Here is a 55,460-nt window from a genome sequence, read left to right as displayed (position 1 = left end):
GATTCCGCTGATGTCATGCGCGGCTATCATCCGCCGATATAACTCATCTCGATGCGCGGCCGGCCGACGGTCTGCTCGCCGCGGATCTCGGAATATCGGTCCCGCCGCCCGGACCAGACGCCGTGCAGGTAGGCCGCCAACTGCTCGTCGGTCGCACCGGCCCGCAGCTGCGCGCGCACATCATAGCCCTGGGAAGCGAACAGGCACAGGAACAGCCGCCCTTCCGGCGAGAGGCGCATGCGCGAACAGTCGCCGCAGAAAGGCTGGGAAACACTGGTGATCACGCCGATCTCGCCCGACCCGTCCGCAAAGCGCCAGCGGCTGGCCACCTCGCCTCTGTACTGCGCCTGGGCCGGCTCCAGCGGATAGCGTTCGTGGATGCGCGCCACGATGTCCGCGCCGCTCACCACCTCGTCCAGATTCCAGCCGTTGCTGGTGCCCACGTCCATGTATTCGATGAAGCGCAGGATCTGCCCCGAACCCTTGAAATGCTCCACCATGGGCAGGATCTGGTCGTCGTTCAAGCCTTTGCGCACCACCATATTGACCTTGACCGGCGCCAGGCCCGCGGCGTGCGCCTGGGCGATGCCGTCCAGCACGGTGGCCACCGACACGCTGCTGTCGCTCAACTGGGTGAAGCGCTGGTCGTCCAGGGCGTCCAGACTGACCGTGACCCGGTGCAGGCCGGCTTCCTTCAAGGCCCGGGCCTTGCGGCCCAGCAAGGTTCCGTTGGTGGTCAAGGTCAGCTCGACAGGATTTCCTTCGGGCGTGCGCAGCCTGGCCAGCATGGCGATCAGCACTTCGATGTCGCGCCGCAGCAAGGGCTCGCCGCCCGTCAGGCGCAGCTTGCGCACGCCCAGGGCCACGGCCTGGCGGGCCACGCGCTCGATTTCCTCGAAGCTGAGCAGCGAAGCATGCGGCAGGAATTCGTAATCCGAACCGAAGATCTCGCGCGGCATGCAGTAGGTGCAGCGGAAATTGCATTTGTCGGTCAGGGAGATGCGCAGGTCGCGCAAGGGCCTGTGCCGCGTATCCAGGGGCTGTCCGGACGTGCCGGCGGCGCGCACCGTCGGCCTGCGTTCGGGTGCTGCCCCGAGGGAAGCCCTTATGTCATCGCTCATTGTGTTCTCGTCATTCAAGGACGGGGTTCGGCCCCATCTCATGGTCTGTGTTTTCGTAAGGTAACACGGCGCCGCATCAGCGCCAGAGCAGGTCGGCCGGTTGGCCGAAGGCCTGCTCCAGAGTCAGGATGCGCCCCATGCCCGCCGGATCGTAGCCCACCAGCTCCTGCATGAACTTGCCATAGGCCGGGCCCGTGATCAAATCCATCAGGTGCTGCATGGGCGCGGTGTCCAGCTTGTCCTGCTGCACGGCGATGAAATACCGCTCCTGCGCCAGCGCAATGAAATCCAGTCCGCAACGGCTGGCCGCCGTCTCCACGCCCAGGCCGGTATCGGCCATGCCGCTGGCCACATGCGCCGCGACCGCCATGTGCGTCAATTCTGTGGTTTCGAAACCCGGGACCGCATTCGTGTTTACCCCTAGCTGGCCCAGCAGCAGGGTTGCCAGGAAGCGGGTGCTCGAACCGATCTGCCGGTTCACGAAGCGCACGTCCGGCCTGACCAGATCCGCAATGCCGGTGATGTTCTTGGGATTGCCCTTCTCCACGAAGAGGCCCGTGTTGCGCGTGGCCAGGAAAATCAGGCGATGGCGCAGCGGCGAAAGCCATTCGCTGTAGCGCCGCAGGGCGGCTCCCTCGAACTGGCCGGCCGGCACCTGAAAGCCCGCCAGGTCGCAATCGCCGCGCTCCAGCGAGGCCAGCGCCTCGATGGCGGTGCGGTAGCGCAGCTCCAGCGGCAGCACATCCATGTCGTTGGCCAGGCGCATCAGGCCTTCGATCGCAAAGCCATGGCTGGCCTGAAACCGCAGGCGGGCGGGCTGCTGGCTGTACAGGCGGCCCAATTCTTCCTGCAGCTCGGAGGCCATGCTCTCCAGCGTGGGCGTCAGACGCGCGTCCAGGCGCCGGTTCGCCCACAGCAGGCGCTGGGCGAATTCGGTCAGCTTGGTGCCTTTGCGCCGCGACGTCTCCAGCAAGGCGGCGTCGAATTCTTTTTCGGCATTGCGCAGCAGGCCCCAGGCGTGGCGGTAGGAAAACTGGCAGGCCTTGCTGGCTCCGGACAGGTGCCCCAGGCTCTCAATGGCGCCCAGCAGGCGCAGCACGTCTCCCATGGGAAGCTCCGCGCCGCCTGAATTTTCCAGCACCCATTCTGATCGCAGCCTGGCTTTGAACTTGAGGTTGGCCATGGTCTCGAGGGTCGTGTGTTTTCGTATTATGTTTCCAGGAACATGTTCAAATCATTATATATGCGAAATATTGCTTATTGAAGTTGATTGATTTCCTTTGTAGATTACAGGGGAGAACACATTCAATAATATGCACAACTGTGCATAAAAAACATGGAGGCGCAGGCGCCTGACTCTGGCGTCGCGCATATGGACATGCAATTACCCCCACACACGCGGGAGTTCGAACCTTCCGGCCAGGCTCCCCTGGACGTCGTCATGCAGGCCTTGCAGCAGCACGCCGGCCAACGCGGCAATCTGCTCCCCATTCTGCACACCATCCAGGACGCGCTCGGCTACCTGCCCGAATCCATCGTGCCCGTGCTGGCCGAGCATCTGGCGCTGTCGCGCGCTGAAATCCATGGCGTCATCTCTTTCTACGCCCATTTCCGCGAACAGCCGCACGCCTGTCGCACCCTGGAGATCTGCCGGGCCGAGGCCTGTCAGTCGCGCGGCGGCCTGGAGCTGGCCGCGCATGCCCGTCGCCGCCTGAACTGCGATTTCCACGAAAACAGCGCCGACGGCCAGGTCACCCTGGAGCCGGTGTACTGCCTGGGCCTGTGCGCCCAGTCGCCCGCCATCATGCTCGACGGCGTCCCGCATGCTCGCGTCACCCCCGAGAAACTCGACGCCCTGCTCAATGCCGAAGGGGTAGCGCCATGACCGCCATCACCGTCTACATTCCCCGCGACACGGCCGCCGTGGCCATGGGCGCCAACCAGCTGGCCGCACTGCTGGCTGAAGAAGCCAAGCGCCGCGGACAGGACGTGCGCATCGTGCGCAACGGCTCGCGCGGCCTGCTCTGGCTGGAGCCCATGGTGGAAGTGCAAACGCCGCAGGGACGCGTGGCCTACGGCCCCGTCCAGTGCGAAGAGCTGCCCGGCCTGCTGGATGCCGGATTGCTGCAGGGCGGCGAGCACGCCCTGCGCCTGGGCCTGACCGACGAAATCCCCTACCTGAAGAATCAGGAGCGCCTGACCTTCGCGCGCGTGGGCGTCATCGACCCGGTCAGTGTGGCGGACTATGAGTCCTTCGGCGGCTTCGAGGGCCTGCGCAAGGCGCTGGCCATGGAGCCGGCCGCCATCGTCCAGGAAGTGACCGATTCGGGCCTGCGCGGCCGGGGCGGCGCCGCCTTCCCCACCGGCATCAAGTGGAAGACCGTGCTGGGCACGCCCGCCGAGCAGAAATACATCGTCTGCAACGCCGACGAGGGCGACTCGGGCACCTTCTCCGACCGCATGCTGATGGAAGGCGATCCGCTGTGCCTGATCGAAGGCATGGCCACCGCAGGCGTGGCGGTGGGCGCCACCTACGGCTACATCTACGTGCGTTCCGAATATCCGCTGGCCGTGCAGGTCCTGAACGAGGCCATCGTTGCGGCGCGCGCCGCGGGCTGGCTGGGACGGGACATCCAGGGCAGCGGCCGCGCCTTCGACCTGGAAGTGCGCAAGGCGGCCGGCGCCTACATCTGCGGCGAAGAAACCGCCCTGCTCGACAGCCTGGAAGGCAAGCGCGGCGTGGTGCGCGTCAAGCCGCCGCTGCCGGCCATCAAGGGCCTGTTCGGCCAGCCCACCGTCATCAACAATGTGGTGTCGCTGGCCTCCGTGCCCGTCATCCTCGCCAAGGGCGCGGCCTACTACCAGAACTACGGCATGGGCCGCTCGCGCGGCACCCTGGCCTTCCAGCTGACAGGCAACCTGAAACAGGGCGGCTTGGTGGAAAAAGCCTTCGGCGTGACCCTGCGCGAGCTGCTGTACGACTACGGCGGCGGCAGCGCCAGCGGCCGGCCGCTGCGCGCCGTGCAGGTGGGCGGCCCGCTGGGCGCCTACCTGCCCGAGCACCAGTGGGACGTGCCCCTGGACTACGAGGCCTACATGAAGATCAACGCCATGGTCGGCCACGGCGGGCTGGTGGCCTTCGACGACACGGTGGACATGGCCCACATGGCCCAGTACGCCATGGAATTCTGCGCCATCGAGTCCTGCGGCAAGTGCACGCCCTGTCGCATCGGCTCCACGCGCGGCGTGGAGACCATCCAGAAGATCCGCCGCCGTGAAGATCTGGACAATCACGTCGAGCTGCTGCGCGACCTGTGCGACACCATGTTCTCGGGGTCGCTGTGCGCCCTGGGCGGCATGACCCCCTACCCCGTCCTGTCCGCCCTGGAGCATTTCCCCCAGGATTTCGGGCTGGCCCCGCAAACCGACGAGAGCCGCCTGGCCAAGGCGTGAGACGGAGATCACCATGAAAGAAACCATCGCCGTGCGCGAGCGCGACCTCGGCACCCCCGCCTCCCTGCAGACCGAGATGGTCAGCCTGACCATCGACGGCAAGCTGATCGAAGTGCCCGCCGGAACGTCGGTCATGCGGGCCGCCGCCATGGCCGGCATCAACATCCCCAAGCTGTGCGCCACCGACACGCTGGAAGCCTTCGGTTCCTGCCGCCTTTGCCTGGTGGACATCGAAGGCCGCCGCGGCCATCCCGCCTCCTGCACCACGCCCGTGGAAGAAGGCATGGTCGTGCACACCGAGAACGACACCCTGCACAAGCTGCGCCGCAACGTGATGGAGCTGTACATCTCCGATCACCCGCTGGACTGCCTGACCTGCCCGGCCAACGGCAACTGCGAACTGCAGGACATGGCCGGCGTGGTGGGCCTGCGCAGCGTGCGCTACGGCTTTGACGGCGCCAACCACCTGGACGACGCCACCGACGCCTCAAACCCCTATTTCGCCTACGACTCCAGCAAGTGCATCGTCTGCAACCGCTGCGTGCGCGCCTGCGAGGAAGTCCAGGGCACCTTCGCGCTGACCATAGACAAACGCGGCTTCCAGGCCCGCGTGGCCGCCGGCCAGAACGAGGACTTCCTGGCCAGCGACTGTGTCTCCTGCGGCGCCTGCGTGCAATCCTGTCCCACCTCCTCGCTGATGGAGAAATCCGTCATCGAGCTGGGCCAGCCCGAGCACGCCGTCATCACCACCTGCGCCTACTGCGGCGTGGGCTGCGGCTTCAAGGCCGAGATGAAAGGCGACAAGGTCATCCGCATGACGCCCTGGAAGGATGGCAAGGCCAATCGCGGCCACGCCTGCGTCAAGGGCCGCTTCGCCTGGGGCTACGCCACCCACCAGGACCGCATCCTCAGCCCCATGATCCGCAAGAGCATCACGGATCCCTGGCAGGAAGTCTCCTGGGAAGAGGCCATCAACCACGCGGCCTCCGAATTCCGCCGCATCCAGGACCAGTACGGCCGCGACGCCGTGGGCGGTATCACCTCCTCGCGCTGCACCAATGAAGAAACCTACCTGGTGCAGAAGCTGGTGCGCGCCGCCTTCGGCACCAACAATGTGGACACCTGCGCGCGCGTCTGCCACTCCCCTACCGGCTATGGCCTGAAGATGACGCTGGGCGAATCGGCCGGCACGCAGACCTTCGACTCGGTCATGCATACCGACGTGGTCATCGTGATCGGCGCCAACCCCAGCGCGGCCCACCCGGTCTTCGCCTCGCGCCTGAAGCGCCGCCTGCGTCAGGGCGCGCGCCTGATCGTGATCGATCCGCGCCAGACCGAGCTGGTCAGCTCGCCCCACATCCAGGCGGACTACCACTTGCCCCTGCGCCCCGGCACCAACACGGCCATGCTGACCGCCATGGCGCACGTCATCGCCACGGAAAACCTGATCGACGAAGCCTATGTCGCCGAACGCTGCGACACCGCCGCCTTCGCCGAATGGCGCGCCTTCGTCAGCAAGCCCGAGAATTCCCCCGAAGCCATGGCCGAGATCTGCGGCGTGCCTGCGCAGGACATCCGCGGAGCGGCCCACCTGTACGCCACCGGCGGCAACGGCTCCATCTACTACGGCCTGGGCGTGACCGAGCACAGCCAGGGCTCCACCACCGTCATGGCCATCGCCAACCTGGCCATGGCCACCGGCAACGTGGGCCGCGAAGGCGTGGGCGTCAATCCGCTGCGCGGCCAGAACAACGTGCAGGGCTCCTGCGACATGGGCTCCTTCCCTCACGAATTCCCCGGCTACCGGCACGTCTCCGACGACGCCGTTCGCCACCAGTTCGAGCAGGCCTGGGGCGTGCCCCTGCAGTCCGAGCCCGGCCTGCGCATCCCCAATATGTTCGACGCGGCCCTGAGCGGCAGCTTCAAGGGCCTGTACTGCCAGGGCGAAGACATCGTCCAGTCCGACCCCAACACCCAGCACGTGGCCGCCGCCATGGCTGCCATGGAATGCGTGGTGGTCCAGGACCTGTTCCTGAACGAAACCGCCAAGTACGCCCACGTCTTCCTGCCCGGCTCCTCCTTCCTGGAAAAGGACGGCACCTTCACCAATGCCGAGCGCCGCATCTCGCGCGTGCGCCAGGTCATGAAGCCCCAGGCCGGCATGGCGGACTGGGAAGTCACCTGCGCGCTGTCCCGCGCGCTGGGCTACCCCATGGACTACGAGCACCCCGGCCAGATCATGGACGAGATCGCACGCCTGACCCCGACCTTCACGGGCGTGTCCTACGCTCGCATCGACGAGCTGGGCGGCAGCGTCCAATGGCCATGCAACGAGCAGGCGCCCGAGGGCACCCCCACCATGCACATAGATCAGTTCGTGCGCGGCAAGGGCCGCTTCATGCTGACGCAGTATGTGCCCACCGAGGAGCGCAGCAGCCGCAAGTTCCCGCTGCTGCTGACTACGGGCCGCATCCTGTCCCAATACAACGTGGGCGCCCAGACGCGCCGCACCGAGAACGTGGCCTGGCATTCCGAGGACCTGCTGGAGATCCATCCGGCCGATGCCGAGGACCGCGGCATACGCAGCGGCGACAAGGTGTCCGTCAAGAGCCGGGCGGGCGAGACCGTGCTGCGCGCCACCGTGACGGAGCGGGTGCAGCCGGGGGTGGTCTATACTACCTTCCACTTTCCCGAGTCGGGCGCCAACGTGGTCACGACGGACAATTCGGACTGGGCCACCAACTGCCCGGAGTACAAGGTCACCGCCGTGCAGATCCAGCGGGTGACCGCCGAATCCGATTGGCAGAACCGCTGGAACCGCTTCAATGACATCCAGCAGCGCCTGCTGCAAGGCGAAGCGGTGCCGTCCGACGCCCTTCCCCTGGGCGGCCACGAGCACGCCCATCACGACTAGGAGCCCGCGTGAGCAAGGCGGATTTTCATGATGCCAGCGCGCCCGCCACTGTCTGGCGGCAGGCGCGCGCCGTATCAGGCCAGGCCGGCGGGCCGCCGCTGGCCGACAGCGACAGCCTGGCCTGCGAGCAGGCCGTGGCCCTGGAGTACAACGGCATCAGCCACGCCGCCTTGCTGTGCAGCCCCACGGACCTGGAAGACCTGGCCTACGGTTTTTCCATGACCGAAGGCATCATCCGCGGCGCCGAGGACATACGCAGCGTGGACGTGCTGGAGGACGAGCGAGGCAGCCTGCTGCAGATCGACATCGCCAGCGCCTGCCTGCACCAGCTCAAGGCGCGCCGCCGCCAGCTGGCCGGGCGCACCGGCTGCGGGCTGTGCGGACTGGAGAGCCTGGACGAAGTGCGTCGCAGCCTGCCCGCCCTGCCCGAACCGGAACGCAGGCCGCAGGCCGACGCCATCTTCCGCGCGCTGGACGCGCTGCGCGACAGCCAGCCCCTGCACCGCCTGACCGGCGCCACCCACGCGGCGGCGTGGTGCACGCTGCAGGGCGACATCCTGGCCGTGCGCGAGGACGTGGGGCGCCACAACGCCCTGGACAAGCTGCTGGGCCACTTGCTGCGCCAGGGACTGGATCCCCGCCAGGGCATGGTGCTGATCTCCAGCCGCGCCAGCTTCGAGATGGTGCAGAAAGCCGCCGCCATGGGCATCGCCTTCGTGGTGGCCGTCTCGGCCCCTACCCGCTACGCCGTGCAGATCGCCGACGAGCTGGGCGTGATGCTGGCCGCCTTTGCCCGCGACCGCGCCTTCACGCTTTACAGCCACCCCCAATACCTGAATTCTTCCGAGCCCGTCTCGACCACGACACCATGAATATTGCCCCCCTGATCCCCATGGCCAATCGCATCGGCCTGTTCTTCGAAGCGCTGAGCGACCGCCAGCAGGGCCTGAACGAGATCGCCGAGCACATCCGCAAGTTCTGGGATCCGCGCATGCGCCGCGCCCTGCTGGAGTTCATCGCACAGCACCCGGACGGCAAGGGCCAGGCCGGAGAGCTGGCTCCCATCGTTCTGGAGGCGGTGCTGCAGCACCGCCAGCGGCTGGAACCGCGCGCCTGAGGGCGCCGTCACTCGGCGCCCGAACTTTTCCGGCCGCGGCCCAGCCCCCGCACCTGCAAGGCCGTCCGTCATGCCCAGCCGCGACTTCCCCTTCTCCGCCCCCGTCCGCCGGCGCACCGCCCGCCCGAACTCCCTGCTGTGGGTATTCGATCCCCTGGAGCAGGATGGCGACTACCTGCGGCGCAAGATGTTCGGCTGCGATGCCGCCTACGTGAACGGCCGCCTGTGCCTGGCCGTCGCCGACCGGGACGAACCCTGGGACGGCCTGCTGGTGTGCACCGCGCGCGAACACCATGCCGCGCTGATCCAGGAGACGCCGGGCCTGCGGCCTCATCCCATTCTGGGAAAATGGCTGTACGTTCCGGAAAGCGACGCAGCCTTCGAAACCGTCGCCGCCCACATGGTGGAACTGGTGCTCGCACGCGATGCCCGCATCGGCGTGGAACCGGGCTCCCGGTCCCGCAGGCGGCGTTCCGAGAATCCAGGCGACTGAGCCCGCGATCACCGGCCATGAAAAAACCCGCCAAGGCGGGTTTTTTCATGGCTGTTCCGCAAGCGGTCAGTCGCTTTCCTTGACGCGGTACACCAGCACGGTGTTCTTGGCGATGTTCAGCACCTTGATGGTGACGCTGCCCAGCAGCAGGCGCGACAGTCCGCTGCGGCCGTGGCTGCCGATGAAGATCAGGTCGCAGCCTTCCTGCTCGGCGGCCTGCACGATGCCGTCGGCCACATTGAAGTTGGACACCGACTTGCCGGTGGCCTTCACGCCGGCGGTCTCGGCGCGGTCCAGGATCTGCTGCAGATACTTCTTGGACTGCTCCTTGGCGGTCTTGTCGTAGTCTTCGTCGGTGATGGCGTAGGCGGCAGCCATGCCGTCAAAGCCGACCGTGGCGGCAAAAGGCTGGGTCACGTGCAGGGCCACGATTTCGGCGCCGATCTGCCGGGCAAAGGTCACGCCCTTGTTGGCGGCCTGGGACGACAGGACCGAACCGTCGGTTGGAATGAGAATCTTCTTGAACATGGCGATAACCCCCTTTGAATGGATACAGACAGCTTACCGTCGCGCTCACGCGCAAGACAAGCCTGGAACAGACCTGGACTTGAGCCAGATCAGGTTTCGGTTGCGGCGCGAAACAGGGTGGCGCAGCGGTTGCCTGTGCGGCAATAGGCCAGGATGGGCTTGGGCAATTCCTGCAGCAGTTCGGCAAAACGGTCCACGTCGGCCGCGGTGATGGCGCTGCCCACCACGGGCTGGTACTCCACCTGCAGGCCGGCGGCCTGGGCGGCCTGCATGACATCCGCGGACAAAGGCTGGCCGGGGCCGCCCTCCAGGTCGGGACGGTTGATGATCACGCTCTTGAAACCGGCGTCGGCCACGGCCTGCATATCGTCGCCCGATAATTGAGGAGCCACGGCAAACTGCTCGGTCAGCGATTGATAGGGAAGCGACATAGGAACTCCTGAAATCGGGATAAACTAGGTGCATTCAAAGGAAAAATAGTATGTCCACCCCCGGTACTGCGCAAGTCCCCTTTTCTTCTACGCCTTATCAGGACGCCGCGCCCGCCGACCTGCTGATACGCTCCGCCACGCTGGCGGACATGGACGCAGTCCAGGCCATCTACGCCTACCACGTGCTGCACAGCACGGCCACCTTCGAGGAAACGCCTCCGGACGTGGCCGAAATGCAGGCCCGGTTCACGCACATCACCGGCCAGGGCCTGCCCTGGCTGGTGGCCGTGCTGGACGGCCAGATCGTGGGCTATGCCTACGCGGGCCTGTACCGGCCGCGCGTCGCCTATCGCTTCACCCTGGAAGACTCCATCTACCTGGCCCAGGGACAGGTGGGCAAGGGCCTGGGCAAAGCCCTGCTGGCCCGCCTGCTCGAAGAATGCGAAAAAGGCCCGTGGCGCCAGATGATCGCCGTGATCGCGGGCCACGACAACCGCGGCTCCATCGGCCTGCACCGCTCCCTGGGCTTCACCCATGCGGGCACGCAGGTCGCCACGGGCTACAAGTTCCGGCAATGGATAGATGTGGTCTTCATGCAGCGCGCCCTGGGCGAAGGCAGCCAGACCCACCCGCGCGCCGACAGTTGACCGCGCGTTCAGGCGATACGCAGGCTGTACTGGTCCAGCCACCGGGCCATGTCCGGCCCTGACAGGACCTGGTATTCGGCCAGACGCTGCGCACCCAGCGGATCGCCGGCAAGCGCCTCCAGGGCGGGATGGCACATCAGGCTGTCGCCATGCCGCATGGCCGCCAGCCAGGCCTGCATCAAGCGGGCGTAGCGCGCCTGCCCGCCCTTGAAGTCATAGACGCCGGTAAAGCCGGCATTGAGGGTCACGCCCTTGGCCGCGGCCAGGCCCGCCAAGGCATCGGCCCCCAGCGAGGCGATCACGCGCGCCTTGAATCGTTCGCCAACGCTGAAGGCACTCCCCAGGCGCTGCGCGCCGGTATAGCGCAGCCAGGGCATGCGGCCGCCATAGCGGCGTTCCATCTCCTCCAGCAAGGCCTCTCGGATCACGGGCAGCTGATGCACGTGCTGATGCCCATCGATATAGTCGGGCCCCTGGCCCAGCGCCTGCTCGAACTCATCGCACTGGCGCGCGATGCTCGCCTTGACCCTGGCGCTGTCCAGTCTGTGCAGCAGACTGGACAGAATCACCTGCTTGAGAGGCATGGCATACACGCCCGGCCTGGAGCCGAACTCGGTAAAATTCAGGTGCAGGCCTTTTTGCAGATGGGTCTGACGCAGTGCCGGCGCGCTCTGCCTGAAGCTGGCGCCGTCCACCAGGCAGGATGTGCCGGACAGCCGCCGCGCCTGCGCCAATTCCAGCACGGCCGCATCCACGGCCGGCGCCATGCCGAAATCATCCGCGCAAATACTGATCTGCCTGTCCTTCGCCACTGTTCGCTCCACCTTCGCCATGTCCCGTCAAATCATTCTGTTCATCCTGGTCGGCACGCTGGCCGCCATCACGCACTGGGGCATTGTAGTCGCAGTGGTGCAAGCCCTGGGCGCGCCGGCTCTGCTGGCCAACCTGTTCGGCTGGCTGGTGGCTTTCCTCGTGTCGTTCAGCGGCCACTACTGGCTGACGTTCCGCCAGCAGCAGGCCCGCCTGCTGCCCGCCCTGGGACGCTTCTTTATGGTGTCGGCCGCCGGCTTCGCCGTCAACGAAGCCAGCTATGCCGCGCTGCTGAAATACAGCGGCCTGCGCTACGACATCCTGCTAGGCCTGATCCTCATTGCCCTGGCTGTGCTGACCTTCCTGGCAGGCCGTCTTTGGGCGTTTCGCCGCACATGAAGGCATGATCGTCCTCGTCGAAGCGCCACAAGGCGATGCGGTGATCTTCATATAAACGCTGGGCATGGGTCAGCACGAGGCTGTGACGTACCGCGTCAGGCGCGCCGATCAGCCAGAAGACCTGCTTGCCGTCCCGGCACAAGCGTTCGCGCAACGCATTCCGGTCGATCAACGTCGACGCGCCGTGCTGCGGCTCGAAACGGGCCGCTTCCACCAGTTCCTTGCGCCAGCTGTCCGTGCGGGCGATGTCCGGATCGGACCAGTCGCCCATGACGCTGACGGCTTTCAACCCCGGCACGTAGAAGCCCAGATCGTAGCGGTAGTCGTTCACGAAGACGACCTGGTCGCCCGGCTTGTATTCCGCCGCCAGCACATGGCCCAGGGCGCGGCTGTTGACTTGCGGCCGCATTACCATCGCCGCGACCGCACCCAGGCACAAAGCCACGCCCAGCGCCAGGCTCCAGACCGCACGCCGGTCTGTGCCGGCCTCCCCGTCCCGGCTGCGGCGGCGCACCAGCGCATCGGCCAGGAAGAAACTCCACGGCCCTATGGCGGGCAGGACGTAGCCCACCAGCTTGGAGGTCGGAATGGAGAAGAACACCACTACTGTCAGGAAGGCCGACAGCATCAGGCCGCGCACCGGTCCCAGGCCGTCGTCCGGCTTGCGGGCGCCGCTCCGGCGCTGGAACAGAAACGGCGTCCAGGTCAGCGTGGCGACGGGCATCAAGGCGAAATAAAACCAGAAAGGCTGGGGATTGTTGAAGCCCGTCTCCAGGAAGCGCTGGAAATGCTGATAGACAATGTAGTAATCGAAGAATCCGGGGTAGCGCGCCTGCATGGCCCACATCCAGGGCGTGGCCACCAGCGCGAGCACGCCCAGTCCGGTCAGGGAAAACAGTCGCAGCAGGATCCCGGGCTTGCCGCGGCCCAGCAGCCAGAACACCAGGATGCCGCCCGGAATCAGGATGCCGATCAGGCCCTTGGCCAGAAAGGCCAGGCCGGCCGTGGCGTACAGCCCCATCAGCGCCAGGCGGTAGGGACGGCCCTGCTCCATCTGCAAGGCCGTATGCGCGCCCAGCAGCACGCAACAGGTGATCCAGGCCGCCACGGTCATGTCCAGATTGGCATAATGCGACGCGCCGAACAGCAGCGGACTGCTGACCAGGATCAGGGCGGTCCAGGCCGCATGCTGGCGGCTGGCGTGCCGTCGGCAGAACGCATGCATGGCTCCGATCAGCAGCGCAGCCATGAGCGCCGGCACCAGGCGGGCCGCCACGAAGTTGACGCCGGCCACCTTCAGGCTCAGGGCGGTCAGCCAGTAATGCAGGGGCGGCTTATGGAAAAATGGCAGTCCGTCCAGGCGCGGCACCAGGTAGTCGCCCGACTGCAGCATGGACAAAGCCACTCCTACATAGCGGCCCTCGTCCGGAATCAGCAGGGGGTACGCCCCCAGCGTCAATGTGAACCACAGCAGGGACAGCAGCGTGACGGAGACGCTGGACATGGCGCCCAGGCGCTGCACGGCCGGCGCCAGCCAGCGGACGACGCCGCGTGCGCGCCCCACCGGAGCCGTTGCTGTGGAAACAGAAAGCGGGTTATCGATACTCATCGTTCGGGGTCAGGCTAATGATGTTGGGCAGACACGGCTGCGGCTGCCAGGGGAATTCAGAATATCGATGTGGTGCCGGACGGCCCCCGCTCAGGACGCATCGTCGGCTTGGGACTGCGCCAGCCCCTCGCCCTGGCGGCGGCGCACCAGATACAAGGGCCTGTTCTTGACCTCGGCGAAAATACGGGCCACATACTCGCCCACGATGCCCAGCGACAACATGTTCACCCCGGCGAAAAACAGCACCACGGTGATCAGGGTCGCCCAGCCTCGAACCGCGTCGCCATACAGCAGATGCTTGAAGATGATGAACAGGCCGTAACCAAAGGACAGCATGGCCAGCACCGCGCCCATCAGGGACAGCAGACGCAGGGGCCAGGTGGTGAAGGCGGTCAGGCCGTCCACCGCGAAGCGCAGCAGCTTGCCGGGACGAAAGCGGCTGACGCCGTGCAGGCGTTCCGCGGGCGAGTAATAAATGGGCTCGGACGGAAAGCCGACCCATGCGAACAGCCCCTTCATGAAGCGGCTGCGCTCGGGCAGGGCCAGCAAGGCATCGACCACGCAGCGATCCAGCAGGCGAAAATCGCCCGCGTCACGCGGCACGCGCAGCCCGCTGGAGGTACGCATGAGCTTGTAGAACAGGCTGGTACCGGCCCGCTTCATCCAGGTTTCGTCGTCGCGGGTTTCCCGCACGGCATAGACCATTTCCACCCCGCAGGCCCAGCGCTCCAGCATGTCCCGGATCAAGGCGGGCGGATGCTGCAGGTCTGCGTCCATGCAGACCACGACCTGGCCGCGGCTGGCCTGCAGGCCGGCGGTCAGCGCCGCTTCCTTGCCGAAGTTGCGCGACAGCTGGATGTAGACCAGTTGAGGATAGGTCTGGCGCAAGTGCTCCACCACCAAAGGCGTTGCATCGGTGCTGCCGTCATCAACGAAAATGATCTCGAAATCCTGTACCAGCTCGCGCAGTTGCGCGACCAGCACGGGCATCAGCGCCGGCAGGTTCTCTGCTTCATTCAACCCAGGAATGACGCAGGAAAGCGTCCGGGCCTGTCTCGTTATAGTCATTCGTCCTCAAGTCGCAGCTCTGTAACAAAATTAGCGTTCAGCCAACAAAAAGTAATCGTATCCCGCCGGAACTGCCAGCGCAATTTCGGCTTGCAGCCGATCTGTTTTTTGTCGGGAGAACGCTGCACAGCGCAGGTTCCGCCTATTTATCGACATACGGCGCCAGGCGGAACGCCCGACACCACAGCTTTACTCTGAAAACGGAGCCAGTGTACGGAAGCAAGCGTTGAATTCGCGTTGAATCGAGATATTATCTTGCGCGCCCAGGCCTCTAAGTGCGCTGCTTGACCGCGGCCGCCAAAGCCCATAAGATGGATCGAAAATATATCTTCAAGCCGCGACTTTCATGACCACAACGACTCTTTGCACCCGCCAGGAAATCCATGACCTGGTCTGGGATTTCTACGACCGCATCCGCATGGACGAGGTACTGGGCCCCATTTTTTCCGAACGCATCAAGGACTGGGACACGCACCTGGGTGTCATGGAGGAGTTCTGGTCGTCCCTGCTGCTCAAGACCGACGGCTACCAGGGCAACCCCATGGGCAAGCACCTGACTCTTTCACATATCCAGGCCAGCCACTTCGAACAATGGCTGCGCCTGTTCAAGGAAACCTGCGAGGAACGCGACAATCAGGCCATGGCGCAGCTCGCCCTGGAATACGCCCAGCGCATCGCCCGCAGCTTCTGGTTCGGGTATCAGTTCCAGCATCACCCCACCCAGGTCTCCACGGACCTGCAACTGCCCTGACCATGCGCCTGACCAACCTGACCGATTACGCCTTGCGCCTGCTCATGTACCTGGGCCAGCACGAAGACCGGCTCTGCACCATCGCCGAAATCGCCCAGTACCACCAGATCTCCGAAGCGCACCTGATGAAAGTCACGCATCTGCTGGCCAAAGGCGGCTGGATCCAGACCCAGCGCGGCAAGAACGGCGGCATGCGCCTGTCGCGCCCGCCCGAGGACATGAACCTGGGCCAGCTCGTGCGCTACACCGAGAACGACCTGGCCGTGGTGGAGTGCCTGGGCAGCGGCAGCCATTGCGTGATCAGCGGGCGCTGCGGCCTGAGCGGCATCCTGAACCAGGCCCTGGCCCGGTTCCTGTCCCACCTGGACGGCTATACCCTGAAAGACATCCTGCCGCCCGTCCCCGGGCATGAGCACGCTGTGCACTGGCCCACCGCCAGCCGTCCGGCGCACACCGGGACGCCATGAAGAAAACCGGGCCTGCGCCCGGTTTTCTTTGGGGTTGTCACTGCGCCACGATCAATTCGCAACGCAATGTGGCTGTATGGGCCCGGACAGCCTCCAGGACCTCTTCGTCCGGCACGCGGTCCAGATCGGTCAAGGCATAGCCCAGCTCACCTTGAGTCTGCAGCTGCTGCCGGCTGATGTTCAGTCCGTGTTCGGCCAGAATGTTGTTCAGGCCTCCCATCGCGCCGGGAATGTTGCGATGCACATGAAGCAGGCGGCATGCGCCGTGTATGTCGTGATAGGACACCTCCGGGAAATTCACCGCGCCCTTGGTCGCGCCGCTGCGCAGGAAGCTGACCAGCTTCTCGGCAACCTCGCGCCCTATGTTCTCCTGCGACTCCTGGGTGCTGCCGCCGATATGCGGCGTGAGGATCACGTTGGGCATGCCGATGAGCGGGCTTTTGAGGGGCTCATCGACGCTCTTGGGCTCCACCGGAAACACGTCCAGGGCGGCGCCGGCCAGATGGCCCGACACCAGCGCCTGGTGCAGGGCGGCTATATCCACCACCGTGCCCCGCGAGGCGTTGATCAGGATGGCGCCGGGCTTCATGGCGGCCAATGTGTCCGCATTGATGATGTTCTGCGTGGACTGGCCGCCCGGCACGTGCAGGGTGACCACATCGGATTCGGCCAGCATCTGCTTCAGGTTGCCGTAGACCCGCGCATTGCTCAACGGCAGCTTGGATTCCACGTCGTGATAGAGCACGCGCATGCCCAGGGCCTCGGCCAGGGTGCCGACCTGCGAACCGATATTGCCGTAGCCGATCACGCCCAGGGTCTTGCCGCGGATCTCGTAGGCGCCCTCCGCGCTCTTGTCCCAGAAGCCCTGGTGCACGCGCAGGTTTTTTTCAGGGATGCGGCGCAGCAGCAGAATGGCTTCGCCCAGCACCAGTTCAGCCACCGAGCGCGTGTTGGAGAACGGCGCGTTGAACACCGGTACGCCGCGGCGCTCGGCCTCGCCCAGATCGACCTGGTTGGTGCCTATGCAAAAGCAGCCCAGCACCTTGAGCTGGTCCGCCTGTTCCAGCACGCTGCTGTCGAACTGCGTGCGGGAGCGTATGCCCACCACCTGGGCGCCCTTCACGGCATCCAGCAATTCCTGGCCCGACAGGGCCCCCTTGTGGGTCTGGATGTCGGTGAATCCGGCGGCCTCGAAGACTTCACGGGCGCTGGGATGGATGTTCTCGAAAAGGACGATGCGACTCATGATGATTCCCGTCGTGTATATAGTATCTAAATGGTACTATTTTTAAGCCGTTTCCGCAGAGCATCAACAATGCCGGCATGGGCATCTCGTCCGCCATGAGCAACGGCCCGCATGGCGGGCCGTTGCTCCAGACGCGAGCCGTCAGGAATCAGGAACCGAAAGGCACCGGACGCGGCGTGTTGTCGCGCGAGGGCGGCAGGATGGGCAGGACGATTTCAGGCTGCTTGCCGGTCAAGGTCTTCAGGAAAGCCACGATCTGGGCGTTCTCCTGTTCGCTGAAGCTGCGGCCCAGCTGCAGGCGTCCCATGATGTCCACGGCTTCGGTCAGGGTGTTGACCGCGCCGTCGTGGAAATAGGGATAGGTCAGTTCCACGTTGCGCAGCGTAGGCACCTTGAAGTTGAAGCGGTCGGCGTCCTTGCCGGTGACAGCCGCGCGGCCTTCGGCAGGGTTGTCCGTCTTGTAGGGTTCGACCACGCCCATCTTCTGGAAGGACGTGCCGCCCAGGTTGGGACCATTGTGGCAGGCCACGCAACCGCTGGCCTTGAAGAGCTGATAACCGGCCAGTTCCTGGTCGGTGATGGCTTTCTTGTCGCCCTTGAGCCAAAGGTCGAAACGCGAATCCGGCGTGACCAGGGTTTCTTCGAAAGCGGCGATGGCCAGGGTGACTTCCTCGATGCCGAACTGATCCTTGCCGAACACCTGCTTGAACTCGTCCTTGTATTCGGGGATGGAGCTCAGGAATTCCAGCGCCAGTTCATGTGTGAAGGCCATCTCCTTGGGATTGGCGATGGGGCCGCCGGCCTGCTCTTTGAGATCGCTGGCGCGCCCGTCCCAGAACTGCGCCAGGTTCAGGCTGGAGTTCAGCACCGTAGGCGAATTGATGGGGCCTTCCTGCCAGCGGTCGCCGATGGAGGTGCGGATATTGTCCGTGCCGCCCATGCTCAGGTTATGGCAGGAGTTACAGGAGATGAAGCCCGAGCGGGACAGGCGAGGTTCGAAGAACAGTTTCTTGCCCAGTTCCACGCGCGCGGGATCGGTGACCTTGGCCTCGGGGATGACCTGAACAGGCTCGTAGGCGCTGGCGTGCGCGGCGGCGCCGGCGAACAGTGTGGCCGACAGGACAGAAAGAGCGAACAGGCGTACTTTCATGACGACTTCCTTGTGGGATGATAAAACTTCCTGCCAGTTGGATCCGGGCAGGACCCATAACCCTTCTGGCCTTAAGGTCATCGTAAGGAAAGGTCGGACATTACATATTGATACACCGCAAACAAACATGATTCCGTTCCCGCCGTAGGGAACTTTCACAAGCCGGGAACGGCGGCCCTGGCCGACCATGAAAAACGTGCCGCAGATCGTAATCGACCTGCGGCGCGCTCCATGCGCCGGCGCGGAAGAGTGTCGGCTGCCCTACACGCCCAGATAGCGCGTCCAGAGCGACCGGTCAGCCCCCAGGGCGTCCGAATCGCCCTGCCAGACCAGCTTGCCGCGTTCCAGGATGATGTGGTGGTCGGCCAGCGCCATCAGCCGCTCCACATACTTGTCGATCAGCAGGATGGTCTGCCCTTCCTCGCGCAGCACGGCCAGGCAGTTCCAGATCTCCTCGCGGATCTTGGGCGCCAGGCCCTCGGAGGCCTCGTCCAGGATCAGCAGCTTGGGATTGGTGACCAGGGCCCGGCCGATGGCCAGCATCTGCTGCTCGCCGCCCGAGAGCTGATTGCCCATATTGGAAGCCCGCTCCCGCAGGCGCGGGAAGAAGTCGTACACCCGCTCCGGCGTCCAGGCCTTGCTGGCCTTGGGATTGCGATTGCAGGCGAACGCCGTCAGGTGCTCGGCCACGGTCAGATTGGGAAAGCACTGCCGCCCTTCCGGCACGATGGCGATCCCGGCGCGGGCGATGCGGTCGGGGTTCCATCCCGAAATGGACTGGCCGTCGAACTTCACGTCCCCGCCGCGCACCGGCAGCAGGCCCAGGATGGTGCGCAACAGCGTGGTCTTGCCCATGCCGTTGCGGCCCAGCACGGTGACGACCTGCCCGGCCTTGATGGACAGGTCCACGCCGAACAGCACCTGGCTGGAGCCGTAGCCGCTTTGTAATTGAGTCGTTTCCAGCATGACGTCCTACCTTGGTGTTACCGGCGTGTCATCGTCGCCCAGATAGGCTTGACGCACGGCCTCGTTGTCGCGGATCTCGGCGGCCGTGCCCGTGGCGATGATGTGGCCGGCCACCAGCACGGAAATCCGGTCCGCCAGGCGGAACACCGCCTCCATATCGTGTTCGACCAATAGCATGGTGGCCTTGCCGCGCATGGATTCGATCAGCTCGGTCAGGCGCAGGGTCTCGTCGGGGCCCATGCCGGCCATGGGTTCGTCCAGCAGCAGGACCTGCGGGCGGCTGGCCAGCGCCAGGGCGAACTCCACCTTGCGCTGCTCGCCGTGCGGCAGTACGCCCGCCTGGGTATGCAGCAGCTCGGCGGCTATGGCGCATTCGGCCGCCAGCGCCCGGGCTTGCTCGTAGAGCTGCGTCTCGTCGTGGCGGGCGCGCCAGAAGCGGAAGCTGCTGCCGCTGCAGGCCTGCAGGGCCAGCACCAGGTTGTCCAGCACCGTGTAGTTCTTGAAGATGTTGGTGATCTGGAAAGACCGCGCCAGGCCTGCCGCCACGCGCTGGTTGCCCGACAGCGAAGTCACGTCGCGGCCGCCCAGCAGCAGCTGTCCTTCGTCGGGAGTCAGCGTGCCCGACAGCAGGTGGATCAGGGTGGACTTGCCCGCCCCGTTGGGACCGATCAGGCCATGGATCTCGCCGGGCACCAGGCTCAGGGACACATCGTCCGTGGCCTTGAGGGCGCCGAAGCGCTTGACCAGGCCGCGCGCCTCCAGGGAGGCGGCATGGGTTGCGGCCGGCGCCGCCATCGTCATCGTGCTCATGCCTGCTCCTTGGCCAGTTTGGCGGTGCTAGCGGGATCGGCGGCGGAACGAATGCGCACCAGTCCGGCCAGGCCCTTGGGCGCGAAGAACACCACCACCAGCAACAGGATGCCCAGCGGCATGTGCCAGTACTCGGTCCAGTTGCGCAGGATCTCTTCCAGCACCAGCATCACGAAGGCGCCCAGCGCGCCGCCGTACAGCAGGCCTATGCCGCCGACCAGCACCATGATGATGAGGTCTGCCGACTGGGTCCAGTTCATCAGGCTGGGCGAGACGAACAGGTTGTGGTTGGCCAGCAGCGCGCCGGCCAGGCCCATGACCGCGCCGCTGATCGTATAGGCGGTCAGGCGGATGCGGTAGACGGGGTAGCCCAGCGACTGCATGCGGCTCTCGTTCTCGCGGGTGCCCATCAGGGCCTGCCCGAAGCGGGCGTTGACCAGCCGCCGGAACAGGAACAGCACCAGGACCAGCACGGCCAGGACCAGGTAATAGAAGACCAGGTCGTTGCTCAGGTCCACGCCGGGCAGCTGCGAGGTGCTGTACAGGTTCAGCCCGTCCTCGCCGCCATACTGGCGCAGGGAGATGAACAGGTAGTAGATCATCTGGGCGAACGCCAGGGTGATCATGATGAAATACACCCCGCGGGTGCGCAGCGACACCGCGCCGGTCAGGAAGGCCAGCAGGCCGGAGACCAGCATGGCGGCGGGCCAGGCGATCAGGCCGCTGTCCACGCCTTCGGTGGCCAGGATGCCCACCGTGTAGGCGCCGGCGCCGAAGAATGCCGCGTGGCCCAGGGCCACCAGGCCGCCGTAGCCCAGCACCAGGTTCAGGGCGCTGGCCGCCATCGCGTAGATGAAGATGCGCCGCACGAAGGAAATGTAGAATTCGAGCCCGTACAGGGGCGCCAGCAGCGGGAAGGCGATCAGCGCCGCCAGCACCAGGACGGTGAAAATACGCGAAGTACTCATGTCATCAACCTCGCGCCGGGAACAGGCCCGATGGACGGAAGACCAGGACGCCGGCCATCAGCACGTAGATCAGGATGGCGGCCAGGGTGGGCCCCACGCTGGAGGCCACGTCGGCCGGAAACACATTGCGCAGCAGCATGGGCAGGAAGGCGCGGCCCGCCGTGTCCACCATGCCCACCAGCAAGGCGCCCACGAAAGCGCCGCGGATCGAGCCGATGCCGCCGATCACGATGCACACCAGCACCAGGATGAGGATCTCCTCGCCCATGCCGATCTGCACGGCGGTGATGGGGCCCAGCAGGGCGCCGGCCAGGGCGGCCAGGGCCGCCCCGAGCGTGAACACGCCCAGGAACAGCACCGGCACCTTGACCCCCATCAATGTCGCCATCTGACGGTTCGAGGCCCCCGCCCGCACCAGCACGCCGGCGCGGGTCTTGGTCACGAAGGCGTACAGCGCCAGGGCCATGACCAATCCCACCGCGATGATCATCAGGCGGAAGGCCGGATAGAGGAAATCGGGCAGGATCTCGACGGGGCCGGCCAGCAGGGCCGGCATGTTGAGCATCACGGGCGTAGGGCCCCAGATCATCTTGACCAGGTCGTTGGCGATCAGGATGACCGCGTAACTGCCCAGCACCTGCGCCAGGTGGTCGCGGGTGACCAGCTTGCGCATGATGAGGATTTCCAGGGCGATGCCCACGAGGGCCGTCACGCCCACCGCCACGATGATGGCGGCGGTGAACGAGCCGGTGCGCTGCATGGTTTCCGCGGCCACATAGGCTCCCGCCATATAGAGGGAGCCGTGGGCCAGGTTCATGATGTCCATGATGCCGAAGACCAGGGTCAGGCCCGCGGCGATCAGGAACAGCATCAAACCGAACTGCAAACCATTCAGCAGTTGCTCGGTTATCAGAATGAGCGACATGCTTCTACCACCTGAATCTTATTTGAGTTTGCAGTCTTTGACGTAGACGTCCTGGTGATTGTCGAACACCTTGCTGACCAGGCGGTTCACAAGGCGTCCGTCGGCGTCCTTCTCCACCTTGCGCAGGTAATACGCCTGGATGGGGAAATTGTTCGCGCCGTAGGTGAACTTGCCGCGCACGGAATCGTAGTCGGCGGCCTTCAGGGCCTTGAGCACGGCTTCGCGGTCCTTCACGTTGCCGTCCACCTGCTTGACGGCGGCGTCGATGGCCAGGATGACGTCATAGGCCTGGGCGGCGTACACGGAAGGATAGCGGCCGTTGTATTCCTTGCGGAAAGCGTCCACGAAGGTCTTGTTGGCCGGCACGTCCAGGTCCTGCGACCACTGGGCGGTGTTGTACATGCCCAGGATGGGTTCGCCCACTGCGGGAATGATGTCCTCGTCGCCCGAAAAAGCGGGGCCCAGCAGCACGATGTCCTTGTTCAGGCCGGCCGCCACGAATTGCTTGATGAAGTTGATGCCCATGGCGCCGGGCAGGAAGAAGTACACGGCCTGTGGCTTGGCGGCGCGGATCTGCGCCAGTTCGGCGGCATAGTCGATTTGGCCGAGCTTGGTGTAGATCTCGTCGCTGACTTCCTTGCCGTAGCCGCGCTTGAAGCCGGTCAGGTGGTCCTTGCCGGCCGGATAGTCCGGCGCAATGATGAACATCTTGTCGTAGTTGCGGTCGGCGGCCACCTTGCCGGCGGCTTCGTCAAAGGCGTCGTTCTGGTAGGACACGCCGAAGAAGTAGGCGTTGCAGCCTGCGCCGGCCAGCTGGCTGGGGCCGGGGTTGCTGGTCAGGTAGGGCACCTTGGCCGAAAACAGGGCCGGGGCCACGGCCAGCGCCACGTTGGAGCCGACCGGGCCGGTGAAGAAGTCGATCTTGTCGCGCTGGACGAAACGATTCACCAGCTGGCGGGCCTGGTCGGGGTTGCCGGCCATGTCCTGCTGGATGAATTCGGCGGGCTGGCCGCCCAGCTTGCCGTCCAGCATCTTGATGGCCAGATTGAAGCCATCGCGCACCTCGCCCCCCACGGCCGCAAACGGGCCGGACGTATCCATGGCCATGCCCACCTTGATGGTGTCGGCATGGGCCAGCGAACCGCCAAAAGCCGTGGCCAGAGCCACCGACAATACGATACGTTTCATGCTATCTCCTCGCGCCACAGCGCTTAAAGGCTGTCGTTATTCAGGGTGTGTGACAGACCGGATCCAGGTTCCAACCACACCAACTATTTATTTATAAATAGTTTAGTTATGAACGAATTCCGATGACAAGCTGTGGTTTTTACCTAGAGAACGAGCTGCCGGATGCTACCTTACCGACTGGCGCAACCCTGCGCCAACGCGGCAGGCGGATAAGCACTATAACGACTGCGGCAATACGGGTTTATGCACGTTTTCCTTGATGCCGCCCGGCGAACGGGCGGCGCCGCGCTGCTAAACTGGGCCTACGCCCATCCTCAGGAGCTTTCATGCATACATCGAACAAGCTATGCCGTCTGCTGGCCGGCGCCGCCCTGTTCGCGGGCCTGCTGGCGAACTCGCAGGCCGCCGACCCTGTCTACCTGTCCGACCTGGCCGCCGCCAGCAAGCCGGTCGCCGACCAGTACCGCGCGCTGATGCGGGACGTCTCCAAGCGCGCCAGCTGGGTGAACCAGTACGGCACCGCCTCGCCGGCCGAGGCCGTCTCGGCGGACGGACGCAACTACCAGCTCTTTCGCGCCTGCAAGCCGCACAATTGCCCCAGCGAAAGCTACGTGGTATTGCTGGACGCCCAGGACCAGACCATCAAATATGGCGCCTTCGTGGAAAACAAGACCTCCGGCTCCGGCCTGACCAGCAGCCGCATCCAGTGGCTGGGCAAGCCCGAGGACAGTCTGGCGCGCCAGATGGCCCCCTGGCTGTTCTAGCCGCGCACCATGCGGGGCCGGCGCAACGGCTCCGCATGGTTCGCGGCAGGCGTTTGCACAACATTCAGACACAATGTGTTAGCTTAGGCAAAATGGCGCGTGCCCGCCTTTGCCTTCACTGATCACGTCCAGAAAATAGATCATGCTGACACTGCAATCGCCTCCTCAAGGCGCGGCATTCGACGCCTTGCATGCCGTGAGCCTGGGCCAGGCCGGATGGAACGACGTCATGGTGGCCGCCAAACATCTGGTGGGGGCCGATTCGGCCACCATGCTGTGGCACAGCAAAAGCGCGCATGGCCTGGCGCACACGGAAACCGCCGACATTCCCGACCATACCCTGCAACTGTACGGCAGCCATTTCCACACCCGCGACCCCATGGCCCTGCGCCACTGGGGCTCGCCCGCCGGAACGCGCTTTTCCGGCGGCCAGGAGCTGGACAAGCAGGACAACATCAGCCGCAGTTTCTGGAACGACTTCATGCTGCCCTGCCGCATCCGCGAGATCCACGGCTGCGTGCTGACCAACGACACACAGTGGATCACCGCCATCAGCTTCCAGCGCAGCCGCCTGTACAAGCCCAGCACCGAGCTGCTGCGCACCGAACAGGCTTTCATGGCGCTGGCCGCCCAGGCCCTGCGGGAACAGCAGCAACGCAATGTGGCCGAACTCTCCCATCTGGGGCAGTTGCTGGGACCCCGGCACAACCTCTGGATGATCGTCAACAGCCGCGGCGAACTGATGAGCGATGTGCACCACCTGTTCCAGGAACTGGACCACGACCGCGGCCTGCAATTGGCGGACAACCAACTGCGCCACCAGGATCCTCGCTGGGACCGGCGCCTGGCGGCCGCGCTGCAGGAATGCGCGCAGGACCGCCGTCCCAGGCAACTGCACCTGCCCGACAATTGGGGCCGCTCCTATCGGCTGTACATAGGACCGGCCGAGCCGCGCTACAGCCAGGGCCTGCAGAGCATCCTGCAGCTACGGCTCGAATGCCGCCATATCTTTCACCTGCCCAACGCCGAACTGATCGCCGAGTTCTTTTCCCTGACGCCCACCGAGGCGCAGCTATGCCATTGCCTGGCCAGCGGCCTGGCGGTCAAGGACGCCGCCCAGGTGCTGGGCATGGCGCCCGACACGGCGCGCAAGCACCTGGCCTCCATCATGAAAAAGACCGGCTGCCATCGCCAGCCCGAACTGCTGCGCCTGATCACCTCGCTGTGAGCGGCCCTTGACCTTGCCCCCGTGGCAAGGCTTAAGCTGTCTGCATTGTTTCCATCAACAGGAGTCAGACAATGTCGACATTCTCCGTACCCGACATGAGCTGCGGCCATTGCGTGCGCAGCATCACCGAAGCCATCCACGCCATCGCCCCCCAGGCGACCGTCAACACGGACCTGGACAAGCACCACGTCACGGTCGAAGGCCTGGACGCCGACCAGGCCCTGAAGGCCATCGAAGAAGCCGGCTACACGCCCGCCAGGCTCTGAGGCCCGGGCGGCCCTGGCCCGCGCAGCCGGGGCCGCTCTTCCCTTCTCGCGCAGCCGGCCTACAATGCCTCCCACTCATGACTGATCACGGAGCGCATCCATGTCCTCGTTTCTCGTCCCCCAGCCCCTGACGCCCGACGCCTTCGCCCCTTACGGCTGGATGCTGGGCAAGGGCCTGAGCCACGCGCCCGCCGGGGCCGCCTTCAGCAACGCCGCCACCGACTTCTGGCGCGAGCACGCTTTCGACTCCGGGGAAGGCGGCGGCACGGAAGTGCTGTGGATCAATTACCGTATACGTGATCCGCAGGTCGCCGCCCTGGAACAGCACCTGCTGACCCAGCAGGCCCTGGTGCCACTGACCGGCGAAGTGGTGCATGTCGTGGCCGCCAGCGACGCGCAGGGCGGGCCCGACCTGGCCACCTTGAAGGCCTTCGTGCTCGCGCCGGGTCAGGGCGTATGCATGCGTCCGGGCTGCTGGCACAGCAGCCGCGTGCGCGACGGAGAAGTCGCCTGCCTGATGCTGACGCGCGTGTCGACCACCCTGGACCTGGTGGCCCACCTGACCGAAGGCGCACCCGCCAAGGAAAGCGAGATCCGCTCCATAGCCCCCGTCACGCTCGCCCTGTAGCGCCGGCATCAGAAGGTGGAGGCAGCCCCATATTTCAGGGCCAGTTCGATGAAGGCGCGCATGGCGGCCGACTGATAGGCGCCCTTGCGCTGCATCAGGATGGCGCGCCGCTGCGGAGGCGCCGGCTCCAGCCCCACCGCCGCCAGATATTCGCTGTTGCCGGCAATGGCGGCCGGCAGCAGGGTGGCCAGGCCGGTGCGCCGTACGATCTCGATGACGGCGTTCAGGGAATTGGACTCCATCAGTACATGCAGATCCAGGTCATGCTGGCGGCAATGGCGCTCGATCTGTCCGCGGGTGGCGAACTCCGGCGTCAGCAGCACCAGGGATTCGCGCATCAAGGTGTCGCGGTCTATGCTGCGGCGCTCCGCCAGCGAATGCGTGCGGCCCACCACCAGCGCCAGCGTCTCCACCAGCAGGGGCTGGAACTCGACAGCGGCGGACGTGGGTTTTTCGAACGCGATGCCTATGTCCAGCTCGTCCTCCACCAACTGGGTCTCGACCCGTTCCTGCAGCATTTCCTGCATGACCAGGCGCACATTGGGATAGCGACGGTGGAAGGCCTCGACCAGGGGCCCGATCAGATAGGATGTGAAGGTGGGCGCCACGGCCACGCGCAGCGAGCCGCGACTGAGATCGCCCACGTCGTGGATGGCGCGCCGCCCCTCCTCCAGGTCCTGCAGGGCCTGACGGGCATAGCGCCGATAGACCTCGCCGGCGTCGGTCAGGCGCACAATGCGCCCGTTGCGGTCGAACAATTGCGCGCCCAAGTGATCTTCCAACTGACGGATCTGCTGCGACAAGGCCGGCTGGGACACATGCAGGGCGTGCGCCGCGCGAGTGAAGCTCTGATACTGGGCAACCGCCAGGAAGTAATTGAGATGACGCAAGAGCACGCCGGCCACTCCTATAAGCAATACCAATTAACTGTATCAGAAAACAGTATTTTACCTTATGATTAAGGAAGAGTAATCTTCAGCCTGACCTAGACTACAAGGACAAGGATGAAAGATATTATTGAAGGTTTTCTGAAGTTTCAGCGGGAAGCCTACCCCAAGCGCGCCAAATTGTTCAAAAACCTGGCCACGCGCCAGAACCCACGCGCATTGTTCATCTCCTGTTCCGACAGCCGCCTGGTCCCCGAGCTGGTCACCCAGCGTGAACCGGGAGACCTTTTCGTGATCCGCAACGCCGGCAACATCGTTCCGTCCTATGGACCGGAACCCGGCGGCGTCACGGCGTCGGTCGAATACGCCGTCTCCGCCCTGCGCGTCTCGGACATCGTCATCTGCGGCCACTCCGATTGCGGCGCCATGACCGCCATCGCCACCTGCCAATGCCTGGACCACATGCCGGCCGTGGATCATTGGCTGCGCTACGCCGATTCGGCCCGCCTGGTCAATGAAGCCCGCGAACACGCCAACGAGCACGAACGCATCGCCTCCATGGTGCGCGAAAATGTGATCGCCCAGCTGGCGAACATCCAGACCCACCCCTCGGTGCGCCTGGCCATGTCCGAAGGCCGGTTGACCCTGCACGGCTGGGTCTACGACATCGAATCGGGCACCATCGAAGCCTACGACGGCGGCGCCATGAAGTTCGTCCCCCTGGCCGAGAACCCCACCGTGCGGGCAGCCCCCAACAGCCGCTGAAGCCTCGCAGTCCGCCTTCATACGCCAGCAAGCGCCATGCCCGCAGGCATGGCGTTTTTTGCATTCAGGAACGCAATCCATCGTTGACCCCGGCCATGATGAACAGGCCGGCCGGCGCCGCGTTGACGGTCGCCGCCGACCTGCATCGCCCTGCTTTGCGCCTTCTTGAACGGACACGTTCAGTTCACAACACCATCTCCCGCTTCAGCCGTTTTCTCCATTGCAAGAGTCGTCCTGGCAGAGGTCCGGCAACAGCCTGCTTTCGTTCAGATATGGAACCATATTGAAAACCACGCAAACCAATAGGCAAGAAAAAAGAGCATCCTGACGCGCAGGAGAGGCGCGGCCGTCAAGGCTTGCGTTGGACGGCTCCTTTTCTCCGCAGAGCTTGATCCCCTCAAGCTCCGACCGTGATGAATCCAGGTCTGCCCGAGTTCCTGATCGGACTCTAGAACCCGATTGAATCGTGAACCCGATTGAAATCGGAAAAGCCTGAAGACGGGAACCAAGAATTCCGCTGTTTTCCTGGAGCATCGATCAAAAAACCCTTCTTGTCGGCTGGCTCAATCATGAAAAAAACCTGTCTTGCCCTGGCACTGGCCATTCTGGGTGCAAACGCCCAGGCTCAATCCTTCTCCCGCCTCTACTTCATCGGCGACAGCCTGAGCGACAGCGGTCAGTTCGGCTCGCGCTTCACCACCAATCCGGGCCAGGTATGGGCTCAGGATCTGGCAAGCCGCCTGGGAAACGAAGCGCTGCCCAGCACCCAGGGCGGCAGCGACTATGCGGCAGGCGGCGCCCGCGTCGTGGTGGATGACAAAGCCGATCCCACCAAACCCGTCGGCCCTACCAACCCCGTCCTGCCTTCCATGACCACCCAGGCCCGGCACATGCTGGCCATGCAGGGCGGACGCCTTGACGGCCAGGCCCTTTACAGCGTCTGGGGCGGCCCCAACGATTTGTTCGCCGCCGCCCAGGATCCGTTTCACGCGAACGAGATCATTGCGGAATCCCTGATCGGCCAGGCCACGCTGATCAATCAACTGTCGCAGGCCGGCGCGCGCTACATACTGGTCCCCAACATCCCCGATCTGGGCATGGCGCCGGCATTCGCCGGCTCTCCCTGGCTGGCCGCCCTCGCCAGCCGGATGAGCAACAGCTACAACCAGAACCTGGACCTGCTGCTGAGCCGCAGCCCCGCCAACATCATTCCCTTGAACGTCTCCAACCTGCTGCACGAAGTGATGGCCGAACCCGCCGCCTATGGGTTCGCCAATGTGACGGACACCGCGTGCGGCTCAGTCTCGTCACGCCTTTGCACGCCGGCCGACCTGGTCGAGCCCAACGCCGACCAGACCTATCTGTTCGCCGACGGCGTGCATCCCACGACGGCCGGCCACCGCATGGTCGCCGACTATGCGCAGTCCGTGTTGAACGCACCGGCTCGGATGGCCGTACTGGCGCCCGCCGCCAACACGGCCGGCCTGATGCAGATGCAACATATAGACCGCCGCCTGCAGGAAGCCGGACGGCAGCAGAACAGCGCGCTGTCCGTCTGGGCCCAGGGCGCGGCGGTCACCGGCAGCGGTCATGGCGTCAACACCCGCCTGGACGGCACCGGCGGCAGCTGGCTCGTCGGGGTGGACCAGTACCTGGACGCCTGGACCATCGGCGCCTACCTGTCTTACGACAATCTGGACGGCAAGGCGGAAGATCGCCACACCTATGCGCAAAAGCGCCAGGGGGGCGGGGTATACGGCCGCTGGCAGTCCGCGGACCTGTGGATGAACGCGCAGCTCTACTATGCCAGCCTGGACAATGACACCCGGCGCCGGATCCCCCTGGGCGCCGCCGGCCGTGAACATCGAGCCAGCGCCGGCGGACAGCAGCTCGGCGGCAAGGTATCCGCCGGCTATCAATGGCGGGCCAGCGCGTTCACCCATGGTCCGGTCGCGGGCCTGAGCGTGCAGAAAGCCAGGATCAAGCGCCTGGACGAGGACGGCAAGGGCCTGTCCACCTCCATGAGCTTCAATGCCCAGGATCAGACCTCCGTGCAAAGCAGCCTGGGCTATCAGGTGGCCGTGCCCCTGAACCCGCAATGGACCGTGCATGCATCCGCGCAATGGCTGCACGAATTCAAGAAGCCCGCCCAGGAAATGGGCGCCCGCCTGCAGGACGGCATATATGACAACCGCACTTTCTACCTGCCCACAGGCCAGGAATGGGCCCGCAACAGCGGCCTGCTGGAGCTGAACGCCGCCGCCCAGTTGAACCGGAACTGGAACCTGGGCGCCGGCGTCAGCGCCCAGGTCGGCAAGGCGCCCAATGCCCAGACGGTGGTTTACCTGAACACCGCGTATCGCTTCTGATACCTTGCAGTTGGCCTTTTTCGGATGGCCTTTGTCCGGCAAGGGATAGCAAGCCTGACGCCTCGTTCGCTACCTTATGGACATGCGCCGCCACCGCGGAGCTTCGCCCCCCGGCTGCTCCCGCACTGCGGCACGATACCAAGGAGAAACGATGAATACGGTTGCCTACGATGCCTTCCGCGAAGACGTGCTCGGCCGCGCGAACGTGGCCGACACCCCTGAACTGCTGTCCTACTACAAGGATCTGGAGCGCCTGGGCACTGCCGCCCTTTGGACGGTCGCCAACAAGATCGAGCCCTGGCAGCCCAAGTCCCAGTCCGTGCCCATGCTGTGGCGCTATCGCGACCTGCGCGAACACGTGCTGCAGTCGGTCTCGCTGGTTTCTCCCGAGAAGGCCGGGCGGCGCGTGATCTATTTCGAGAATCCCGGCCGCAAGGACGTGGCCGCCGCGGTGGGCTGGCTCTACTCCGGCCTGCAGGTCATGCATCCCGGCGAATGCGCCTCGGCCCACTGGCACTCCTCGTCGGCGCTGCGCTTCATCATGGAAGGACGCGGCGCCTACACCATCGTGAACGGGCACAAGATGACGCTGGGCGCCAACGACTTCGTCATCACCCCCAACGGCTGCTGGCACGAGCACGGCGTGGACGAGGACGGCCTGCCCTGCATCTGGCAGGACGGACTGGACATCCCCCTGGCCAACGCCATGGAAGCCGGCTTCTTCGGCGTGCACCCCGACCTGCACCAGGCGGTGGGCTTTCCGGTGGACGACGCGGTGGGCATCTGGAGCGCTCCGGGCCTGCGCCCGGATGACGTCAAATGGAACCAGTCCTACTCGCCGCTGTTCAAATACCAGTGGGAGCCCACCTACGAGGCCTTGCTGCGCTATGCCAAGGCGGCCGAAGGCAATCCCTACGACTGCCTGCTGATGAACTACACCAACCCCGCGACCGGCGGCCACGTCATGGCCACGATGGGCGCCAGCATGCAGTTGCTGCGGCCCGGTTTCGCGGGCAAGGCGCACCGCCACACCGGCAGCTTCCTGTACCAGGTCGCCAAGGGCAGCGGCTATTCCATCATCAACGGCCAGCGCCTGGACTGGCAGGAACACGACGTATTCTGCGTGCCCTCCTGGGCCTGGCATGAACACGCCAATGCCTCCCAGACCGAGGACGCCTGCCTGTTCTGCTTCAACGACCTGCCCGTCATCCAGAACATGGGCTTCTACCGCGAAGAGGCGCTGGCGGACAACGGCGGCCACCAGCCCGTGCTTGCCTGAGCCTGCGGCAGGAGGAGCCCGTCCGCGACCCGCCGGCTCCATCATCAGCCTGAGCATGGCGTCCCGCATGGGGCGCTTTTTTCGCGGCGGGCAGCGCTATACTGAGCGCAGAACAACTCATGATGAAGGCCGCCTTCACCAGGCGGGCCGGGCGAACAAGGGCGATCCCGGCGCGAGCAGGCGGCGGCGCGCCCTGGCCGGAGCGGAGGCAGACATGTTCCCTACCATGACGGGATGGACCCAGGCTCTTCTGGGTCGTCACGCGCTTCTCGTGTCGCACGACGTCGAAGAAGTGCGGACCCGCATTGCCGCGCTGCTCAACGATCACGAATTGACGCCGCACGGCTCCACCCTGACGGCGCGCCTGCATGGCGTGCAGGCGGACGCGCTGAGCCTGTGGCGGCTGGAGTACGGCGACGCCGTCACGGTCGAGGAGACCCGGCCCGGCGGCGAGTTCCTGCTGGTGCAGATGCCCTTGTCAGGCTCGGTGGAAATCCAGTGCGACGAAGGTCATTGGTCGGTCAGCACGGGTTCGGGCCTGATCATGCCGTCCAACAAGCCCCACCGCCTGCTCTGGGAGGCCGGCGCGGCGCAGATCATCCTGAAGGTGCCGCTGAGCAGGCTGCAGTTCGAATACCAGCGTCTGACGGGCCGGCACGCGCGCGGGCCGCTGGCCTTCGACCGGCAGATCCGGCTGGAAGCCAGCGACGGCGAGCAATGGAGCGCCCTGCTGCGTTACTTCTGCGAACAACTGGCCCATCCGTCCGCATTGAGCGCGATCAAGGCCAGGATGGCCGAAGAAGCCCTGATCCGCCATCTGCTGCTAGCCCAATCCGTGACGCTGCGCGAGCACATCCTGGGCGAACACGGCCTGCATGTGCCGCAAAGCCTGCAGCGCGCCCGGGACTACATGCAGGCTCACCTGCACGAAGACATCAGCCTGGACGACATCGCCCGCCACAGCGGCTCCAGCGCGCGCAATCTGTCGCGCCTGTGCCAGCAGCAATATGGGGTCAGCCCCATGCAGATGCTGCGCGATCTGCGGCTGGACCGCATACGCCAGGACCTGCTCCAGGCATCCGCAGACCGTTCCGTATCGGACATCGCCCTGCGCTGGGGCTACAGCCACCTGGGTCGTTTCGCGGCGGCCTACCGCCAGCGCTTCGGACAGGCCCCGCATGAAACGCTGCGCTTCGGGCGGCCAGCTGAATCGCAGCCCGGGCCGCATATCGGCTAACAACCGGCAAGCGCGTCACACGGCCGATGTCGTCGCCGCCCCTGGAGCCAGGAAGCGAGCAAATCCAGTCTTGCGCTGAAAATACGCCAACGTCATGGCGCGCTCAAAGCCTGATGCTCAGGCGTATCCCAGCGTCTGCAGGCTCATGTGGGCAGCCTGGGCCAGCACGGCATCGCGCTGCTCGTCCGTTCCTCCGCGAGCGTCCGTGAAATACGCAACGATGTAGATGGCCGTGCCCTCCGGCGTCCAGATGACGCCGATGTCATTGTGCGTGTTCCGGTCTCCGGTCCCTGTCTTGTGCCCCAGGCGGCAGCCCGGCGGCAAGGCCGCCTTGAGCCGTCCCGCACCGGTGGGCGTGCCGATCAGCCATTCCTCCAACTGGCCGCGCTGCGGCGGCGCCAGCACCTTGCCGCCCAGCACGACCTGCATGTCGGCCACGTACTGGGCCGGCGTGGTGGTGTCGCGCGGGTCGCCGGGCAACGCCGTGTTCAACTCGGTCTCGTAGCGATCCGCCCGCGTCACCGTGTCGCCGATGGAGCGGTACCAGTCCCGCAGCGTCTCCAGCCCGCCTATCTCCCGCAGCAGGATGTTGGCAGCCGGATTGTCGCTGAGCTGCACGGTCGCCTTGCACAGCTGCGCCACCGTCAAGGCGGAACCTACCGCCTCCCCGGTGACGGGCGCGTGGGCGACCATATCGTCTTTCGTGATGGCGACAGGCCTGTCCAGCCGCTCCAGGCCCTCCTGGACGCGCTGCAAGACGCAGGCCGCCAGGAACAGCTTGAAGGTGGAGCAATAGGCGAAGCGCTCATCGGAGCGCCAGTCCGCCCGGCGCCGGCCGTCCGTGGCGCAGAGGCCCAGCCGCCCGCCGTACCGGGCCTCCAGGGCGGACAGGTCCAGGCCGGTGGCCTTGGCGGCCACGGCCTGGAACGGCATGGCCTGCAGGACGCCCATCGCTCCCAGACCCAGCAGAAAGGTCCGGCGGTCCAGAGAAAGCCGTATCGCAGAACAAGAAGCATCTGGGACGAAGATGGGCGATTTTTTCATGCAAACTCCTGGGCAGCCTGGGTGAAACGGCCCGGCGTCCTGCTGCCGACGCGCCGGGCCCAAAGGAAAAGACCCGAAGACAACAGCCCTTCAAGCCATTTTTAGAGCCGATTTCTATAGCAAAGCGCAGCGCCTGACAAGCCATTCGCCGCAGGCAGCCCGGCATCGCGCATGATGCTTTCCAGTTTTCGGCGCTGACACGCAAAAACCCCCGCCTGGGCGGGGGTTGTGCTGATGCGGCGGAAAAAGGAATTAAGCCGATGCGCTCAGACGTTGAACAGGAAGTTCAGCACGTCCCCGTCCTTGACCACGTATTCCTTGCCTTCGGCGCGCATCTTGCCGGCTTCCTTGGCGCCCTGTTCGCCTTTGCAGGCGATGTAGTCGTCGAAGGAGATGGTCTGGGCGCGGATGAAGCCGCGTTCGAAGTCGGTGTGGATGACCCCGGCGGCCTGGGGTGCGGTGTCGCCCACGCGGATGGTCCAGGCGCGCACTTCCTTCACGCCGGCGGTGAAGTAGGTCTGCAGGCCCAGCAGGCTGTAGGCGGCCCGGATGACGCGATTCAGGCCGGGTTCGTCCATGCCCAGGTCGGCCAGGAACTCAACTTTGTCGGCGTCGTCCAGTTCCGCGATCTCCGCCTCCACAGCGGCGCAGACAGCGACCACGGGCGCGCCGTCAGCGGCGGCGTACTTCTGTACGGCTTCCAGGTGCGGGTTGTTGGTGAAGCCGTCTTCCTTGACGTTGGCCACGTACATGGTGGGCTTGGCCGTAATGAAGCCATAGGACTTGATCTGGTGCAGCTCTTCAGCGTCCAGCCTCAAGGAGCGTACAGACTTGCCTTCACCCAGCGCTTGCTGGATGCGTTCCAGCAAAGCGACCAGCTTGGCGGCGTCCTTGTCGCCGGAGCGAGCCAGCTTCTGGTTGCGCTGTACGGCTTTCTCGACCACGGACAGGTCGGCCAGAGCCAGTTCGGTGTTGATGATCTCGATATCAGCCAAGGGATCCACTTTGCCGGCTACGTGGATCACGTTGTCATCGGCAAAGCAACGCACAACGTGCACGGTCGCATCGGTTTCGCGGATATTGGCCAGGAACTGGTTGCCCAGGCCCTCGCCCTTGGATGCGCCCGCCACCAGGCCGGCGATATCCACGAACTCCACCACGGCGGGCAGGATGCGCTCGGGCTTGACGATGTCGGCCAGCGCCTGCAGGCGATTGTCGGGCACTTCCACCACGCCCACGTTGGGCTCGATGGTGCAGAAGGGGTAGTTTTCGGCCGCAATGCCGGCTTTGGTCAGTGCGTTGAACAGAGTGGATTTACCAACGTTGGGCAAGCCAACGATGCCGCATTGCAGTGCCATGAGTATCCTGAAAAACAAAGAGTTATAAAACGATGCGCTATTGTAGCGCCCCTGCGCCGCCGGGGTGAAACCGGCTTGAAGCCGGTTCATGGTCCTGCCAGGGTTCCGGCGGTCTCGCCGACGCAGTGGATCCAGGGCGCGAACCGCAACCGGACCGGCCGTCCGGCGTGGATTGCTAGAGTTCCAGCCCGCCGAACAGCTTGAGCAGGCCCATGATGAGCAGCACCGGCCCGCCATTGAAGATCGCATGCAGGACGATAGATGCGCCGATTCCGCGCCGCACCCGCAGCCAGGCCAGCACCAGGCCGGTGACGCATTGCGGCAACACCAGCAGGGGCAGCAGGAACCAGCTCATGTGGTTGAGCTGGAAGTTGTACAGATGCAATGCGCCGAAAGCCAGAGTCAGAGCGTAGAACACCCAGGGAAAGGCCCGCCGGTAGCGCCGCATGGCGCCGAAGCGCCAGGGTCGGCCCTGCAAGGCGCCCAGCAGGCGCGAAGACCAGCCCGCACCCGCCGGCAGCGGCGTGCGCGAAAAACCGGTTCGGCGGCTGATCCAGATCGCCAGGCACAGCACCAGCAAGGCCTGCATGGCCCAGGTGGGTCCCTTGAACATGCAGACCAGGGCCAGCGGCACCACTGTCAGCCATTGGGACGGACGGCGCAGGATGAAGCGGAACACCAGTTCCTCGACGACCGGCGCCCAGAATATGGCCTGCGCCCAGGGGATGCGGGTCGGGTCCAGCCTGTGCTGGGCGCCGCCCATGCCGGCGACGGACACCGCGATCGGGCCGAACACCAGCACGTTGACCAGCCACAGCAGGACCGCCCACTGCAGCAGCCGCTTCCAGGGCAAGGGCGCGAACCAGTCCAGCCACCAGCCCTGCCCCATGGGTCGTCCAGGAAAGCGCCGCCCCGCGCGCGGATGGCGCAGGAAGCGGAGGAAATCCCTCAGTTCGTCCCGGAAGCGCAGGCCTGCGATGGCTGGAGGCTTCATTGCTCAGGCCTTCTGGGTGGCGTGCAACTGACGGGTGGCCTGTTCGACATCGCCGCGCAGCAGGGCGGGCATCACGGCCCGGCAGCGCGTGATCACGTCCTCGATGTCCCGCAGCTCGTCCTGGCGCGGATTGTTCAGCACGAAGGCCGCAACCTGCTGGGCCAGGCCCAGGCTGCGCGGATGGCCTATCCCTATGCGCATGCGCCAGAAGTCCGGGCTGCCGAAGGCCGCCTGGATGTCGCGCAGGCCATTATGGCCGGCATGGCCGCCGCCCTTCTTGATCTTGACCTGGCCCGGCAGCAGGTCCAGCTCGTCGTGCAGCACCAGGACCTGCTCGGGCTGCAGCTTGTAGAAGCGCATCAGGGCTCCGGCCGCCTGGCCCGACTTGTTCATGTAGGTGATCGGCTTGGCCAGGATGACGTTCTCGCCCTCGAAGCGCGCCTTGGCCACCCAGGCAAAGAAAGCCTTTTCCAGGTTGAACGTGGCGCGCAGGTCGTCCGCCAGATGGTCGGCCAGCCAGAAGCCGGCGTTGTGGCGGGTGGTTTCATATTCCGGGCCGGGGTTGCCCAGGCCGATGATCAGACGTATGGGAGCAGACATGAAGGAAACAGAAATGAGCGGGCACAAAAAACAAACCCCCGCCAGCATACGCTGACAGGGGTTGGTTCGCCAAGTTCAGGGCCGGCGCAGCCGGCCCGAACCCAGGCTTACTCGGCGGCTTCTTCAGCAGCGGCGCCACCGCCCACGGGCAGGGCTGCTGCCAGCAGGGGGTTGGCTTCGTGGCCGGCGTACTGCACGCCCAGAGGCAGCTTGATGTTTTCCAGGTGCAGGTTGGCGTTGGCGGTCAGGCCGCCCAGGTCCACGGTGATGGAGGCTGGCAGGCTGCCTGGCAGGCAGGTGATTTCCAGTTCGGTCAGGATGTGGCTGATGACCTGGCCGCTCAGCTTGACGGCAGGAGCGGTATCACCGTTGATGAAGTTCAGGGGAACCTTGGTGGTGATGGCCTGGGAAGCCAGGACGCGCTGGAAGTCCACGTGCAGCACTTGCTGCTTGTAGGGGTGCCATTGCACGGCGCGCAGCAGAACGCTTTCGGTCTTGCCGTCCAGTTCCATGGACAGGATGGAGGCGTGGAAGGCTTCCTTGCGCAGGTTGTGGTAGATCTCGTTGTGATCCAGAGCGATCACGACGGGTTCGGCTTCGCCACCGTAGACGATGGCGGGCACTTGACCGGCGCGACGCAGGCGGCGGCTCGCACCCGAACCCTGTACATCACGCGAAGTAGCGGTGAATTTCATGAAGAACTCCATAGTGCAGGACCGGGTCCTGCGTAAGGCGGTAGCGGACTACCTGGTTGACGCGCGCCGCGACCAGCGCGCGCGAAAAAACTCAATCGGTGAACAGCGAGCTGACCGATTCGGCGTTCGAGATGCGCAGAATGGTCTCGCCCAGCAGCGCCGCACAGGACAGCTGGCGGATCTTGCTGCATTCGCGGGCCTTGGCCGACAGCGGAATGGTGTCGGTCACGACCAGCTCGTTCAGCTGGGAATTGGTGATGCGTTCGACGGCTTCGCCGGACAGCACGGGGTGCGTGCAGTAGGCGTAGACGGCCTTGGCGCCGCGGTCCTTCAGGGCTTCGGCGGCCTTGCACAGCGTGCCGGCGGTATCGACCATGTCATCCATGATGATGCAGGTGCGGCCGCTGACATCGCCGATGATGTTCATGACTTCGGACACGTTGGCGCGCGGACGGCGCTTGTCGATGATGGCCAGGTCCACTTCCAGCTGCTTGGCCAGGGCGCGGGCCCGCACCACCCCGCCGATGTCGGGGGACACGACCACCAGGTCCTGGTAGTTGCAGCGCCAGATGTCGCCCAGCAGAATGGGCGAGGCGTAGATGTTGTCCACGGGAATGTCGAAGAAGCCCTGGATCTGGTCGGCGTGCAGGTCCATCATCATGACGCGGTCCACGCCCACCACTTGCAGCATGTTGGCCACGACCTTCGCGGAAATGGACACGCGGGCCGAACGCGGACGGCGGTCCTGGCGGGCATAGCCGAAATACGGAATGGCGGCGGTGATGCGGCCGGCGGAGGCGCGGCGCAGGGCATCCACCATGACCATGATTTCCATCAGGTTGTCGTTGGTGGGCGCGCAGGTGGGCTGGAGAACGAAGACATCGCGACCGCGGACGTTTTCGTTGATTTCGACCATTACTTCTCCGTCGGAGAAGCGACCTACTGTCATCTTCCCGAGCGACATGTCAAGGTGGTTGACGACGTCGACAGCAAGGCGAGGATTAGCCGTGCCGGTGAAGATCATGAATCGGTCTTGTGCCATGATATGGAGATAGATTTTGACGCAGGAAAAGCAAAGCTGTTGATCGAAACCCCGTCAAGGAAACGACTCAACAGCTTTACATTATCGCAGGCTAGGCCTGAAAGGTGGCTGGGGAAGAAGGATTCGAACCTTCGCATGCCGGAATCAAAATCCGGTGCCTTAACCAGCTTGGCGATTCCCCAAAAACTCAATCTATCCAGTAGCGTAGTGGATGATCCTGCAATCCCGAACAAACCCAGGTTTGTTCCATCAGCGATGCATCACTATTCGCCGCGCTACCAGCATGATGTATTTTACTGCCGATCCGGCCAATTTCAGCTTGGCGAACCAGGGCATCACGCTTGTCTTTGCTGCCTCTGCATTCAACAAAGAAGCATGAACCAGAGCCTGTCATTCTAGCATTGAATCCTGAACTATGCAAGCTGTTTTTTAACTTCCACAGGTTTGGATACAAGTCCAAGGCTACTGATTCCAAGTTGTTCTTGCCAAACAAAGGAATGTTTTCCCCTGCCTGCCAAAAGCGTTCTTGCCAATCAGCAAAGAACGTTATTGTGATGGGTTTTTCGTCCCGCGTCAAGCCCTTTGAGGTAAATATTTCTGCGGTCGAAATGAACTGGGGCGGACGGATGATGACATAGTCGCGCTCGGGCAGCTGGATGGCCTGCAGCTGCTCGCCCACGCCCTGCGCAAATGCGGCCTGCCCGAAAACGAAGACGGGCACGTCGGCGCCCAGGGGCAAGGCGATGTCCATCAGGGCTTGGCGGCTCAGTCCCAGGGACCAGAGGCGATTGAGGGCGATCAGCGTGGTGGCGGCATCGCTGGAGCCGCCGCCCATGCCCGCGCCTGACGGGATATGCTTGATGCAGGAAATATCCACGCCCTTGCGGGTTCCGGTCGCCTGCTGCAAGGCCCGCGCCGCCCGCACCACCAGGTCCTGTTCCGGATCCAGGCCGGCCAGCGTGCTGTGCACGCGGCGCACCTGCCCGTCGTCCCTGGGGACGAAGCTCAGGTAGTCGTTCAGATCCACGAAGCGGAATGCCGTCTGCAGGAAGTGATAGCCATCTGCGCGGCGGCCGGTGACATGCAGGAACAGGTTGATCTTGGCCGGAGCCGGTACATCGTAAAGCGCCATGGAGCAGGTCCGCCGGTCGACTTACTGGTCCACGACCAGGCGCACGCTGATGGAGCGGCTGGCCTCGTGGCGGTTGAGCTGCAGCAGGCGCGGGCCTAGCTCGTCGTAGCGGGACAGGCCCACGCGCCAGCCCGTCTGTTCAAAACTGCTCAGGTGCTGTTGTTCGTCCAGGCGCTGCTGCCGGGCCGGGGCGGCGCCGCTGCGGCCGTGCAGCCAGTCGCGCAGGCCCGCCACCGGCACGGGGCTGCCCAGCACCTGTTCCACCAGCGCATCCGGATGGGACGCGCTTTCCCGGGTGCCGTCGCTGCGCTCCAGGATGGCGCGATCAGGCAGCACCCAGACCCGGGCCAGCGTATTGCCCAGGGGGTTGGTCAGGTCCAGTATCAACTGCCGGCCGTCGTCACGCCAGGCGAATCCGCCCTGCACGGCTTCCACCTGGCCGTTGCCATGCGTGACGCTCAGAGCGAAACGACCCGCGCGCGACAGGGCCGTGTCGGCCTGTGCCTGGCCCGTCTGCGTCGGGACGTCGATTTTCTGGGGAGTGGCGCAAGCGGCCAGCAAGGCCGTCAGGGCCAGGGCGCCCAGGCCGGGCCAACGGCGCAACGGGAATGAAGCAATCACGGCAAAACGACTCCGAGACGTTTGATGGTTTCCAGCAGGGTGCGGTTCTGCGCGTCCTTGGCCAGTCCGGCGCGGAACACCAGCATGGCGTCGTTGCGGCGGCCCTTCGCCCAGAGCACTTCACCCAGGTGGGCGGCCACATCGGCCTCGGGCAGTTTCTCGTAAGAGCGTTGCAGATACTCCAGCGCCGCCTGCAGATCGCCGATGCGAAACAGGTACCAGCCCACGCTGTCCAGTATGTATGGATTGTCGGGCTCCAGTTCCATGGCGCGCTCGAGCAGATCCTGAGCCTCTTCGAGGTTGCGGTTCTGGTCGGCGAAGGTATAGCCCAAGGCGTTGTAGGCATTGGCGTTGTCGGGCCGCAGTTCGATCACGCGCCGCATCAGGGTTTCGAACTGATCGGTCTTGGCACGCTGCTCGTACAGCATGGCCAGGTTGTACTTGATCTCGGCGCTGTCGGGCAGTTCGCGGTCGGCGCGCTCCAGGGTTTCCAGCGCCTGGTCGGTACGCCCGCTGTCCTGGTAGATGGAAGAATAGGTCAAGGCGACCACGACCTGGTCGTTGCGGTCGCGCGGACGGGAGGCTTCCAGCGTGCGCCGCGCCTGCGGCAGATTGCCCTGCCGCGCCTGCAGCACGGCCTTGTGGACCTGGGCCTGAAAGCGCAAGCCGGGCTCTTCGATCAGGTCCAGCTGCCGGATGGCTTCGTTCAGGTCGCCCTGGGCCTCGGCGATCTGCACGAGCGACAGGCGCGCCTCGGAAATGCTGGCCAGCGCGGTGCTGGCGTCGTCATGCAGGGACTGGCGGCGTTGCTGCTGGACATTGATATATTCTTCAAGCAGGCGCCGCGCGTCGTCGTACTGCTTGGCGCGGGTATGAATCTCCGCCTGCGTGTACAGCAAGTCGAAATCCTCGGGCGCCGCGCGCTGCAGATCGGCGACGATGGCCAGGGCCTCGTCGAACTGCTGGCGCTCCACCAGGCGGTTGGCCAGCAGCAACTGCAGCTTGCGGCTGTCGGGATTGTCGCGCACGAAGCGGCGGGCGCTGTCCAGCGCCGCCGAGGGATCGACCTTGATGCCGTATTCCAGCACGCGCTGCGCGGCCGCTTCCAGGTGCGGGTCCTGGCGCAGGGCTTCGCGGGCCTCGCGCTCGGCGCGCACCGGATCTTCCGCGTTCCAGGCCGTATCGGCCAGGGCCAGGTGAGCGATGGGCAGCTTGCGCACCGGCTCGCGCAAAGCCTTGTCCAAGACCTCCAGCGCGAGGCGGCGGTCCACCATCTTGCTGACGATGCCCATGGCCTGCACGATGGCTTGCTCCTTGTCCTGGGCGCGGGAGATGCGGATCCACAAGGCGTCCGCCAGGCCTTCGGTCTGGCCGTTGGATGCTTCCAGCGCCAGGGCCGTGGCCTTGGCCTCGGGGTCCTGGGGCGCCAGCAGGGCCCATTCCTTGGCGGCGCGCAAGGCACGCGGCAGGTTGCGGTCGGCCATGGAATACTGGAAAGCGCTCTGGGCAAAGCGCGGATCGCTGGTGTCGCGCGCCAGCCCCAGGAAGGTCTGGCTGGCCACGTCGAATTCACCGCGCGAAGCGGCCACTTCGGCCACCAGGATGCGATACAAAATGTCGGGCGTCAGCCCGACCAGGGGCAGTTGCCCGCTGCGCAGGCGGATGGTGTCGGCAGGCGGCTCCGCCTTGATGATAGGAAGCGATTTCTGTGCTTGCGCCGGAACCGCTGCAAGCAACGACGTCAGGCCCAACAAAAGTGTTAAGGTCAGAGCATTCATCCAGAAAAACCCGCGCCCTTGCGCGCGTGACAAGACGCCCGATGGCACAATAAAGGAATCAGATTTGTTGATGGTATCACCCCCCCATGCCTGAACTGCCAGAAGTTGAAACAACCCGTCGCGGAATTGCGACGGTCGTCAACGGAAAAATCGTCCGACAATTCCTGATTCACGAACCTCGCCTGCGCTGGCCGGTTCCCGGCCAGTTGCCGCAATGGATACAGGGCCAGACCGTGCTGGGCTGCGAGCGCCGCGGCAAATACCTGTTGTTGCGCTTCGGGCAGGGCGTGCAGATCGTCCACCTGGGCATGTCGGGCTCGCTGCGCCGCGTGGCCCTGGACGAGCCTCGGCGCAAGCACGACCATGCGGAATGGCTGTTCGACGATGCACGCTTCCTGCTGCACGATCCGCGGCGTTTTGGAGCCATATTATGGCATGAGCATGCCAGCGGCCCCCTGGAAGAGCATCCGCTGATCCGCACCTTGGGCATGGAGCCGTTCGATCCGCTCTTCACCCCCGCCTACCTGCACCGCCACCTGCAGGGGCGGCGCATCGCCATCAAGCAGGCGCTGCTCGGCGGCAAGATCGTCGTCGGAGTGGGCAATATTTATGCGTCCGAATCCCTGTTCCTGGCCGGCATCCATCCCGAGACGCCCGCCGGCGACCTGTCCCTGCACCGCTGCGAGAAACTGCACGCCGCCATCCTGGTCACCTTGCAGGCGGCGCTGGACTCGGGCGGCAGCACGCTGCGCGACTACGTGAACGCCAACGGCGCGCCCGGCGCGTACTTCGACATACACGCCAATGTCTACGAGCGCGCCGGCCAGGCCTGCCCGCGCTGCCGCCAGCCCATCAAGCGCATCGTCCAGGGCCAGCGCGCCACCTACTACTGCTCGCGCTGCCAGCGCCGCTAGGCAAATCTTTCCTCACATCCACCGTCGTGCCGCCCGCCCGGCAGGCCGGCGCGCGCCCAGCCTGCCGGCGTCCCGTCCGTGGACATTCAGGTATTCACCTATATCGAATCAATTAACCATAAACTAATCTAAGGATATCCTCTCTTACTGTGGAGTCCTTTTCATGAGCAAGTCCTTCGCCTCGCACAACGACCTGGAAGACAAGGTCGTCTCCTTCGAAAAACTGTCCGACAACGCCTACGCCTACACCGCCGAGGGCGATCCCAACACCGGCATCATCATCGGCGACGAAGCCATCATGGTGATAGACACGCAGGCCACCCCGGTAATGGCCCAGGACGTGATCCGACGCATCCGCGAAGTCAGCGACAAGCCCATCCGCTACATCCTGCTGTCCCACTACCATGCCGTGCGCGTGCTGGGCGCCTCCGCCTACGATGCCCAGGAGATCCTGGCCAGCCGCGACACCTACGACCTGATCGTGGAGCGCGGCGAACAGGACAAGGCCAGCGAGATCGGCCGCTTTCCGCGCCTGTTCCGCAACGTCGAATCCATCCCGCCCGGCCTGACCTGGCCCACCATGACATTCCAGGGCCACATGACGGTGGACCTGGGCAATCTGGAGGTGCACCTGATGCAGGTGGGCCGCGGCCACACCAAGGGCGACACCATCGCCTGGCTGCCCGAACAGCGCATCCTGTTCGCCGGCGACCTGGTCGAATACCAGTCCACGCCCTATGCCGGGGACTGCTACTTCCGCGAATGGCCCCGCACGCTGGATCGCCTGGCCGAATTCAAGGCCGAGAAGATGGTGCCCGGACGCGGCCCGGCCCTCAAGAATGCCGGCGAAGTGCGCCAGGCCCTGGCCGGCACCCGCGCCTTCCTGACCGACCTGTATTCCTGCGTCTACCAGGGCGTGACCGCCGGCAAGGACCTCAAGACCATCTACCGCGAAACCTACGACTTCATGAAGCCGCGCTACGCAGACTGGGTCATCTTCGACCACTGCATGCCTTTTGACGTGGCCCGCGCCTACGACGAAGTCAATGGCCACGAGCACCCGCAGATCTGGACCGCCGAACGCGACCTGGAGATGTGGAAGCAGCTCGAAGGCCAGTAAGGCGCGCCGCCAGGGAGAATGGATATGGGAGACATCGATTACCAGACCCTGGAGCTTGCACAGGCCGCCCGGCCCGACGCCCACATGCGACACGAGATCGTGGTGGTCGGCGCCGGCCCGGTGGGCCTCACGCTGGCCCTGGACCTGGCGGACAAGGGGCATCGCGTGCTCATCCTGGACGATGACACCTGCCTGTCCAAGGGTTCGCGCGCCATCTGCTTTGCCAAACGCACGCTGGACATCTGGGACCGGCTGGGCGTGGGTGCGCGCATGATGGCCAAAGGCGTGTCCTGGAACGTAGGCAAGGTCTTCTTCCGCGACCAGGAGGTCTGGAGCTTCAACCTGCGCCCCGAAGAAGGGCACCAGCGGCCGGCTTTCATCAATCTGCAGCAATACTATTGCGAAGGCTATCTGTACGAGGCCGTGCGCGACCAGCCCCTGATCGAGCTGCGTTCCGGCCACAAGGTCACGGACCTGCAGAACCGCCCCGACGGCGTGCAGCTGACCGTGCAGACGGCCGACGGCGACTACACCCTGGACGCCGACTGGCTGCTCGCCTGCGACGGCTCGCGCTCGAGCATGCGCCGCAGCCTGGGCCTGACCAGCAGCGGACGCATCTTCAAGGACCGTTTCCTGATCGCCGACGTGCGCATGCAGGCGGACTTCCCGGCCGAACGCTGGTTCTGGTTCGATCCGCCCTTCCACCCCAACCAGTCCGTGCTGCTGCACAGCCAGCCGGACAATGTCTGGCGCATCGACTTCCAGCTGGGCTGGGACGCCGACCCGGTGGAGGCCGTCAAGCCGGAGAACGTGATTCCCCGCATCCAGGCCCTGCTGGGCGCCGACACGGCGTTCGAACTGGAGTGGGTCAGCATCTACACCTTCGCCTGCGAGCGCATGGAGCGCTTCCGCCATGGGCGCGTCCTGTTCGCCGGCGACTCGGCCCACCGGGTCTCGCCTTTCGGGGCGCGGGGCGCCAACAGCGGTATCCAGGACGCGGACAACCTGGCCTGGAAGCTGGACCTGGTGCTGGACGGCCGGGCTCCGGAAGGCTTGCTGGACAGCTACGCAGAGGAGCGCGAGTCCGCCGCTGACGAGAACATCCGCCACTCCAGCCGCTCCACCGACTTCATCACGCCCAAGAGCGAAATCAGCCGCCTGTTCCGCGACGCCGTCCTGATCCTGGCGCGCCGCCACGCCTTCGCGCGCGCCCTGGTGAACAGCGGCCGCCTGTCCCTGCCCAGCGCCTACGTGGACAGCCGGCTCAATACGCCCGACCAGGATACCTTTGCCGCCACGGCGCCCCCGCCCGGAGCCTGCGTGCCCGATGCCCCCGTGCAGCACCTGGGACGCGAGGCCTGGTGGCTGCCGCACCTGGGACCGGGCTTCACGCTGGTGGAGTTCGCGCCGGCCGAGGCGCGCAACGAAACGCTGCTGGACGAGTTGATCGCGCAGGGGCTGCTGACCCGCCTGCGTGTCTGGCCGGCCGGCACGCCGCCTGAACAGGCCGGCTCCGACCTGATCGACGCACAGGACCTGCTGCGCCGACGCTACGACGCCGCCCCCGGCACCTGCTACCTGGTCCGGCCCGATCAGCATTTGTGCGCCCGCTGGCGTGCCCTGGACGGCGCCGCGGTACTGGCCGCCCTGCGCAAAGCCTGCGGCCATCTCCTGGAGACACCCGAATGCCTGCACTGAACACCACCCAGCCCATGGACCGGGCCGACGATTTCTATGAACGGCTCATCGACGCCCACCAGGGGCTGAGCACGGCGCAGAGCCATGCCATGAATGCCGCCCTGGTCCTTTTGCTGTGCAATCATATTGGTTCGATGGACGTGATCGCCCAGGCCCTGGACGCGGCCCGCCAGGCCTGCCTGGAACAGACCGCCTGAACCCCGGAGACCCCGAAATGAGCTCATTGAATTACCAGATCGGTTTTGGCAACGCCTTCGCCACCGAAGCCCTGCCCGGCGCCCTGCCCGTGGGGCGCAATTCTCCGCAACGCTGCCCCTACGGCCTGTATGCCGAACAATTGTCGGGCACGGCCTTCACCAGCCCGCGCGCCGAGAACCGCCGCTCCTGGCTGTACCGCATCCGGCCCAGCGCGCGCCAGGGCGCTTTCACCGCCTTCGAAGGCGCGCCGCGCTGGACGGAAGACTTCGGCCAAGGTCCGACCAATCCCAACCGGCTGCGCTGGAATCCCTTGCCGCTGCCCGCCGGCCCCACGGACTTCCTAGCCGGCGTACACACCTGGGCCGGCAACGGCGGCAGCGGCGAACAAAGCGGCATAGGCATACACCTGTACGCCATCAACCAATCCATGGGACGGCGCGTGTTCTACAACGCTGATGCCGAAATGCTCTTCGTGCCCGAGCAGGGCCGCCTGCGCCTGGTCAGCGAACTGGGCATCATGGAGATCGAGCCCTGCGAGATCGCCGTCATGCCGCGCGGCGTGCGTTTCAAAGTGGAGATCCTGGACGAGGCGGCGCGCGGCTACCTGCTGGAGAACTTCGGCGCGCCGCTGCGCCTGCCCGAACTGGGCCCCATCGGCTCCAACGGGCTGGCCAATGCACGCGACTTCAAGACGCCCGTGGCCTGGTACGAGGACGTGTCCGAACCGCACGAGCTGGTGGCCAAGTTCACCGGCGGCTTCTGGGTCGCCCAGCTGTCGCACTCCCCGCTGGATGTGGTGGCCTGGCACGGCACGCACGCCCCCTACAAGTACGATCTGCGCGACTTCAATGTGATCGGCTCCATCAGCTACGACCACCCCGATCCCTGCATCTTCACGGTGCTGACCTCGCCGTCGGACACCCCCGGCACCGCCAATCTGGACTTCGCCATCTTCCCGCCGCGCATCCTGGCCATGGAGAACACTTTCCGTCCGCCCTGGTTCCACCGCAACTTCGCCAGCGAGTTCATGGGCCTGATACAAGGGGTGTACGATGCCAAGGCGGACGGCTTTGCGCCCGGCGGCGCCAGCCTGCACAATTGCATGAGCCCCCACGGCCCGGACGCCGGCACCTTCGAGAAGGCCAGCCAGGCGGACCTGAGCCGGGCGGACTACCTGCGCAACACCATGGCCTTCATGTTCGAGACGCGCAAGGTGATCCGCCCCACTCGCCAGGCCCTGGAAAGCGGCAGCCTGCAGGCCAACTATGACGCCGTCTGGGACGGACTGGAAAAACACTTCTCTACGGAACACAAGGCATGACGAGCACTTTGCTGAACGACACCCACGATCCGGCGCTGCAAAGCTGGGTGCCGGGCGCCAACGACCCCGACAACGGCTTCCCCATCCAGAACCTGCCCTTCGCCGTGGCGCGCCGCCGCGGCAGCCAGGAGGACTTCCGCGTCATGACGGCCATCGGCCCCTACGCGCTGGACCTGGGCCTGCTGGCCTGCGACACGCCCTGGCACGGGCTGGCCGCGCAGGCTCTGGCGGCCTGCGCCAATCCCGCCCTCAATCCCCTGATGGCGCTGGGCCACGAACACTGGAGCGCGCTGCGCGCCGCCCTTTCGCACGACCTGCGCAGCGGCGCGGCGGCCGAATCGCGTCTGCGCGCCCTGCTGATCGAACGCGACCACCTGGAATACAAGCTGCCGGCGCAGATCGGCGACTACACCGACTTCTACATTTCCATCCACCACGCCACGGCCGTGGGCAAGCAGTTCCGCCCCGACGCTCCGCTGCTGCCCAACTACAAGTGGGTGCCCATCGGCTACCACGGCCGCGCCTCCAGCCTGGCCGTATCGGGCCAGCAGTTCCCTCGTCCGCTGGGCCAGACGCGCCCGCCCGAAGGCCAGGCCGAGCCCGGCTTCGGTCCGTGCCAGCGGCTGGACTTCGAGCTGGAAATGGGCATTTTCATCGGCCAGGGCAATCCCTCCGGCCACCGCATCCCCATCTCGCAAGCGGACAAGCATGTGTTTGGCCTGTGCCTGCTGAACGACTGGTCGGCGCGCGACCTGCAAGCCTGGGAATACCAGCCGCTGGGCCCCTTCCTGGCCAAGAACTTCGCCTCCACGATTTCCCCGTGGGTGGTCACCCTGGAGGCCCTGGCGCCGTTCCGGCGCGGTTTCAGCCGCCTCGACACCGATCCGCAACCCTTGTCCTACCTGCAGGACGAGGCCAACCAGCGCAGCGGCGTGCTGGACGTGGAGCTGGAGGTCTACCTGAGCACCGAGCAGTCCCGCCAGCAAGGCCGCGAGCCCGCCCTGCTGTCGCGCAGCAACTTCAAGGAAGCCTACTGGACGGTGTCGCAACTGGTCGCGCACCACACCGTCAACGGCTGCAACCTGCAGACCGGCGACCTGCTGGGCACCGGCACCCTGTCGGGGCCGGACAAAGGCCAGGAAGGCTCGCTGCTGGAAATGAACCAGGGAGGCAAGCATCCCATCTCCCTGCCCTGGGGCGAACAGCGCACCTTCCTCCAGGACCAGGACGAGATCATCCTGAAGGCGCAATGCCGCAAGCAAGGCTACCCCACCCTGTCCTTCGGCGAATGCGCCGGCCGGGTGCTGCCCGCCCTGCTCTGAATGCGCGGTCCGTCCAATGAAAAAAACCGCTCGATCGCATCGAGCGGTTTTTTTCATGCCCGGGCGCCGGCGCAACGGCTTTCAGTGCATCAGGCGCCTATGAAGGGCCCACCGGTGCAGGCCATAGAACAAGGCGCAGCCATACAGGCCCAGCACCGCGCAGGAAGCGACGACCTGGCTCAGGAAATGGTAGCCCTGCACGATGCGCAGAAAGCCGAACAGCAAGCCGGCGCACAGGCCCAGGACCAGGCCCGTCCAGGCCAGCCCTTTGCGCCCCAGCATGCTGCCCGCGAAAAACAAGGCCAGCAGCGCAAAGCCCGACGCCGCATGCGCGCTGGGCAAGGCATTGCCCGCCTGGGCCAGCGAATGCGTCCAGAAATACGGCGGCATGACCTCGGTCCCGTTGAACACGTCCAGGTTCAAAGGCCTGGGCATAGCCGTCAAATGCTTGAATACACCGGCCAGCAAAGGCCCGCTGCCCATGAACAACGCCGCTCCCGCCCAGGCCAGGCGGCGCTGCGAGCGCGCCGGCTGCTTCCATGCCACCAGGGCCAGGAGCGCCGCTCCGCCAAAGGGCACGAACCACACGAGGCGGCGCCCGAAGAAATCAATGAAGGGCTGGTGCTGCAAGGGGAACGCGCGCGCATGCGCATCATAGAAATGCGCGCTCAGCGCCAGGTCCGGCGTGGAGTACAGCAACATCCAGGCCACGACGGCCACGATGGCGAACAGGCCGGCGCTCCAGCCCACGTAACGATGAAACTTCATGACTTCGACCTGCTTGTTCAGTCCGGCAAGACCTTGCCGGGGTTCATGATGCCCAGCGGATCCAGGGCGGTCTTGATGCGTTGCATCAGCGCCAGCTCCACCGGATCCTTGTAGCGCGGCAGGAGATTGCGCTTGAGCTGTCCCACGCCGTGCTCGGCGCTGATGGAACCGTGAAAGCGATGCACGCTGTCATGCACCAGCGTATAGATGTCGTCCTGGCGCTGCAGCAATTGCTCCTCCGTGAACGCCGTGCCGCGCGCCACGTTGTAATGCAGATTGCCGTCGCCCAGGTGGCCGAACGTCACGTTCTCGATGCCCGGGAAAGCGGCCTGCAGCGCAGCGTTGGTATCGTTGACGAATTGCGCCATCAGGGACACGGGTATGGAGACATCATGCTTGATGCTCTTGCCATAGGCTTTCTCCGCCAGCGGAATGCTCTCGCGCAGATGCCACAAGGCCTTGCTCTGCGCCAGGCTCTCGGCGATGACGGCATCCTGCACCAGCCCAAGTTCCAGTGCTTCGCCGATCACGCTTTCGAATCGCTCGCGGGCGTGCTCCAGGCTTTCGCTGTCCGACAGCTCCAGCAGGGCGTACCAGGGAGCCTGGGCCGATTCGCCCTGGAAAGGCATGCGCTGGTCCGGGTAGCAGGCCACCACCGCCTGCAGGCAATTGCCGGCGATCAGCTCGAAGCCGGTCAGCGAGGCGGCCAGGCCGCGCCGCGCCAGCGACAGTACCTTGACCGCGTCATCGATGGACTCCAGCGCCAGCAGCGCCGTGCAGCCGGCCACGGGCAGGGGATACAGCTTCAGCGTGGCGGCCGTGATGATGCCCAGCGTCCCTTCGCTGCCGATGAACAGATTGCGCAGGTCGTAGCCGGTGTTGTCCTTGCGCAGGCCATGCAGGCCGTGCAGGATGTCGCCCTGCGCCGTCACGACCTCCAGCCCCAGGGCCAGGTCGCGCGCATTGCCGTAGCGCAGCACCTGCGTGCCGCCGGCATTGGTCGCCAGGTTGCCGCCTATCGTGCAGCTGCCTTCGGCCGCCAGGCTCAAGGGAAAGAGGCGGTCATGGTCGCGCGCCGCCTGCTGCACGTTCTGCAGGATGCAGCCGGCCTCGACGACCATGGTGTCATTGTCCGTGTCCACGCTGCGAATCGCGTTCAGGCGTTCCAGCGACAGCACCAGGGCGGCGCCGCTGGCGTCCGGAGTGGCGCCGCCGCACAGGCCGGTGTTGCCGCCCTGCGGGACGATGGGCACGCGATGCCGCGCGCACAGGCGCACCACCCGGGCCACTTCCTCGGTGTCGCCCGGCCGCGCCACGGCCAGCGCGGCGCCCTTGTAGCGCCCGCGCCAGTCTTCCAGATACTGTTGCATGGCCTCGCCGGTCAGCACGTGCCGCTCGCCGATGTTGCTCTGGAGTTCCTGTAGAAAAGTCATGACCCTGGCCACTCTGAAAAAAACGGGAATGCGCGCCGCAGGCAGCGCTTGAGGCACTAATGGTAACTCACGGAGCGGCAGGCATTCAGCTAAACTGTTTCTTTCTCATTCACCGAGGATCTGACGTGACCCTGCATTCCGCTCTGCCCGACGCCGTCTTCAAAGCCTACGATATCCGCGGCACCGTCCCCGAGCAGCTCAACCCCGATTTCGCCCGGCTGCTGGGCCTTGCCCTGGCGGCCAGCGCGCGCGAGCAGGGCGTGGATGCCCTGGTGGTGGGCTATGACGGCCGCCACAGCAGTCCGGCCTTGTCGGCCGCGCTGCAGGACGGCATCAACGCAGGCGGCATAGCCACGGTGGACCTGGGCATGGTGCCCACCCCGGTGGTCTACTTCGCGGCCAATGTGCTGCGGACCGGCTCGGGCGTGGCCATCACCGGCAGCCACAATCCGCCCAATTACAACGGCTTCAAGATGATGATGGCCGGCAAGACCCTGCATGGCGCGGATATCCAGGCCCTCAAGAAACGCATCCAGGCCGGCGTGCAGCCCGCCGCCCAGCCCGGCGCGCGCGAAGCCCGCGACCTGCTGGACCAGTACGTGGCCGCCATCGCCGAACGCGTCAAGCTGGCCCGCCCCATGAGGATCGCCCTGGACTGCGGCAACGGCGTGGGCGGCGTGGTGGCCGAGCGCCTGTTCAAGGCCTTGGGCTGCGAAGTGGACGTATTGTTCGGTGAAGTCGACGGCAGCTTCCCCAACCACCACCCTGATCCGGCCGAGCCGCACAACCTGGAAGACTTGATCCGCCACGTGCAGAACACGGACTGCGAGCTGGGCCTGGCCTTCGACGGCGACGCGGACCGTCTGGGCGTGGTCACCCGCTCGGGCCAGATCATCTGGCCCGACCGCCAGCTGATCCTCTACGCGCGCGACATCCTGCAGCGCGAGCCCGGCGCCACCATCATCTTCGACGTGAAGTGCAGCCGCCACGTGGCGCTGGAGATCGCCAAGGCCGGCGGCCAGCCGCTGATGTGGCAGACCGGCCATTCGCTGATCAAGGCCAAGCTGGCCGAAACGGGCGCCCCGCTGGCCGGCGAGATGAGCGGCCACGTCTTCTTCAAGGAACGCTGGTACGGTTTCGATGACGGCCTGCACACCGGCGCGCGCCTGCTGGAGATCCTCTCGCGCAGCGACAACCCTTCGGCCGAGCTGGAAGCCCTGCCACAGGACCAGTCCACGCCCGAACTGAAGCTGCCGCTGGCCGAAGGCGAACCCCACGCCCTGATCGCCCGCCTGCAACAGGACGGCCGCTTCTCCACGTCGCAGAGCATCAACACCATCGACGGCGTGCGGGCGGAATACGCCGACGGCTTCGGCCTGGCCCGCGCCTCCAACACCACGCCTGTCATCGTGCTGCGCTTCGAAGCCCAATCCGCGGAAGCCCTGCAGCGCATCCAGGGCGAATTCCGCGCCGCCCTGCTGGCGCTCAAGCCCGACGCCGCGCTGCCGTTCTGATTTCGACGCCACCCTGCCTGGCTTCGGTTTTCCGAAAACAGGCGGGAACAGAGTGACGGCCTCACAAAAAAGAGGAACCGAGGTTCCTCTTTTTTGTCGGCCTGCCCACGCAGTTTCTAACGGCTCAATTCCTGGTACAGGTCCAGGTGCGCCTCGGTGATGCGCTGGATGTCGAAGGCCTGCTCGGCCAGACGCCGACCCTGGGCCCCCATGGCGCGCCGACGGGCGGGATCGTCCGCCAGTTCCTGCACCGCCCTGGCCAGGGCCTGGGCGTCGCGCACCGGCACCAGCAGGCCGGTGACGCCCGGCTCGATGGCGTCGCGGCAGCCGGGCACGTCCGTCGTCACCACGGCGCGTCCGCACGCGGCCGCCTCCACCAATGATTTGGGCAGCCCTTCCCGATACGATGGCAGCACCGCAATGTGCGACCGGGCATACAGCTGCGCCACGTCGCGGCGCTCGCCCAGACACTGCACCACGCCCTCCTGCCGCCAGCTCTCCCACTCCTGCTGGGTAATGCTGGCCGGATTGCCGGGGTCGGGACTGCCGGCCAGCACCCACTGCACCTGGCTGCCCTGGCGGCTCGCCATGCGAGCGGCCTCCACGAACTCGCGCACCCCCTTGTCCACCAGCAGGCGAGCCAGCATGAAGGCCACGGGCGGGCCGTCAGGCTCAGGCTGGTCGCGGAACAGATCCAGATCCACGCCCGAACCCCTGATCATGACGCACTGCTCGCGGCGGACCACGCCGGCCTGCAGCAGCATGTCCCTGTCGTTGCCGTTCTGGAAGATGACGCGGCTGCAGCGATGCCCCAGAGCCAGGCGATACAGTTGCACCGCCACCCAGCGTACGGGGTCGAAGCCCTTGTCGCGGCTGGTGAAGACATACCCCAGCCCCGAGATGGCGGCCAGAAAGCCGTGCACGCCCGCCAGCCGGGCCGCGATCCCGCCATACAGGACGGGCTTGATGGTCACGGCGTGCACCACGTCGGGGCGCTCGCGCCGGAACAGGCTCCACAGCGCCCGTATCGTGCGCACTTCCTGCAGGGGATTGGTGCCGCTACGCGTCATGGGCAGCACATGATGGGCCAGGCCGTGCTGCTCGATGATGCTGACGGCCTCGCCGTCCATGGTGGCGACATGCACCTCGTAGCCGTCCCGTTGCGCCGCCAGGGCCAGCGGCAGGCGATGCGACAGAAAAAAGGCGGGGTTGTTGACCACGATCATCAGCTTGCGCGCGTCCTTGCCGCCCGATGCCGCCGGATCTGCCGACGCCCGCGCGCGGCGGGCGCGCTTGCGCTTGGGCGGATGCCCGGCCGCCAGGGCGCGCCAGGCCTGGGTGTAGTTGTTGACCATGCCTTGCAGCGAGAACAGCCGGGCCACCCGCTCGCGGGCATGTTCGTGGCGCGCCTGCCAGGAAGGCGATCCCAGTTCGTCCACGGCGCTGTTGATGGCGCCGGACAGGGCCTCCGCATGGCTGGGCGGCACGATCCAGCCTTCGTTGCCCACGATCAGGGCCGCATCGCCGACATCGGTCACCACGTTGGACACGCCTGCGGCCATGGCCTCGCACACCACATTGGGGAAGCCCTCGGCCGAGCTGGACAGCACGTGCACGTCCAGGGCGTTCATCAGGCGCGGCACATCGCTGCGCCGGCCCATCAGGATGACGGATTCATGCAGCTGATGCTGGTCCAGCAGACGCATCAGAGCTTCATTGCCGCTGTCCATGCCGTCGCCGATCAGCAGGCAGCGCAGCTCGGGATGGCGGCGCAGGCTGCGCGCCAGGGCCGCCAGCAGATTGGGATGATCCTTGAGCGGATTCCAGCGCGCCACGCTGCCGATCACGGGCGTGTCCTGCGCCAGGCCCAACTCCCGGCGCACGTCCTGGCGCGCCTGCGGATCCGGGTGCCAGCGGCTCAGGTCATAGCCGTTGGGGATGACTTTCATGATGTCGGCGCGATAGCCCCATTGCTTGTGACGCCGCGCGGCATTTTCCGCGCAGGACACGATGAGGTTGGGGATGGCGCGCGAGACCCGGGCGCACAGCCAGGCCACCAGGCGCGCCTTGGGGCTGCCCTGATACAGATTGGCGCCCGAATTGCGTATGCCCCAGGACACGGCCGGCAGCCCGGCGATGCGTGCCGCCGCGCCGCCGATCAGGTCCGAGTGGTACATCCAGGTCTGGACCACGTCGGGCTGAATGTCGTCCAGCAGATGCACCAGGGCGCGCAGGCCTTTCAGAAAGCGCAGGGGCGACTTCATGTGCAGGCAATGCAGCTCGACGCCCGCTTCGCGCAGTTGCGGACCGAACACGTCTTCATCGCCCAGCGACACCACGATATGCTCGGTATCCTGCCCCGGCGCGGTCACCAGCCGGAACAGCACGGTCTCGGCGCCGCCCTGCCCCAGGCCGGAAATGATATGCACCACTCGCAATGGCGTAGAACCCGCAGGCCGCGATGCGCTCATGCTTCTGCTCCCTCTTGCCCGCCGCTGCGGGCGGCTTTGAAAATCTCGTCCCAGGCCAGCAGGACCTGCGACAGTTGATAACGCTGGCGCACGGCCGCCGCGGCGCGCCGCCCCAGCACGCCGCGAAATACGCCGTCGCCCATGAGTTCGGACAGGGCGGCCGTCAGCGCGCCCTCGTCGCCCACCGGCACGAGCATGGCGTCGCGGCCGTCGGAGGTGATTTCGCGCGGGCCGCTGGGACAGTCCACCGTGACGGCGGGCAGGCCCATGGCCATGGCCTCCAGCAGGACATTGGGAAAGCCTTCGACTTCCGAAGTCATGACGAAGGCGTGGGCGCGCGCCATCTCGCGCCAGGGCTCGGCCGTCTTGCCGGGCAGCTGGATGCGCTCGCCCATGCCCAGCACGGCGATCTGCTGGGCCAGCGCCACGCGCTGCGGCCCGTCGCCCCAGATCACCAGTTTCCATTCCGGATGGGCGGCCGCCAAACCGGCGAAGACGCGGATCAGCACGTCAAAGCGCTTGGACGGCACCATGCGGCCCATGGCCAGCAAGGTGCAGTGGCGGTTCTCCTCCACGCGCACTTCACGCTCCACGGCGTCCAGCGCCTGCGGCAGGGGATTGGGCACCACGGCCACCTGCTTCATGCCGGGCACCATGGCCTGGAAAGCGGCGATGCTGGCCTGGGTCTGCACCGTCACCACCTGCGCCTTGGGATACAGGCGGCGGCGCAAAGCCTGCAAGATCTTGCCGGCGCTGCTGCTGAACGCCGGATTGGTGCGCTCGCCCACCACGATGGGCACGCCCATGCCGGACAGGCCGAGCAGCACATTGACATTGACATTGGTCAGGAACGAAACAATGACATCGGGCTGTTTCTCGCGCACCAGCTTGCGCATGGCGGCCAGCTTGGCCAAAGGCCGGGGCAGCCAGCTGCCGCGCATGCGATGCGCGAG

General features: G+C 65.4%; 54 protein-coding genes, 1 tRNA gene and 1 pseudogene (2 of these 56 only partly in view). 25 read left to right on the top strand and 31 right to left on the bottom strand.

The annotated features are described in order from the left end of the window. The 3 genes from mobA to ACF3ND_RS03165 form a co-directional block, all read right to left on the bottom strand. Positions 1–30, bottom strand: the 5' portion of a protein-coding gene (mobA, locus tag ACF3ND_RS03175) for a molybdenum cofactor guanylyltransferase MobA (protein WP_394064170.1). 582 nt of this gene lie to the left of the window's left edge; only the first 30 of its 612 coding nucleotides appear in the window; it begins with the start codon at positions 28–30; its stop codon lies off the left edge, out of view. Beyond that, positions 27–1,121, bottom strand: a complete 1,095-nt coding sequence (gene moaA / locus ACF3ND_RS03170; protein WP_394064168.1) for a GTP 3',8-cyclase MoaA — start codon at positions 1,119–1,121, stop codon at positions 27–29. Before moaA ends, mobA begins: the two co-directional genes overlap by 4 nt. A 76-nt stretch (positions 1,122–1,197) precedes the next feature. Beyond that, on the bottom strand, positions 1,198–2,304 hold the full coding sequence (locus tag ACF3ND_RS03165; RefSeq protein ID WP_394064166.1) for a substrate-binding domain-containing protein: 1,107 nt from the start codon (positions 2,302–2,304) through the stop codon (positions 1,198–1,200). 195 nt (positions 2,305–2,499) lie between these two features. On the opposite strand from ACF3ND_RS03165, the gene ACF3ND_RS03160 reads away from it, so the two are divergent. The 6 genes from ACF3ND_RS03160 to ACF3ND_RS03135 all read left to right on the top strand — a co-directional run bounded on the left by ACF3ND_RS03160 (position 2,500) and on the right by ACF3ND_RS03135 (position 9,098). Further along, positions 2,500–3,006, top strand: coding sequence for a formate dehydrogenase subunit gamma (locus ACF3ND_RS03160; RefSeq protein ID WP_394064164.1), 507 nt, complete (start codon positions 2,500–2,502; stop codon positions 3,004–3,006). Beyond that, a complete protein-coding gene (locus ACF3ND_RS03155) occupies positions 3,003–4,574 on the top strand; it encodes a formate dehydrogenase beta subunit (RefSeq protein WP_394064162.1) in 1,572 nt (523 codons plus the stop codon). The genes ACF3ND_RS03160 and ACF3ND_RS03155 overlap by 4 nt, the downstream gene beginning before the upstream one ends. Positions 4,575–4,587: 13 nt before the next feature. Further along, positions 4,588–7,488, top strand: coding sequence for a formate dehydrogenase subunit alpha (gene fdhF, locus ACF3ND_RS03150; protein WP_394064160.1), 2,901 nt, complete (start codon positions 4,588–4,590; stop codon positions 7,486–7,488). A gap of 8 nt (positions 7,489–7,496) precedes the next feature. Next, entirely contained in the window at positions 7,497–8,360 is an 864-nt protein-coding gene (gene fdhD, locus ACF3ND_RS03145) for a formate dehydrogenase accessory sulfurtransferase FdhD (protein ID WP_394064158.1), read from the top strand. Continuing rightward, complete coding sequence (locus tag ACF3ND_RS03140; protein ID WP_394064156.1) at positions 8,357–8,605, top strand: formate dehydrogenase subunit delta; 249 nt, start codon at positions 8,357–8,359, stop codon at positions 8,603–8,605. The genes fdhD and ACF3ND_RS03140 overlap by 4 nt, the downstream gene beginning before the upstream one ends. Positions 8,606–8,675: 70 nt before the next feature. Further along, complete coding sequence (locus ACF3ND_RS03135; RefSeq protein WP_394064154.1) at positions 8,676–9,098, top strand: hypothetical protein; 423 nt, start codon at positions 8,676–8,678, stop codon at positions 9,096–9,098. A gap of 66 nt (positions 9,099–9,164) precedes the next feature. Here ACF3ND_RS03135 and ACF3ND_RS03130 read toward each other — a convergent pair whose 3' ends face one another. Together ACF3ND_RS03130 and ACF3ND_RS03125 are read right to left on the bottom strand one after the other, a co-directional pair. Continuing rightward, positions 9,165–9,626, bottom strand: a complete 462-nt coding sequence (locus ACF3ND_RS03130) for a universal stress protein (RefSeq protein WP_394064152.1) — start codon at positions 9,624–9,626, stop codon at positions 9,165–9,167. An 89-nt stretch (positions 9,627–9,715) separates the two neighbouring features. Beyond that, the gene (locus ACF3ND_RS03125) at positions 9,716–10,057 is read right to left on the bottom strand and encodes a TIGR01244 family sulfur transferase (protein ID WP_394064150.1); all 342 of its coding nucleotides are present in this window, start codon (positions 10,055–10,057) and stop codon (positions 9,716–9,718) included. Positions 10,058–10,107: 50 nt separating this feature from the next. Here ACF3ND_RS03125 and ACF3ND_RS03120 point away from each other — a divergent pair, with 50 nt between their 5' ends. Beyond that, entirely contained in the window at positions 10,108–10,704 is a 597-nt protein-coding gene (locus tag ACF3ND_RS03120) for a GNAT family N-acetyltransferase (RefSeq protein ID WP_394064148.1), read from the top strand. 8 nt (positions 10,705–10,712) lie between these two features. Here ACF3ND_RS03120 and ACF3ND_RS03115 read toward each other — a convergent pair whose 3' ends face one another. Next, the gene (locus ACF3ND_RS03115) at positions 10,713–11,471 is read right to left on the bottom strand and encodes a ChbG/HpnK family deacetylase (protein ID WP_394064146.1); all 759 of its coding nucleotides are present in this window, start codon (positions 11,469–11,471) and stop codon (positions 10,713–10,715) included. On the opposite strand from ACF3ND_RS03115, the gene ACF3ND_RS03110 reads away from it, so the two are divergent. After that, on the top strand, positions 11,470–11,913 hold the full coding sequence (locus ACF3ND_RS03110; protein ID WP_394064144.1) for a GtrA family protein: 444 nt from the start codon (positions 11,470–11,472) through the stop codon (positions 11,911–11,913). The two genes, ACF3ND_RS03115 and ACF3ND_RS03110, sit on opposite strands and share 2 nt — an antisense overlap. Here the strand turns inward: ACF3ND_RS03110 and ACF3ND_RS03105 are convergent. Beyond that, positions 11,852–13,522, bottom strand: coding sequence for an ArnT family glycosyltransferase (locus ACF3ND_RS03105; RefSeq protein ID WP_394064142.1), 1,671 nt, complete (start codon positions 13,520–13,522; stop codon positions 11,852–11,854). The two genes, ACF3ND_RS03110 and ACF3ND_RS03105, sit on opposite strands and share 62 nt — an antisense overlap. Positions 13,523–13,612: 90 nt before the next feature. Then, a complete protein-coding gene (locus tag ACF3ND_RS03100) occupies positions 13,613–14,590 on the bottom strand; it encodes a glycosyltransferase family 2 protein (protein ID WP_394064140.1) in 978 nt (325 codons plus the stop codon). A 346-nt stretch (positions 14,591–14,936) separates the two neighbouring features. On the opposite strand from ACF3ND_RS03100, the gene ACF3ND_RS03095 reads away from it, so the two are divergent. Both ACF3ND_RS03095 and ACF3ND_RS03090 read left to right on the top strand, forming a co-directional pair. Beyond that, positions 14,937–15,341, top strand: coding sequence for a group III truncated hemoglobin (locus ACF3ND_RS03095; RefSeq protein ID WP_394064138.1), 405 nt, complete (start codon positions 14,937–14,939; stop codon positions 15,339–15,341). Positions 15,342–15,343: 2 nt separating this feature from the next. Then, the gene (locus ACF3ND_RS03090) at positions 15,344–15,808 is read left to right on the top strand and encodes an RrF2 family transcriptional regulator (RefSeq protein ID WP_394064136.1); all 465 of its coding nucleotides are present in this window, start codon (positions 15,344–15,346) and stop codon (positions 15,806–15,808) included. Between the two features lie 37 nt (positions 15,809–15,845). On the opposite strand, the gene serA is transcribed toward ACF3ND_RS03090, so the two are convergent. The 7 genes from serA to ACF3ND_RS03055 form a co-directional block, all read right to left on the bottom strand. Beyond that, positions 15,846–17,054 (bottom strand): phosphoglycerate dehydrogenase, encoded by a 1,209-nt coding sequence (gene serA, locus ACF3ND_RS03085; RefSeq protein WP_394064134.1) that lies wholly within the window; start codon positions 17,052–17,054, stop codon positions 15,846–15,848. 148 nt (positions 17,055–17,202) lie between these two features. After that, entirely contained in the window at positions 17,203–18,204 is a 1,002-nt protein-coding gene (locus ACF3ND_RS03080; protein ID WP_394064132.1) for a cytochrome-c peroxidase, read from the bottom strand. A 261-nt stretch (positions 18,205–18,465) separates the two neighbouring features. After that, the gene (locus ACF3ND_RS03075; RefSeq protein WP_394064130.1) at positions 18,466–19,170 is read right to left on the bottom strand and encodes an ABC transporter ATP-binding protein; all 705 of its coding nucleotides are present in this window, start codon (positions 19,168–19,170) and stop codon (positions 18,466–18,468) included. 6 nt (positions 19,171–19,176) lie between these two features. Continuing rightward, positions 19,177–19,971, bottom strand: coding sequence for an ABC transporter ATP-binding protein (locus ACF3ND_RS03070; protein WP_394065772.1), 795 nt, complete (start codon positions 19,969–19,971; stop codon positions 19,177–19,179). Between the two features lie 5 nt (positions 19,972–19,976). Further along, positions 19,977–20,948 (bottom strand): branched-chain amino acid ABC transporter permease, encoded by a 972-nt coding sequence (locus ACF3ND_RS03065; protein ID WP_394064128.1) that lies wholly within the window; start codon positions 20,946–20,948, stop codon positions 19,977–19,979. Positions 20,949–20,952: 4 nt separating this feature from the next. Beyond that, complete coding sequence (locus ACF3ND_RS03060) at positions 20,953–21,873, bottom strand: branched-chain amino acid ABC transporter permease (RefSeq protein ID WP_394064126.1); 921 nt, start codon at positions 21,871–21,873, stop codon at positions 20,953–20,955. 18 nt (positions 21,874–21,891) lie between these two features. Continuing rightward, entirely contained in the window at positions 21,892–23,061 is a 1,170-nt protein-coding gene (locus ACF3ND_RS03055; protein WP_394064124.1) for an ABC transporter substrate-binding protein, read from the bottom strand. Between the two features lie 326 nt (positions 23,062–23,387). On the opposite strand from ACF3ND_RS03055, the gene ACF3ND_RS03050 reads away from it, so the two are divergent. From ACF3ND_RS03050 to ACF3ND_RS03035, 4 genes are all read left to right on the top strand, one after another. Next, positions 23,388–23,825, top strand: coding sequence for an Ivy family c-type lysozyme inhibitor (locus ACF3ND_RS03050; protein ID WP_394064123.1), 438 nt, complete (start codon positions 23,388–23,390; stop codon positions 23,823–23,825). A 142-nt stretch (positions 23,826–23,967) separates the two neighbouring features. After that, a complete protein-coding gene (locus ACF3ND_RS03045) occupies positions 23,968–25,053 on the top strand; it encodes a helix-turn-helix transcriptional regulator (RefSeq protein ID WP_394064121.1) in 1,086 nt (361 codons plus the stop codon). Between the two features lie 71 nt (positions 25,054–25,124). Then, positions 25,125–25,319, top strand: a complete 195-nt coding sequence (locus ACF3ND_RS03040) for a heavy-metal-associated domain-containing protein (RefSeq protein WP_394064119.1) — start codon at positions 25,125–25,127, stop codon at positions 25,317–25,319. A 100-nt stretch (positions 25,320–25,419) separates the two neighbouring features. Beyond that, positions 25,420–25,947: an ureidoglycolate lyase gene (locus ACF3ND_RS03035; RefSeq protein ID WP_394064117.1), complete on the top strand. Its 528-nt coding sequence runs from the start codon at positions 25,420–25,422 to the stop codon at positions 25,945–25,947. An 8-nt stretch (positions 25,948–25,955) separates the two neighbouring features. On the opposite strand, the gene cynR is transcribed toward ACF3ND_RS03035, so the two are convergent. After that, positions 25,956–26,843 carry a transcriptional regulator CynR gene (cynR, locus tag ACF3ND_RS03030; RefSeq protein ID WP_394064115.1) on the bottom strand — a complete coding sequence of 296 codons (888 nt, stop codon included), beginning with the start codon at positions 26,841–26,843 and terminating at the stop codon, positions 25,956–25,958. 108 nt (positions 26,844–26,951) lie between these two features. Here cynR and ACF3ND_RS03025 point away from each other — a divergent pair, with 108 nt between their 5' ends. From ACF3ND_RS03025 to ACF3ND_RS03010, 4 genes are all read left to right on the top strand, one after another. Then, the gene (locus tag ACF3ND_RS03025) at positions 26,952–27,599 is read left to right on the top strand and encodes a carbonic anhydrase (RefSeq protein ID WP_394064113.1); all 648 of its coding nucleotides are present in this window, start codon (positions 26,952–26,954) and stop codon (positions 27,597–27,599) included. A 569-nt stretch (positions 27,600–28,168) separates the two neighbouring features. After that, positions 28,169–29,968 carry an autotransporter domain-containing protein gene (locus ACF3ND_RS03020; RefSeq protein WP_394064111.1) on the top strand — a complete coding sequence of 600 codons (1,800 nt, stop codon included), beginning with the start codon at positions 28,169–28,171 and terminating at the stop codon, positions 29,966–29,968. A gap of 151 nt (positions 29,969–30,119) precedes the next feature. After that, positions 30,120–31,247, top strand: a complete 1,128-nt coding sequence (locus tag ACF3ND_RS03015; protein WP_394064109.1) for a cupin domain-containing protein — start codon at positions 30,120–30,122, stop codon at positions 31,245–31,247. Positions 31,248–31,461: 214 nt separating this feature from the next. Then, positions 31,462–32,484 carry an AraC family transcriptional regulator gene (locus tag ACF3ND_RS03010; protein ID WP_394064107.1) on the top strand — a complete coding sequence of 341 codons (1,023 nt, stop codon included), beginning with the start codon at positions 31,462–31,464 and terminating at the stop codon, positions 32,482–32,484. 117 nt (positions 32,485–32,601) lie between these two features. Here ACF3ND_RS03010 and bla read toward each other — a convergent pair whose 3' ends face one another. The 10 genes from bla to ACF3ND_RS02960 all read right to left on the bottom strand — a co-directional run bounded on the left by bla (position 32,602) and on the right by ACF3ND_RS02960 (position 41,748). After that, positions 32,602–33,528, bottom strand: coding sequence for a class A beta-lactamase (bla, locus tag ACF3ND_RS03005; RefSeq protein WP_394064106.1), 927 nt, complete (start codon positions 33,526–33,528; stop codon positions 32,602–32,604). A gap of 266 nt (positions 33,529–33,794) precedes the next feature. Beyond that, complete coding sequence (gene ychF, locus ACF3ND_RS03000; RefSeq protein ID WP_394064104.1) at positions 33,795–34,886, bottom strand: redox-regulated ATPase YchF; 1,092 nt, start codon at positions 34,884–34,886, stop codon at positions 33,795–33,797. Positions 34,887–35,061: 175 nt separating this feature from the next. Then, complete coding sequence (locus tag ACF3ND_RS02995; RefSeq protein ID WP_394064102.1) at positions 35,062–35,880, bottom strand: type II CAAX prenyl endopeptidase Rce1 family protein; 819 nt, start codon at positions 35,878–35,880, stop codon at positions 35,062–35,064. Positions 35,881–35,883: 3 nt separating this feature from the next. Next, positions 35,884–36,480, bottom strand: a complete 597-nt coding sequence (pth, locus tag ACF3ND_RS02990) for an aminoacyl-tRNA hydrolase (protein ID WP_394064100.1) — start codon at positions 36,478–36,480, stop codon at positions 35,884–35,886. A gap of 107 nt (positions 36,481–36,587) precedes the next feature. Further along, positions 36,588–37,175 (bottom strand): 50S ribosomal protein L25/general stress protein Ctc, encoded by a 588-nt coding sequence (locus ACF3ND_RS02985; protein ID WP_394064098.1) that lies wholly within the window; start codon positions 37,173–37,175, stop codon positions 36,588–36,590. A gap of 91 nt (positions 37,176–37,266) precedes the next feature. Beyond that, complete coding sequence (locus tag ACF3ND_RS02980) at positions 37,267–38,217, bottom strand: ribose-phosphate pyrophosphokinase (protein ID WP_394064096.1); 951 nt, start codon at positions 38,215–38,217, stop codon at positions 37,267–37,269. Positions 38,218–38,322: 105 nt separating this feature from the next. Continuing rightward, positions 38,323–38,399, bottom strand: a tRNA-Gln gene (locus tag ACF3ND_RS02975). A 5-nt stretch (positions 38,400–38,404) separates the two neighbouring features. After that, entirely contained in the window at positions 38,405–39,349 is a 945-nt protein-coding gene (ispE, locus tag ACF3ND_RS02970; RefSeq protein ID WP_394064094.1) for a 4-(cytidine 5'-diphospho)-2-C-methyl-D-erythritol kinase, read from the bottom strand. Between the two features lie 21 nt (positions 39,350–39,370). Continuing rightward, positions 39,371–39,970 (bottom strand): outer membrane lipoprotein LolB, encoded by a 600-nt coding sequence (locus ACF3ND_RS02965; protein ID WP_394064092.1) that lies wholly within the window; start codon positions 39,968–39,970, stop codon positions 39,371–39,373. Next, a complete protein-coding gene (locus tag ACF3ND_RS02960) occupies positions 39,967–41,748 on the bottom strand; it encodes a tetratricopeptide repeat protein (RefSeq protein ID WP_394064090.1) in 1,782 nt (593 codons plus the stop codon). Before ACF3ND_RS02960 ends, ACF3ND_RS02965 begins: the two co-directional genes overlap by 4 nt. Positions 41,749–41,834: 86 nt before the next feature. Between ACF3ND_RS02960 and mutM the strand changes: the two genes are divergently transcribed. From mutM to fahA, 6 genes are all read left to right on the top strand, one after another. Next, positions 41,835–42,662, top strand: a complete 828-nt coding sequence (gene mutM / locus ACF3ND_RS02955; protein ID WP_394064088.1) for a bifunctional DNA-formamidopyrimidine glycosylase/DNA-(apurinic or apyrimidinic site) lyase — start codon at positions 41,835–41,837, stop codon at positions 42,660–42,662. Between the two features lie 163 nt (positions 42,663–42,825). Next, on the top strand, positions 42,826–43,782 hold the full coding sequence (locus tag ACF3ND_RS02950; RefSeq protein ID WP_394064086.1) for an MBL fold metallo-hydrolase: 957 nt from the start codon (positions 42,826–42,828) through the stop codon (positions 43,780–43,782). A gap of 24 nt (positions 43,783–43,806) precedes the next feature. Then, the gene (locus ACF3ND_RS02945; protein WP_394064084.1) at positions 43,807–45,480 is read left to right on the top strand and encodes an FAD-dependent oxidoreductase; all 1,674 of its coding nucleotides are present in this window, start codon (positions 43,807–43,809) and stop codon (positions 45,478–45,480) included. After that, entirely contained in the window at positions 45,468–45,677 is a 210-nt protein-coding gene (locus ACF3ND_RS02940; RefSeq protein ID WP_394064082.1) for a DUF2783 domain-containing protein, read from the top strand. The genes ACF3ND_RS02945 and ACF3ND_RS02940 overlap by 13 nt, the downstream gene beginning before the upstream one ends. 17 nt (positions 45,678–45,694) lie before the next feature. Further along, positions 45,695–46,999: a homogentisate 1,2-dioxygenase gene (gene hmgA, locus ACF3ND_RS02935; protein WP_394064080.1), complete on the top strand. Its 1,305-nt coding sequence runs from the start codon at positions 45,695–45,697 to the stop codon at positions 46,997–46,999. Next, a complete protein-coding gene (gene fahA, locus ACF3ND_RS02930; RefSeq protein WP_394064078.1) occupies positions 46,996–48,321 on the top strand; it encodes a fumarylacetoacetase in 1,326 nt (441 codons plus the stop codon). Before hmgA ends, fahA begins: the two co-directional genes overlap by 4 nt. Before the next feature lie 81 nt (positions 48,322–48,402). On the opposite strand, the gene ACF3ND_RS02925 is transcribed toward fahA, so the two are convergent. Both ACF3ND_RS02925 and ACF3ND_RS02920 read right to left on the bottom strand, forming a co-directional pair. Further along, positions 48,403–49,089: a phosphatase PAP2 family protein gene (locus tag ACF3ND_RS02925; RefSeq protein ID WP_394064076.1), complete on the bottom strand. Its 687-nt coding sequence runs from the start codon at positions 49,087–49,089 to the stop codon at positions 48,403–48,405. Between the two features lie 17 nt (positions 49,090–49,106). Then, entirely contained in the window at positions 49,107–50,522 is a 1,416-nt protein-coding gene (locus ACF3ND_RS02920; protein WP_394064074.1) for an FAD-binding oxidoreductase, read from the bottom strand. 125 nt (positions 50,523–50,647) lie between these two features. On the opposite strand from ACF3ND_RS02920, the gene ACF3ND_RS02915 reads away from it, so the two are divergent. Beyond that, positions 50,648–52,036 carry a phosphomannomutase/phosphoglucomutase gene (locus ACF3ND_RS02915; RefSeq protein ID WP_394064072.1) on the top strand — a complete coding sequence of 463 codons (1,389 nt, stop codon included), beginning with the start codon at positions 50,648–50,650 and terminating at the stop codon, positions 52,034–52,036. 116 nt (positions 52,037–52,152) lie between these two features. Here ACF3ND_RS02915 and ACF3ND_RS02910 read toward each other — a convergent pair whose 3' ends face one another. The 3 genes and pseudogenes from ACF3ND_RS02910 to ACF3ND_RS02900 all read right to left on the bottom strand — a co-directional run. After that, positions 52,153–53,262 (bottom strand): glycosyltransferase family 4 protein, encoded by a 1,110-nt coding sequence (locus ACF3ND_RS02910; RefSeq protein WP_394065771.1) that lies wholly within the window; start codon positions 53,260–53,262, stop codon positions 52,153–52,155. Between the two features lie 219 nt (positions 53,263–53,481). Continuing rightward, positions 53,482–54,507 (bottom strand): annotated as a pseudogene (locus ACF3ND_RS02905) (glycosyltransferase); the annotation flags it as partial. Next, positions 54,504–55,460, bottom strand: partial view of a glycosyltransferase family 4 protein gene (locus ACF3ND_RS02900; protein ID WP_394064070.1) — the 3' portion only. Its footprint extends 171 nt past the window's final position; the window shows 957 of its 1,128 coding nt (coding positions 172–1,128); its start codon lies off the right edge, out of view; its stop codon occupies positions 54,504–54,506. The pseudogene ACF3ND_RS02905 and the gene ACF3ND_RS02900, both read right to left, overlap by 4 nt.

It is taken from the genome of Alcaligenes sp. WGS1538 (genome assembly GCF_043187505.1).
Taxonomy (GTDB): Bacteria; Pseudomonadota; Gammaproteobacteria; order Burkholderiales; family Burkholderiaceae_B; genus Alcaligenes.
The sequence above is the reverse complement of the archived record's forward strand: the minus strand, read 5'-3'. Positions and strand labels throughout refer to the sequence as shown.

What these genes read in the sequence shown, in the direction of transcription:
- ACF3ND_RS03140 (WP_394064156.1), top strand. Translation starts at nt 8,357, where the DNA reads ATGAATATTGCCCCCCTGATCCCCATGGCCAATCGCATCGGCCTGTTC.
- ACF3ND_RS03040 (WP_394064119.1), top strand. Translation starts at nt 25,125, where the DNA reads ATGTCGACATTCTCCGTACCCGACATGAGCTGCGGCCATTGCGTGCGC.
- ACF3ND_RS02940 (WP_394064082.1), top strand. Translation starts at nt 45,468, where the DNA reads ATGCCTGCACTGAACACCACCCAGCCCATGGACCGGGCCGACGATTTC.
- ACF3ND_RS03165 (WP_394064166.1), bottom strand. Translation starts at nt 2,304, where the DNA reads ATGGCCAACCTCAAGTTCAAAGCCAGGCTGCGATCAGAATGGGTGCTG.
- ACF3ND_RS03050 (WP_394064123.1), top strand. Translation starts at nt 23,388, where the DNA reads ATGCATACATCGAACAAGCTATGCCGTCTGCTGGCCGGCGCCGCCCTG.
- ACF3ND_RS03105 (WP_394064142.1), bottom strand. Translation starts at nt 13,522, where the DNA reads ATGAGTATCGATAACCCGCTTTCTGTTTCCACAGCAACGGCTCCGGTG.
- mutM (WP_394064088.1), top strand. Translation starts at nt 41,835, where the DNA reads ATGCCTGAACTGCCAGAAGTTGAAACAACCCGTCGCGGAATTGCGACG.
- ACF3ND_RS03075 (WP_394064130.1), bottom strand. Translation starts at nt 19,170, where the DNA reads ATGCTGGAAACGACTCAATTACAAAGCGGCTACGGCTCCAGCCAGGTG.
- ACF3ND_RS03095 (WP_394064138.1), top strand. Translation starts at nt 14,937, where the DNA reads ATGACCACAACGACTCTTTGCACCCGCCAGGAAATCCATGACCTGGTC.
- ACF3ND_RS03035 (WP_394064117.1), top strand. Translation starts at nt 25,420, where the DNA reads ATGTCCTCGTTTCTCGTCCCCCAGCCCCTGACGCCCGACGCCTTCGCC.
- ACF3ND_RS02985 (WP_394064098.1), bottom strand. Translation starts at nt 37,175, where the DNA reads ATGAAATTCACCGCTACTTCGCGTGATGTACAGGGTTCGGGTGCGAGC.
- ACF3ND_RS02980 (WP_394064096.1), bottom strand. Translation starts at nt 38,217, where the DNA reads ATGGCACAAGACCGATTCATGATCTTCACCGGCACGGCTAATCCTCGC.
- ACF3ND_RS03065 (WP_394064128.1), bottom strand. Translation starts at nt 20,948, where the DNA reads ATGAGTACTTCGCGTATTTTCACCGTCCTGGTGCTGGCGGCGCTGATC.
- ACF3ND_RS03010 (WP_394064107.1), top strand. Translation starts at nt 31,462, where the DNA reads ATGTTCCCTACCATGACGGGATGGACCCAGGCTCTTCTGGGTCGTCAC.
- ACF3ND_RS03160 (WP_394064164.1), top strand. Translation starts at nt 2,500, where the DNA reads ATGCAATTACCCCCACACACGCGGGAGTTCGAACCTTCCGGCCAGGCT.
- ACF3ND_RS03110 (WP_394064144.1), top strand. Translation starts at nt 11,470, where the DNA reads ATGCCGAAATCATCCGCGCAAATACTGATCTGCCTGTCCTTCGCCACT.
- ACF3ND_RS03070 (WP_394065772.1), bottom strand. Translation starts at nt 19,971, where the DNA reads ATGACGATGGCGGCGCCGGCCGCAACCCATGCCGCCTCCCTGGAGGCG.
- fahA (WP_394064078.1), top strand. Translation starts at nt 46,996, where the DNA reads ATGACGAGCACTTTGCTGAACGACACCCACGATCCGGCGCTGCAAAGC.
- ACF3ND_RS02925 (WP_394064076.1), bottom strand. Translation starts at nt 49,089, where the DNA reads ATGAAGTTTCATCGTTACGTGGGCTGGAGCGCCGGCCTGTTCGCCATC.
- ACF3ND_RS03155 (WP_394064162.1), top strand. Translation starts at nt 3,003, where the DNA reads ATGACCGCCATCACCGTCTACATTCCCCGCGACACGGCCGCCGTGGCC.
- ACF3ND_RS02945 (WP_394064084.1), top strand. Translation starts at nt 43,807, where the DNA reads ATGGGAGACATCGATTACCAGACCCTGGAGCTTGCACAGGCCGCCCGG.
- ACF3ND_RS02960 (WP_394064090.1), bottom strand. Translation starts at nt 41,748, where the DNA reads ATGAATGCTCTGACCTTAACACTTTTGTTGGGCCTGACGTCGTTGCTT.
- ispE (WP_394064094.1), bottom strand. Translation starts at nt 39,349, where the DNA reads ATGGCGCTTTACGATGTACCGGCTCCGGCCAAGATCAACCTGTTCCTG.
- ACF3ND_RS03020 (WP_394064111.1), top strand. Translation starts at nt 28,169, where the DNA reads ATGAAAAAAACCTGTCTTGCCCTGGCACTGGCCATTCTGGGTGCAAAC.
- ACF3ND_RS03125 (WP_394064150.1), bottom strand. Translation starts at nt 10,057, where the DNA reads ATGTCGCTTCCCTATCAATCGCTGACCGAGCAGTTTGCCGTGGCTCCT.
- ychF (WP_394064104.1), bottom strand. Translation starts at nt 34,886, where the DNA reads ATGGCACTGCAATGCGGCATCGTTGGCTTGCCCAACGTTGGTAAATCC.
- ACF3ND_RS03055 (WP_394064124.1), bottom strand. Translation starts at nt 23,061, where the DNA reads ATGAAACGTATCGTATTGTCGGTGGCTCTGGCCACGGCTTTTGGCGGT.
- ACF3ND_RS03060 (WP_394064126.1), bottom strand. Translation starts at nt 21,873, where the DNA reads ATGTCGCTCATTCTGATAACCGAGCAACTGCTGAATGGTTTGCAGTTC.
- ACF3ND_RS02950 (WP_394064086.1), top strand. Translation starts at nt 42,826, where the DNA reads ATGAGCAAGTCCTTCGCCTCGCACAACGACCTGGAAGACAAGGTCGTC.
- pth (WP_394064100.1), bottom strand. Translation starts at nt 36,480, where the DNA reads ATGTCTGCTCCCATACGTCTGATCATCGGCCTGGGCAACCCCGGCCCG.
- ACF3ND_RS03045 (WP_394064121.1), top strand. Translation starts at nt 23,968, where the DNA reads ATGCTGACACTGCAATCGCCTCCTCAAGGCGCGGCATTCGACGCCTTG.
- ACF3ND_RS03130 (WP_394064152.1), bottom strand. Translation starts at nt 9,626, where the DNA reads ATGTTCAAGAAGATTCTCATTCCAACCGACGGTTCGGTCCTGTCGTCC.
- ACF3ND_RS03025 (WP_394064113.1), top strand. Translation starts at nt 26,952, where the DNA reads ATGAAAGATATTATTGAAGGTTTTCTGAAGTTTCAGCGGGAAGCCTAC.
- ACF3ND_RS03015 (WP_394064109.1), top strand. Translation starts at nt 30,120, where the DNA reads ATGAATACGGTTGCCTACGATGCCTTCCGCGAAGACGTGCTCGGCCGC.
- ACF3ND_RS02995 (WP_394064102.1), bottom strand. Translation starts at nt 35,880, where the DNA reads ATGAAGCCTCCAGCCATCGCAGGCCTGCGCTTCCGGGACGAACTGAGG.
- ACF3ND_RS02910 (WP_394065771.1), bottom strand. Translation starts at nt 53,262, where the DNA reads ATGATCGTGGTCAACAACCCCGCCTTTTTTCTGTCGCATCGCCTGCCG.
- ACF3ND_RS03120 (WP_394064148.1), top strand. Translation starts at nt 10,108, where the DNA reads ATGTCCACCCCCGGTACTGCGCAAGTCCCCTTTTCTTCTACGCCTTAT.
- ACF3ND_RS03090 (WP_394064136.1), top strand. Translation starts at nt 15,344, where the DNA reads ATGCGCCTGACCAACCTGACCGATTACGCCTTGCGCCTGCTCATGTAC.
- hmgA (WP_394064080.1), top strand. Translation starts at nt 45,695, where the DNA reads ATGAGCTCATTGAATTACCAGATCGGTTTTGGCAACGCCTTCGCCACC.
- ACF3ND_RS03115 (WP_394064146.1), bottom strand. Translation starts at nt 11,471, where the DNA reads ATGGCGCCGGCCGTGGATGCGGCCGTGCTGGAATTGGCGCAGGCGCGG.
- fdhF (WP_394064160.1), top strand. Translation starts at nt 4,588, where the DNA reads ATGAAAGAAACCATCGCCGTGCGCGAGCGCGACCTCGGCACCCCCGCC.
- serA (WP_394064134.1), bottom strand. Translation starts at nt 17,054, where the DNA reads ATGAGTCGCATCGTCCTTTTCGAGAACATCCATCCCAGCGCCCGTGAA.
- moaA (WP_394064168.1), bottom strand. Translation starts at nt 1,121, where the DNA reads ATGAGCGATGACATAAGGGCTTCCCTCGGGGCAGCACCCGAACGCAGG.
- ACF3ND_RS02920 (WP_394064074.1), bottom strand. Translation starts at nt 50,522, where the DNA reads ATGACTTTTCTACAGGAACTCCAGAGCAACATCGGCGAGCGGCACGTG.
- ACF3ND_RS03080 (WP_394064132.1), bottom strand. Translation starts at nt 18,204, where the DNA reads ATGAAAGTACGCCTGTTCGCTCTTTCTGTCCTGTCGGCCACACTGTTC.
- bla (WP_394064106.1), bottom strand. Translation starts at nt 33,528, where the DNA reads ATGAAAAAATCGCCCATCTTCGTCCCAGATGCTTCTTGTTCTGCGATA.
- ACF3ND_RS03135 (WP_394064154.1), top strand. Translation starts at nt 8,676, where the DNA reads ATGCCCAGCCGCGACTTCCCCTTCTCCGCCCCCGTCCGCCGGCGCACC.
- ACF3ND_RS03100 (WP_394064140.1), bottom strand. Translation starts at nt 14,590, where the DNA reads ATGACTATAACGAGACAGGCCCGGACGCTTTCCTGCGTCATTCCTGGG.